Annotated in this window: 41 protein-coding genes and 1 pseudogene; 26 read left to right on the top strand and 16 right to left on the bottom strand. The window is 71.4% G+C overall.

From position 1 onward, the window contains the following. Positions 1 to 249 precede the first annotated feature (249 nt). Positions 250 to 777 carry a hypothetical protein gene (locus ACWGKQ_RS26240; RefSeq protein ID WP_453294394.1) on the bottom strand — a complete coding sequence of 176 codons (528 nt, stop codon included), beginning with the start codon at positions 775 to 777 and terminating at the stop codon, positions 250 to 252. Positions 778 to 1,190: 413 nt separating this feature from the next. Here ACWGKQ_RS26240 and ACWGKQ_RS26235 point away from each other — a divergent pair, with 413 nt between their 5' ends. After that, positions 1,191 to 1,391 (top strand): hypothetical protein, encoded by a 201-nt coding sequence (locus tag ACWGKQ_RS26235; RefSeq protein ID WP_453294393.1) that lies wholly within the window; start codon positions 1,191 to 1,193, stop codon positions 1,389 to 1,391. 125 nt (positions 1,392 to 1,516) lie between these two features. Continuing rightward, positions 1,517 to 2,374 carry a chitosanase gene (locus ACWGKQ_RS26230; RefSeq protein WP_453294392.1) on the top strand — a complete coding sequence of 286 codons (858 nt, stop codon included), beginning with the start codon at positions 1,517 to 1,519 and terminating at the stop codon, positions 2,372 to 2,374. Between the two features lie 72 nt (positions 2,375 to 2,446). On the opposite strand, the gene ACWGKQ_RS26225 is transcribed toward ACWGKQ_RS26230, so the two are convergent. From ACWGKQ_RS26225 to ACWGKQ_RS26215, 3 genes are read right to left on the bottom strand one after another with little or no spacing between them, the layout of a single operon-like run. Continuing rightward, positions 2,447 to 3,253, bottom strand: a complete 807-nt coding sequence (locus ACWGKQ_RS26225) for an SAM-dependent methyltransferase (RefSeq protein WP_453294391.1) — start codon at positions 3,251 to 3,253, stop codon at positions 2,447 to 2,449. Between the two features lie 35 nt (positions 3,254 to 3,288). Continuing rightward, the gene (locus ACWGKQ_RS26220; protein ID WP_453294390.1) at positions 3,289 to 3,573 is read right to left on the bottom strand and encodes a DUF397 domain-containing protein; all 285 of its coding nucleotides are present in this window, start codon (positions 3,571 to 3,573) and stop codon (positions 3,289 to 3,291) included. Further along, positions 3,570 to 4,445 (bottom strand): helix-turn-helix domain-containing protein, encoded by an 876-nt coding sequence (locus ACWGKQ_RS26215; protein ID WP_453294389.1) that lies wholly within the window; start codon positions 4,443 to 4,445, stop codon positions 3,570 to 3,572. Before ACWGKQ_RS26215 ends, ACWGKQ_RS26220 begins: the two co-directional genes overlap by 4 nt. 255 nt (positions 4,446 to 4,700) lie before the next feature. On the opposite strand from ACWGKQ_RS26215, the gene ACWGKQ_RS26210 reads away from it, so the two are divergent. The 7 genes from ACWGKQ_RS26210 (at position 4,701) to sbnA (ending at position 14,877) form a co-directional block, all read left to right on the top strand. Continuing rightward, the gene (locus ACWGKQ_RS26210) at positions 4,701 to 5,141 is read left to right on the top strand and encodes an ATP-binding protein (RefSeq protein ID WP_453294388.1); all 441 of its coding nucleotides are present in this window, start codon (positions 4,701 to 4,703) and stop codon (positions 5,139 to 5,141) included. A 91-nt stretch (positions 5,142 to 5,232) separates the two neighbouring features. Continuing rightward, positions 5,233 to 5,514, top strand: coding sequence for a hypothetical protein (locus ACWGKQ_RS26205; protein ID WP_453294387.1), 282 nt, complete (start codon positions 5,233 to 5,235; stop codon positions 5,512 to 5,514). Positions 5,515 to 5,781: 267 nt separating this feature from the next. Beyond that, positions 5,782 to 8,355, top strand: a complete 2,574-nt coding sequence (locus ACWGKQ_RS26200; protein ID WP_453294386.1) for a Pls/PosA family non-ribosomal peptide synthetase — start codon at positions 5,782 to 5,784, stop codon at positions 8,353 to 8,355. A gap of 13 nt (positions 8,356 to 8,368) precedes the next feature. Continuing rightward, a complete protein-coding gene (locus ACWGKQ_RS26195) occupies positions 8,369 to 11,641 on the top strand; it encodes a non-ribosomal peptide synthetase (protein WP_453294385.1) in 3,273 nt (1,090 codons plus the stop codon). A gap of 39 nt (positions 11,642 to 11,680) precedes the next feature. Further along, entirely contained in the window at positions 11,681 to 12,685 is a 1,005-nt protein-coding gene (locus ACWGKQ_RS26190) for a TauD/TfdA family dioxygenase (RefSeq protein ID WP_453294384.1), read from the top strand. Then, positions 12,682 to 13,752 carry a 2,3-diaminopropionate biosynthesis protein SbnB gene (gene sbnB, locus ACWGKQ_RS26185; protein WP_453294383.1) on the top strand — a complete coding sequence of 357 codons (1,071 nt, stop codon included), beginning with the start codon at positions 12,682 to 12,684 and terminating at the stop codon, positions 13,750 to 13,752. Before ACWGKQ_RS26190 ends, sbnB begins: the two co-directional genes overlap by 4 nt. A gap of 36 nt (positions 13,753 to 13,788) precedes the next feature. Continuing rightward, on the top strand, positions 13,789 to 14,877 hold the full coding sequence (gene sbnA, locus ACWGKQ_RS26180; protein ID WP_453294382.1) for a 2,3-diaminopropionate biosynthesis protein SbnA: 1,089 nt from the start codon (positions 13,789 to 13,791) through the stop codon (positions 14,875 to 14,877). A 96-nt stretch (positions 14,878 to 14,973) separates the two neighbouring features. Here the strand turns inward: sbnA and ACWGKQ_RS26175 are convergent, their stop codons facing one another. From ACWGKQ_RS26175 to ACWGKQ_RS26165, 3 genes are all read right to left on the bottom strand, one after another. Further along, positions 14,974 to 16,179, bottom strand: a complete 1,206-nt coding sequence (locus tag ACWGKQ_RS26175; protein WP_453294381.1) for a cytochrome P450 family protein — start codon at positions 16,177 to 16,179, stop codon at positions 14,974 to 14,976. 39 nt (positions 16,180 to 16,218) lie between these two features. Further along, a complete protein-coding gene (locus ACWGKQ_RS26170; protein WP_453294380.1) occupies positions 16,219 to 16,986 on the bottom strand; it encodes a hypothetical protein in 768 nt (255 codons plus the stop codon). 109 nt (positions 16,987 to 17,095) lie between these two features. Continuing rightward, positions 17,096 to 18,049, bottom strand: a complete 954-nt coding sequence (locus ACWGKQ_RS26165) for a hypothetical protein (RefSeq protein WP_453294379.1) — start codon at positions 18,047 to 18,049, stop codon at positions 17,096 to 17,098. A 305-nt stretch (positions 18,050 to 18,354) separates the two neighbouring features. Between ACWGKQ_RS26165 and ACWGKQ_RS26160 the strand changes: the two genes are divergently transcribed. Further along, complete coding sequence (locus ACWGKQ_RS26160; protein WP_453294447.1) at positions 18,355 to 19,506, top strand: MFS transporter; 1,152 nt, start codon at positions 18,355 to 18,357, stop codon at positions 19,504 to 19,506. Here ACWGKQ_RS26160 and ACWGKQ_RS26155 read toward each other — a convergent pair. The 5 genes from ACWGKQ_RS26155 to nac form a co-directional block, all read right to left on the bottom strand. Beyond that, on the bottom strand, positions 19,479 to 20,333 hold the full coding sequence (locus ACWGKQ_RS26155) for a phosphotransferase (protein WP_453294378.1): 855 nt from the start codon (positions 20,331 to 20,333) through the stop codon (positions 19,479 to 19,481). The two genes, ACWGKQ_RS26160 and ACWGKQ_RS26155, sit on opposite strands and share 28 nt — an antisense overlap. Before the next feature lie 159 nt (positions 20,334 to 20,492). Further along, positions 20,493 to 21,521: an L-idonate 5-dehydrogenase gene (locus ACWGKQ_RS26150; protein WP_453294377.1), complete on the bottom strand. Its 1,029-nt coding sequence runs from the start codon at positions 21,519 to 21,521 to the stop codon at positions 20,493 to 20,495. Positions 21,522 to 21,553: 32 nt separating this feature from the next. After that, on the bottom strand, positions 21,554 to 22,324 hold the full coding sequence (locus tag ACWGKQ_RS26145; protein ID WP_453294376.1) for an SDR family oxidoreductase: 771 nt from the start codon (positions 22,322 to 22,324) through the stop codon (positions 21,554 to 21,556). Then, entirely contained in the window at positions 22,321 to 23,310 is a 990-nt protein-coding gene (locus ACWGKQ_RS26140) for a 2-hydroxyacid dehydrogenase (protein ID WP_453294375.1), read from the bottom strand. Before ACWGKQ_RS26140 ends, ACWGKQ_RS26145 begins: the two co-directional genes overlap by 4 nt. Before the next feature lie 142 nt (positions 23,311 to 23,452). Continuing rightward, complete coding sequence (gene nac, locus ACWGKQ_RS26135) at positions 23,453 to 24,379, bottom strand: nitrogen assimilation transcriptional regulator NAC (RefSeq protein ID WP_453294374.1); 927 nt, start codon at positions 24,377 to 24,379, stop codon at positions 23,453 to 23,455. A 357-nt stretch (positions 24,380 to 24,736) separates the two neighbouring features. Between nac and ACWGKQ_RS26130 the strand changes: the two genes are divergently transcribed. The 7 genes from ACWGKQ_RS26130 to ACWGKQ_RS26100 all read left to right on the top strand — a co-directional run bounded on the left by ACWGKQ_RS26130 (position 24,737) and on the right by ACWGKQ_RS26100 (position 31,315). Continuing rightward, positions 24,737 to 25,510, top strand: coding sequence for a LamB/YcsF family protein (locus ACWGKQ_RS26130; RefSeq protein ID WP_453294446.1), 774 nt, complete (start codon positions 24,737 to 24,739; stop codon positions 25,508 to 25,510). Position 25,511: 1 nt separating this feature from the next. Then, positions 25,512 to 26,225, top strand: a complete 714-nt coding sequence (locus ACWGKQ_RS26125) for a 5-oxoprolinase subunit B family protein (RefSeq protein WP_453294373.1) — start codon at positions 25,512 to 25,514, stop codon at positions 26,223 to 26,225. Further along, on the top strand, positions 26,218 to 27,204 hold the full coding sequence (locus ACWGKQ_RS26120; protein ID WP_453294372.1) for a 5-oxoprolinase subunit C family protein: 987 nt from the start codon (positions 26,218 to 26,220) through the stop codon (positions 27,202 to 27,204). Before ACWGKQ_RS26125 ends, ACWGKQ_RS26120 begins: the two co-directional genes overlap by 8 nt. Positions 27,205 to 27,286: 82 nt before the next feature. Further along, positions 27,287 to 28,597: an MFS transporter gene (locus tag ACWGKQ_RS26115; protein WP_453294371.1), complete on the top strand. Its 1,311-nt coding sequence runs from the start codon at positions 27,287 to 27,289 to the stop codon at positions 28,595 to 28,597. A 57-nt stretch (positions 28,598 to 28,654) separates the two neighbouring features. After that, complete coding sequence (locus ACWGKQ_RS26110) at positions 28,655 to 29,398, top strand: SDR family oxidoreductase (protein WP_453294370.1); 744 nt, start codon at positions 28,655 to 28,657, stop codon at positions 29,396 to 29,398. A 5-nt stretch (positions 29,399 to 29,403) separates the two neighbouring features. Next, on the top strand, positions 29,404 to 30,630 hold the full coding sequence (locus ACWGKQ_RS26105) for an aspartate transaminase (protein WP_453294369.1): 1,227 nt from the start codon (positions 29,404 to 29,406) through the stop codon (positions 30,628 to 30,630). Between the two features lie 10 nt (positions 30,631 to 30,640). Then, on the top strand, positions 30,641 to 31,315 hold the full coding sequence (locus ACWGKQ_RS26100; protein WP_453294368.1) for a 4-carboxy-4-hydroxy-2-oxoadipate aldolase/oxaloacetate decarboxylase: 675 nt from the start codon (positions 30,641 to 30,643) through the stop codon (positions 31,313 to 31,315). Here the strand turns inward: ACWGKQ_RS26100 and ACWGKQ_RS26095 are convergent. Beyond that, positions 31,312 to 31,659, bottom strand: coding sequence for a hypothetical protein (locus ACWGKQ_RS26095; RefSeq protein ID WP_453294367.1), 348 nt, complete (start codon positions 31,657 to 31,659; stop codon positions 31,312 to 31,314). The two genes, ACWGKQ_RS26100 and ACWGKQ_RS26095, sit on opposite strands and share 4 nt — an antisense overlap. 322 nt (positions 31,660 to 31,981) lie before the next feature. Here ACWGKQ_RS26095 and ACWGKQ_RS26090 point away from each other — a divergent pair, with 322 nt between their 5' ends. Together ACWGKQ_RS26090 and ACWGKQ_RS26085 are read left to right on the top strand one after the other, a co-directional pair. Next, complete coding sequence (locus ACWGKQ_RS26090) at positions 31,982 to 34,618, top strand: alpha-L-rhamnosidase-related protein (protein WP_453294366.1); 2,637 nt, start codon at positions 31,982 to 31,984, stop codon at positions 34,616 to 34,618. 214 nt (positions 34,619 to 34,832) lie between these two features. Next, positions 34,833 to 35,561 carry a dienelactone hydrolase family protein gene (locus ACWGKQ_RS26085; RefSeq protein WP_453294365.1) on the top strand — a complete coding sequence of 243 codons (729 nt, stop codon included), beginning with the start codon at positions 34,833 to 34,835 and terminating at the stop codon, positions 35,559 to 35,561. Positions 35,562 to 35,595: 34 nt separating this feature from the next. On the opposite strand, the pseudogene ACWGKQ_RS26080 reads toward ACWGKQ_RS26085, so the two are convergent. Then, positions 35,596 to 35,960, bottom strand: a pseudogene (locus tag ACWGKQ_RS26080) (helix-turn-helix domain-containing protein); the annotation flags it as partial. Positions 35,961 to 36,066: 106 nt separating this feature from the next. Here ACWGKQ_RS26080 and ACWGKQ_RS26075 point away from each other — a divergent pair. Further along, positions 36,067 to 36,690 (top strand): hypothetical protein, encoded by a 624-nt coding sequence (locus ACWGKQ_RS26075; protein ID WP_453294364.1) that lies wholly within the window; start codon positions 36,067 to 36,069, stop codon positions 36,688 to 36,690. A gap of 194 nt (positions 36,691 to 36,884) precedes the next feature. Beyond that, on the top strand, positions 36,885 to 37,181 hold the full coding sequence (locus tag ACWGKQ_RS26070) for a hypothetical protein (protein ID WP_453294363.1): 297 nt from the start codon (positions 36,885 to 36,887) through the stop codon (positions 37,179 to 37,181). Between the two features lie 297 nt (positions 37,182 to 37,478). Here ACWGKQ_RS26070 and ACWGKQ_RS26065 read toward each other — a convergent pair whose 3' ends face one another. Then, positions 37,479 to 38,648 carry an acyl-CoA dehydrogenase family protein gene (locus tag ACWGKQ_RS26065; RefSeq protein WP_453294445.1) on the bottom strand — a complete coding sequence of 390 codons (1,170 nt, stop codon included), beginning with the start codon at positions 38,646 to 38,648 and terminating at the stop codon, positions 37,479 to 37,481. Positions 38,649 to 40,252: 1,604 nt separating this feature from the next. Here ACWGKQ_RS26065 and ACWGKQ_RS26060 point away from each other — a divergent pair. Beyond that, on the top strand, positions 40,253 to 41,452 hold the full coding sequence (locus tag ACWGKQ_RS26060) for a type III PLP-dependent enzyme (protein WP_453294444.1): 1,200 nt from the start codon (positions 40,253 to 40,255) through the stop codon (positions 41,450 to 41,452). After that, positions 41,449 to 42,006 (top strand): GNAT family N-acetyltransferase, encoded by a 558-nt coding sequence (locus tag ACWGKQ_RS26055; protein ID WP_453294362.1) that lies wholly within the window; start codon positions 41,449 to 41,451, stop codon positions 42,004 to 42,006. The genes ACWGKQ_RS26060 and ACWGKQ_RS26055 overlap by 4 nt, the downstream gene beginning before the upstream one ends. A gap of 137 nt (positions 42,007 to 42,143) precedes the next feature. Here ACWGKQ_RS26055 and ACWGKQ_RS26050 read toward each other — a convergent pair whose 3' ends face one another. Beyond that, positions 42,144 to 43,484 carry a glutamine synthetase gene (locus tag ACWGKQ_RS26050; RefSeq protein ID WP_453294361.1) on the bottom strand — a complete coding sequence of 447 codons (1,341 nt, stop codon included), beginning with the start codon at positions 43,482 to 43,484 and terminating at the stop codon, positions 42,144 to 42,146. A 433-nt stretch (positions 43,485 to 43,917) separates the two neighbouring features. On the opposite strand from ACWGKQ_RS26050, the gene ACWGKQ_RS26045 reads away from it, so the two are divergent. From ACWGKQ_RS26045 to ACWGKQ_RS26035, 3 genes are all read left to right on the top strand, one after another. After that, complete coding sequence (locus ACWGKQ_RS26045) at positions 43,918 to 44,226, top strand: DUF5132 domain-containing protein (protein ID WP_453294360.1); 309 nt, start codon at positions 43,918 to 43,920, stop codon at positions 44,224 to 44,226. A gap of 212 nt (positions 44,227 to 44,438) precedes the next feature. Then, on the top strand, positions 44,439 to 46,736 hold the full coding sequence (locus ACWGKQ_RS26040; RefSeq protein WP_453294359.1) for an ATP-binding cassette domain-containing protein: 2,298 nt from the start codon (positions 44,439 to 44,441) through the stop codon (positions 46,734 to 46,736). A gap of 106 nt (positions 46,737 to 46,842) precedes the next feature. After that, a partial coding sequence (locus ACWGKQ_RS26035) for an amino acid adenylation domain-containing protein (protein ID WP_453294358.1) occupies positions 46,843 to 57,671 on the top strand: 10,829 nt, incomplete at its 3' end.

Below are 57,671 nucleotides of genomic sequence, written 5' to 3'. Positions count from 1 at the left end.
CGCCGGCTTCCCCCTGAGAGGCCAGTCGTCGACGCATCCGTCGCGTCACATAGTGGTGGCTGTGTGTAGCTTTCGCGGTCGTGTTGCGAAACGTGACGGAAAAAAGCAGGCGACCAACAGGTCTTCTATGGAACCGAGTTGGCAGTTTTTCCGTCCGCGGTGCAGGCCGGGCACTCTACGGGGGCGAGAGCGCCCGGCCCTGGATCGTCGGCTGATCGCGGGCCTTTTCAGGTCATCCCCGACAGGCTGTCAGGCGCACAGGACACGGGTCTCGGGCGTGTAGACCGGGCCGCCGCTCGTGTTCGTGGAGTCGCTGAACTCGGCGTAGTAGTACGAGTAGAAGCCGATGTTGCCGTTGCAGCCGGAGTCGGCGGCCACGCTGAGCGTCAGGGTGACGGTGCGGCTCTGGCCGGGCGGGATGGTGGCGCCGTAGTCGGTGCCGAGGTTGGTGGGCCCGGTGCCGGAGCAGGCGGTGACGGAGCCGTCGGACGCGGCCAGGCTGCATCCGGTGAAGCTGTACTTCAGGTCGGGGCGCTGCGTGGTCAGGTAGGTCGGGTCGATCGTCTGGTACACGAACCAGATGTCGTAGGTCTTGTTGTTGGTGATCGTCATCGACAGGTTCACCGTGCCGCCGGGCGTGGTGGTCGCGGTGTCGGTGGCGAAGGTGAGCTCGGCCGGCGCCGGGTCGGCGCTCGCGCTGGGGGCCAGTCCGAACAGGGCGAGGGCCAGGGCGAGGGCGGCGCCGAGGCCGAAGCGTCTCATCAGTGGTGATCGCATGGCGGGGAGGCTAGGCAGGCCCGTGCGCGGACGCCTCCCCGGGTGAGCGGTCCGGCACACCGAGTGACCTGAAGTGCGTGCGCTGTGAAGATGCCGTAACCGGCATGTGAAGCCGTAATCGACCGGCAAAATACGCAAGTGCCGGGCGATCCGCCCGAGCCGCCCCGCGGATCCCGTAGCGGGGGCCGTTCGGCCATCGCGGGCGGCGGACATTGGCTCGTATCGGATGCACCGACCTCCCCTCCCGTCGCTCCGCCCCCCGAGACTCTCGGCCAACCACCGATTTCCGGCCCCCGCCTGCGAGAGCCCCGCCCGCGCCGGACGGCCATGTCGGCGCCCGGCGGGCCGGGCGCCGGGGGCCCCGCATGATCTGTGCTGCTCGGGGGCATTCGGACACTATGGAAGGCGCGCCTGTGATCGTGCAGCCGCCGGGCGCCGACGGTGGCCGGCGGGTCACCATTCGCGGAGAGTACGTCGGCACCGCGTACCACCTGCTCGACGTCGTGGAGTTCCTGAGTCGCGCGGGGCTGCCCGAGGCCAGTACGACGGTCGACGACCCCGAGCTGATCGAGTGGCGCGGCATCGGGCCGAAAGCCTGGACCGCCACGGGGTGACCGCACCGCACCGGCGGCCTTGTTCGACTCTACGAACTTTCTGTGTGACGGGTACACAACAGTGGGGACTACTGATAGGAAACCTTCCTATCGGAAACTCATCTCAACCCCCCACTGGAGCCCCTGTGCGGAATCCGAACGACACCACCACGACGAACCCCGTCCTGACCTCCCGCCGTGCCGTGCTCGCCCTGCTCGGCGCGTCCGCCGTCGGTGCCGGGGCCGTGCTGCTGCGCCCCGCGCACGCCTCCGCCGCCCAGGCGGCCGCGAGCTGTGTCGGCCTCGACGACCCGGCGAAGAAGGAGATCGCCATGAAGCTGGTGTCGAGCGCGGAGAACTCCTCGCTCGACTGGAAGGCGCAGTACAAGTACATCGAGGACATCGGCGACGGCCGCGGCTACACCGCCGGCATCATCGGTTTCTGCTCCGGCACCGGCGACATGCTCGACCTCGTCCAGCTCTACACCGACCGCAAGCCCGGCAACGTGCTGGCCAAGTACCTGCCGGCGCTGCGCCAGGTCAACGGCACCGACTCGCACAGCGGCCTCGACCCGAACTTCCCCGCCGACTGGCGCAAGGCCGCCCAGGACACCGTCTTCCAGCAGGCCCAGAACGACGAACGCGACCGCGTGTACTTCAACCCGGCCGTGCAGCAGGGCAAGACGGACGGGCTGGGCACGCTGGGGCAGTTCACCTACTACGACGCCATCGTCATGCACGGCGACGGCGACGACGCCACCAGCTTCCGCAACATACGCAAGCGCGCCCTCGGCCACGCCAAGCCCCCGGCCCAGGGCGGCAACGAGACGACGTACCTCAACGCCTTCCTCGACGCCCGGGTCTGGGCCATGAAGCAGGAGGAGGCCCACAGCGACACCACCCGGGTCGACACCGAGCAGCGGGTCTTCCTCAACAAGGGCAACCTGTGCCTGAACACCCCGCTGGACTGGAAGGTGTACGGCGACAGCTACCACATCGGCTGACACCCCCGGGCTGTCGTACCGCACCCCCATGCGGTACGACAGCCCGGAGGCTCTTCCCCCCTCGCAGTGGTCCTACGGCTTGATGCCCACCCCGGTCCACAGGCTGACCTCCGCGTCGGTGGCGGTCGGCTCGGTGTCCGGGCGCCAGTGGTGGCCGACGGACACGCCCGGGTCGAGCAGTTCCAGCCCGTCGAAGAACCTCGCCACGTCCGCCCGCGAGCGGAACTGCACCGGGGTTCCGGCGGTGTTGTAGATGTCGGTGACCTTCTGCCAGGTGTCCGGATCGAAGTCGGGCGTGCAGTGGCTCAGCGCGAGCGCGCTGCCCGAGGGAAGCACGTCGAGCAGCCGGCTGACGATGCCGTACGGGTCCTGCGCGTCCGTCACGAAGTGCATCAGGGCGTTGAGGGACAGGGCCACCGGCCGGTCGAGGTCCAGTATCTCGGCCAGCTCGGGGGCGTCGAGCAGTGTCTGCGGGTCGTTGACGTCCGCCTCGATGTAGGTGGTCCGGCCCTCCGCCGTGCTGCGCATCAGACGCTCGGCGTACTTCAGCACCAGCGGGTCGTTGTCGGCGTACACCACCCGGGCGTCGGGGACCACGGACTGGGCCACCTGGTGCAGGTTCGGCTCGGTGGGGATGCCGGTGCCGATGTCGAGCCACTGCCGGATGCCGTGCTCGCGCGCGAGGACACGGGTGGCCCGGTGCATGAAGGCACGGTTCTCCCGCGCGCACACGAAGATGCCCGGGTAGGCGGACGCCACGCTCTCCGCGGCCTGCTTGTCGACCTCGAAGTGGTCCTTGCCGCCCAGGTAGTAGTCGTACATGCGGGCGGAGTGGGGCCTGCTGGTGTCGATGTCCCGGGCCACGGGCGAGTTGGTCATCCTGAACCTTTCGAAGGGGGAGCGCGGGGGAGGGGTCAGCCTGTGGTCAGGTGGTCGGCGAGGCCCCGTTTGATCCCCGCGACGAACGCGGTGATCTCCTCCGGGGTGTAGATCAGCGCGGGGCCGGCCGGATCCGTCGACTGCCGCAGCGCGATCCGGCCGTCGGCGAGCTGCTTCGTCTGCACGCACTGACCGCCGTTGGGACCGCTCCAGGGCGACTCCCAGCCCTGCTCGCCCAGGTCCGATGCGGGCATGCCGTTGTACACGTCGTGGGCACTGCCGTCGAAGGAGGTGTCGAAGGAGGTGTCGAAGGTGGTCATGAGTACTCCTTGCGCATGCGGTTCAGGAGCGCCCTGCTGTGCGCGTCCGAGGTCAGCAGGGACATGCGGTTGTGCGCCTCCAGGTGGGCGACGACGTCGGAGCGCTGGTCCAGGTACATCGCGCCGGAGAGGACCTCGGTGTAGACGACGTCCGGCAGCTCGGGCTCCGCGAAACGGAAGTACGTGAACGGGGCGCACGCGCCCACATGGGCGCCGGCGGTGAACGGGACGACGTCGACGCTGACGTGGGCCAGCTCCGAGACCTCCAGCAGCCGTTCGATCTGCTCCCGCATCACCTCGGGCCCGCCGACCACCCGGTGCAGGACGGCCTCCTCCATCACCACCCACAGCGTCGGCGCGTCGGAGCGCTCCAGCAGGACCTGCCGGCGCAGCCGCAGGTTCACCCGCCGCTCCAGGTCCTCGTCGCTGTCGTTCGGGAAGCCGCCGCTGAGCACGTGGCGCGCGTACTCCCGGGTCTGCAACAGACCTGTGGCGTAGTGCGGCTCGTACGTGCGCAGGGTCTTCGCGCCGGTCTCCAGGCTCACATAGGCGCTGAACCAGGTGGGCAGCACATCCCGGTACGTGTGCCACCAGCCGGGCTCGTTGGCCCGCTCGGCGAAGGCGACGAACTCGTCCCGCTCCTGCCGGTCGGCGCCGTAGGTCTCGAGGAGCTTCTCCACGTAGAGGGGCTTGAGCGTCACCTCCGCCTTCTCCAGGCGGCGGATGGTCAGGGGGGTGACCCGAAGCGCCCGTGCCGCGTCCTCCAGTGACACGCCCGCGCCCTGGCGCCGCTCCTGGAGCCTGCGGCCCAGGATCATGCGCAGCACGGTGGGCGCACTGGTGCTACCCGCGTTCGAACGGCCTTCGCTCACGCCCTACCTCCTGAGGGACTGTCACCCGGTCGAGTGTGACAGGCACTTGCTGAACCGGCCAGACCGATACCCGCATTCTGAAATTATCAGGGAGCCGGTTGCAGCCTGAACTCGCATGCGCGCATGATTACTTGGGTAAATCGCGGTCTCGATCACGGGAGTTGCCCCGCTCCCCGTGCGACCGTTGCCGCGCTCTGCCCGTTCCGCCTGTTCCGCCCGCTCTCCGCCGTGCCCGCCTTACGGAAGGCAGCCATCGTGTCCCCCCACGTGACCTCCCCCCGCGACCTGTTGGACGTCGTCGCGCCCGACCGGGCGCACTGGCTCGAGCTGCCCTCGCACCGCTCCAGCGTCAGAGTCGCCCGTCGCTCCGTGAGAGCCCGGCTCAGCGAGTGGGGACTCTCCCGGGACCTGTGCGAGGACGCGGTGCTGCTCGTCTCCGAGCTGGCCACCAACGCCGTCATCCACACGTTGAGCGTGCGGATCCTGTGCGGCATGGGACTGGTCGCCGACGGATGCCTGCGGGTCGAGGTCCACGACCACGACTACTCCGGCCGCGGCCTGCCCCGGCGCGAGCCCGGCCCCGACGACGAGGGCGGCCGGGGGCTGCTGCTCGTCGAGCAGCTCTCCGACTCCTGGGGCGTGGACCGGTCGAGGCTCACCAGCGGGCACGCGGTCTGGGCGACGCTGACGGCCTGACGCGGGAGCCCGCCGGGGCGTCGAACGGGTCTTCGGGAAGGCTGAGTTACCGATTTCCTGCGGGTGCGCAGGCCTGCATATGATCTTGGTCGTGACAGTGCAGAACTCTGACAGAACGACGCCTTCTCGTAAGCAGCGACTCCAGGAGAAGCAGCGCCGCCAGCTGGCGGTGGTCGACATGGTGGACAAGGCCGAGGTGAAGGTCCGCAAGGCGGAGGCCGAGCTGGCGGTCGCCGTCGCCGAGGCAGTACAGGTGTTCGGTGATGAGCCTGCCGCCTCCGAGGGGCTCGACATGCCCGTGGAGGCCGTACGCCGTTTCGTCGGCATCGCGGCACAGGAGACCGCCATGGCCGGGGCCGGCGCCGAGGACTGACCCGCCCTGAGGATCCGGGCCCCGCGCCGCCGGTGAGGACTCCCGCCGGCGCGGGGCGGATCAGGGTGAGGCCGCCGCCCGGGGGGCCGCCGTTCGGGTGATTCGCGTACTCCCCTCCCTGGCGTGAAACCAAGGGAATACAGGCCTGACGGCTCATGACGGGCGCTCGCCCAAATCAACGGGACAAGTGGCAGATGGCGCCCTTATCCGGACAAACTGAATCCGCCGGTTCGTGATCAGGAACATCCACGTTCTCCAGGAGATCGCATGGTGGAACAGTCCTCCGAGGTCGTTTCGGAGCCGGATGGACCTGCCGTCGCCCTGACCGGCACCGACCCCAGGGCGGCGGAGACCGAGCAGCGGCTCGCACAGGCACTGGCCGACCTCCTCGACGCCGAGTCCGTCCCGGTCGACGGCCACTTCTTCACCGACCTCGGCGCCAACTCCCTGGTCATGGCCCAGTTCTGCGCGCGAATACGGAAGACCGCCGATCTGCCGTCGCCGTCCATGCGGGACGTCTACCGGCACCCCACCATCCAGAGCCTGGCGGCGGCGCTCGGTGAGGCCGCCCCCGCCGGCCCGGTGCACACCCCGCAGCCGCCCGTGCCGATGCCGGCACCGGACCGGCGCGGGAACCGGTGGACCCATCTGCTCTGCGGAACCGCCCAGTTGCTGCTCTTCCTGGGCTACTCCCTGGTCTCCGGGTTCGTCACCGCCGCCGGATACGAGTGGATCGCCTCCGGCAAGGGGCTGGCCGACATCTACCTGCGGTCGTTGCTCTTCGGAAGCGCCGCGTTCGTGGCGCTGTGCGCGATCCCCGTGCTGGCGAAATGGGTGCTCGTCGGGCGCTGGCGCCCCCGTGAGTTCCCCGTCTGGGGCCTGACGTACCTGCGCTTCTGGCTCGTCAAGGTGCTGCTGCACGCGAACCCGATGGTCTTCCTCACCGGGACCCCGCTGTACGTGCTGTACCTGCGGGCCCTCGGCGCCCGGATCGGCAGGGGCGTCACGATCCTCTCCCACTCCGTTCCCGTCTGCACCGACCTGCTGACGATCGGCACGGGCACGGTGATCCGCAAGGACTCCTTCTTCCTCGGCTACCGGGCGTACGCCGGACACATCCAGACCGGCCGGATCACCCTCGGTGCGGACGCCTTCGTCGGCGAGAAGACCGTCCTGGACATCGACACCTCCCTCGGCCACGGCGCCCAGCTCGGCCACTCCTCGGCCCTGCACCGCGGCCAGGCGGTCCCGGACGACGAGCGCTGGCACGGATCCCCGGCGGAGCCCACCCGGACCGACTACATCCGGGTCGCCCCGGCGAGCTGCGGCACCCTGCGCCGCGCCTGGTTCGGCCTCGGCACCCTGCTCCAGCTGGTCTTCCTGTACATCCCGCTGGCCGTCGGCGGCGTCTACATGCTGTTCACCGAGGTACCGGCGATCGGCAAGCGACTCAACCCGGCCACGGTCGCGCTCGGCTGGTCGCAGCTGGTCCCCGACGCGCTGCTGCTCTCCGGCGTGCTGTTCTTCGGGTTCCTGGTCCTGGGGCTGGCCGCCCTGTGCACCCTGCCGCGCCTGGTGGGCCTCCTGGTCAAGCCCGACAAGGTCTATCCGCTCTACGGATTCCACTACGCGCTGCAACGCACCACGGCCCGCATGACCAACATCAAGTTCTTCGCCTGGCTCTTCGGCGACAGCTCCTACATCGTGGGCTACCTCCGCGGCATCGGATACGACCTGTCGAAGGTGGAGCAGACCGGGTCGAACTTCGGCACCGAAGTGCAGCACGAGACACCGCTGTTGGTCAGTGTCGGCAGCGGGACGATGGTGGCCGACGGCCTCTCCGTCCTCAACGCCGACTTCTCCAGCACCTCCTTCCGGCTGTCCCGGGCCACCATCGGGGCGCACAACTTCCTGGGCAACAACATCGCCTATCCGGCGGGCGCCAGGACCGGGGAGAACTGCCTGCTCGCGACGAAGGTGATGGTTCCCCTCGACGGCGAGATCCGGGAGGGCGTGGGGCTCCTCGGCTCACCGTGCTTCGAGATCCCCCGCTCGGTGGAGCGCGATACCCGGTTCGACCATCTCCGGACTGGCGAAACGTTTCGTCAACGGCTGGCCGCGAAGAACCGCTACAACCTCCGCTCCATGGCGCTCATGCTGTTCGTGCGCTGGCTGCACACCTTCGCGCTCACCCTGTTCGGCCTCGCCTCCGTGGACCTGTACGGCGTGCTCGGACATGTGGTGATCGCCGGCTACCTGGCGCTCACCCTCGCCTTCTCCGCCGGGTACTTCATCCTGGTGGAGCGCTGCCTCGGCTCCTTCCGCGCGCTGCGCCCCCGGCTGTGCTCCATCTACGACCCGTACTTCTGGTGGCACGAACGGCTGTGGAAGGTGCCGGACCACTTCCTCAACATCTTCAACGGCACCCCGTTCAAGAGCCTGGTCTGGCGGCTGCTGGGGGTGCGCATCGGCCGCCGGGTGTTCGACGACGGCTGCTACCTGACCGAGCGGACCCTCGGCACCATCGGCGACGACTGCACCCTGAACGCCGGCAGCAAGATCCAGTGCCACTCGCAGGAGGACGGCACCTTCAAGTCCGACGTCACCAGGCTCGGCGCCGGCTGCACGCTGGGCGTCGCCGCCCATGTGCACTACGGCGTGACCATGGGCGACGGCTCCGTGCTGGCGCCCGACTCCTTCCTCATGAAGGGCGAGGAAGTCCCCCCGAACGCCCAGTGGGGCGGCAATCCCGCGGTGGACACACCGGACCGCGACAGCAGCTCCGCCGGCGCCGGCCGGGTCGCGACAGCCGTCGACGCCGCCACGGCGACCGTGAGTTGAGGAAGGCCATTCGATGGGAACGCGCGTGGAGACCGACCGGGAGTTCTGGACCCGGACACTGACCGCAGGCGGTGCCACCTCCGTGCCCCGGTGGGTGCGGGCACCGCTGCCGGGAACGGCCGGGCACGAGACGCCGGTGCCGGACGACGTGACGCGGGCGGTGCGTGAACTGGCCGGGCGGCAGGGCCTGCCGGTCGGCGCGCCGCTGCTCGCCGCCCACCTCAAGGTGCTGGCCGTGCTCTCCGGCGAGCCGGAGGTGGTCACGGGCCACGCCGGCACCGCGGCCGGCGAGCCGCTGCCGTGCCGGGTGCCCGTCCCTCCGGGGAGCTGGGCGGCCCTGCTCACGGCCGCCGGGCACGCCGAGGCGGAGGTGCTGGCGCACCGGGACCACCCGGTGGCGAAGCTGCGCCGCGAACTCGGGCTGACCGAGCCGCCGTACGAGGTCGTCTGGGGCCCTCTCGGAGTCCAGGAGACCCCCGCCGGCGAGAGCGTCCTGGACGTGCGCTGGTCCGACCGGGACGGCCGGCTGACGCTGCACGTGGGATACCGCACCGACGTCCTGGACGCCGAGGCCGCCGCCCGCATCGGCGGCTACCACCTGGCCGCGCTGCGGCTGCTGACGGCGGACCCCGACGCCGACCACAGCCGGCAGAGCCTGCTGTCGGCCGAGGAGCGGCGTGAGCAGCTGGAAGACCTGGCCGGGCCGCACCGCCCGCTGCCGGACGTCCGGGCGCACGAACTCTTCGAACAGCGGGTGCGGGCGCATCCGCGGGCCGTGGCGGCCGTACACGGCGCACGGGAGTGGACGTACGACGAACTCAACCGGCGTGCCAACAGGCTGGCGCGCGCCCTGCTGGCCCGGGGAGTGGGCCGGGAGGACGTGGTCGCCGTCGTCTCCGAGCGCACCCTCGACTGGCTGGCCGCGGTGCTGGCCGTGTTCAAGGCGGGCGGCGTGTACCTGCCGATCGAGCCGCACTTCCCGGCCGGCCGGATCGAGGCCACCCTGTCCCGGGCCGGCTGCCGGCTGGCGCTGACCGAGCCCGGCAGCACGGACAACCTCGACGCCGCGCTGGCCTCCCTGCCGGACGTCGAGAAGCTGCCGTTCGACACGGCGTACGCCGAACCGCACGCCGACGACGACCCCGGGATCCGCGTCGACCCCGGCCAGCTCGCCTACATCTACTTCACCTCCGGCTCCACCGGCGAGCCGAAGGGCGCGATGTGCGAGCACGCGGGCATGCTCAACCACCTCCACGCCAAGATCGACGACCTCGCGATCGGCGAGGGGACCGTGGTGGCGCAGACCGCCCCGCAGTGCTTCGACATCTCCCTGTGGCAGCTCGTCGCCCCGCTGCTGGTGGGCGGGCGGACCCTGCTGGTCGAGCAGGACGTGATCACGGACGTGGCCCGGTTCACCGACACCCTGGAGCGCGGCCGGGTCGGCGTGGCCCAGCTGGTGCCGTCGTACCTGGAGGTCGTGGCCTCCTACCTGGAGCAGCACCCGCGCACCCTGCCCGACCTGCGCTGCGTGTCGGTGACCGGCGAGGCGCTCAAACGGGAGCTGGTCCAGCGCTGGTTCGCGGTCCAGCCGGGCATCGCGCTCCTCAACGCCTACGGGCTCACGGAGACGTCGGACGACACCAACCACGAGCTCCTCCGGGAGGTGCCCGAGCGGGTACTGCTCGGCCGGGCCGTCAACAACGTCCGCGTCCACGTCGTCGACGAGCACCTGTCCCTGGTACCGCTGGGCGCCCCCGGACTGATCGCCTTCTCCGGTGTCTGCGTGGGCCGCGGCTACGTCAACGATCCCGAGCGCACCCGGGAGGCGTACCGCACCGACCCGCACCGGCCCGGTGAACGCCTCTACCTGGGCGGCGACTGGGGGCGCTGGCACCCCGGCGGCAAGCTGGAGTTCCTCGGCCGCCGGGACAGCCAGGTCAAGATCCGCGGGTTCCGGATCGAGATCGGCGAGATCGAGAACTGCCTGCTGCGGGTGGCCGGCGTACGGGACGGCGCGGTGGTCGTCGCCGAGCGGCCCGGCGGCGGCAAGCAGCTCATCGCCTACTACTCCGGCACCCGGCAGCAGCCGCAGGCCCTGCGCGAGGCGCTCGGCGCGGCGCTGCCCGCCTACATGGTGCCGTCCGCCTTCCACCGGCAGGACAGCCTTCCGCTGACCGCCAACGGCAAGATCGACAAGAAGGCCCTGACCCGGCTGGCCGAGACCGCCCCGGCCGGTGTCCGGCACCGCCCGACCGGCGGCACGGACCGGGCGGCGGGGGACGAACTCGGCCCGGCCGAGCGGAGGCTGGCCGCGGCCTGGGCCGAACTGCTCGGCGTGCCCGAGGAACAGATCGGCCGCACCGACCACTTCTTCGACTCCGGCGGCACCTCCCTGACCGCGGTCAAGCTCAGCCTCGCCCTCGACCGCGCGGTGTCCCTGAAGGACATCACCCGCAACCCGGTCCTCGCCGATCTGGCAGCCCTCCTCGACAGCCCGGCCCGGCAGCGCCCGGAGCTGCTGCTGACCCTGGCGGACGGCGACGGCACCTCCGCGTGCGCCCTCGTCTGCTTCCCGTACGCGGGCGGCAACGCGGTCAACTACCAGCCGATGGCGAGCGCCCTGGCGGGCAGCGGCCTCGCGGTCCTCGCCGTGGAGCCGCCCGGCCACAACCTGGCCGCGTCCCCCGAGCCGTTCGCACCCGTCGAGGAGGTGGCCGAACGGGTCGCCGCCGAGATCACGGCACGCGGACTGACCCGGGTCATGCTCTGGGGCCACTCCTCCGGAGCCGCACCGGCCGTCGAGACGGCCAGGAGACTCTGGCAACGGGGCGTACAGGTGGAACGGCTCTTCCTCGGCGCGCAGTTGCTCGGCACCGCCGCCGAACGGCACACCGCCGTCACCGAACTGGCGCACCTGAGCGACGCCGACATCGCGGCACGGCTGACCGCCGACGGCGGCCACACCGAACTCGCCGAACTGAACCCGCGGCACGCCGCCCACATCGCCGCCGCCTACCGGCACGACTGCGTCGCGGCACACCGCTACTTCGCCGCGGCCCTGGAAGCCCCGCCGCCCGGCAAGGTGTCCGCACCGGTCACGGTGGTCGTCGCCGCCGACGACCCGCACACCGCCGGCCACGCCCGCCACCACCGGGACTGGCTGCTCCTGGCCGACCGCGTCGAGCTGCACGAACTCCCCGACGGCGGCCACCACTTCCTGCGCACCCGCCCGGCCGAGGCCGCGCAGGCCGTCCTGACCACCGTCCTCCCCCTCGCCTCCTCCTGACCCGTCACACCCCAGGCGGTCGACCGAAAGGAACCCGAGATGCCGTTCTCATCCCTGGCATCACCGCTCGACGTGGAGCTGCGGCCGGACAAGCCAGCACTCCTGCACGTCGATCCACCCGACGACCCACCGAAGTGGGCGGCCGAGCACCGCGAGGCGCTGCGCGCACAGGTCACCGAGCACGGCGCACTGGTCGTCCGCGGCCTCGGACTCCGCGACCCCGACCAGGCCGGTGCCGTCTTCGGACAGCTGGCCGGGGAACTCCTCACGGAGCGGGAGGCCTTCGCCCCCCGCGAGGCCCACCGGCCCGGTGTGTACGCGTCCACGCCCTGGCCGGCCAACCAGCCCATGTGCATGCACCACGAGCTGAGTTACCCGCTCCAGGTGCCCGGCCTGATGCTGTTCGCCTGCATCACCGCGCCCGAACAGGGCGGGGCGACGGCGGTGGCCGACGCCGAAGAGGTGCTGCGGGCACTGCCCGGCGGGCTCGTCGAACGCTTCGAGCGCGAGGGCTGGATCCTCACCCGCACCTACAACGACGAGATCGGCGCGAGCCTCACCGAGTCCTTCGGCACCGGCGACCACGCCGAGATCGAACGCTACTGCCGGGCCAACGCCATCGACTTCACCTGGCAGCCCGACGGCTCCCTGCGCACCGAGCAGCGCCGCAACGCCGTCGTCCGGCACCCGCTCACGGGCCGGCGCTGCTGGTTCAACCAGATCGCCTTCCTCAACGAGTGGACCCTCGCCCCCGAGGTGCGCGAGTACCTGGTGGACGTCTACGGCGCGGACGGACTGCCGTTCAACACCCGCCACGGCGACGGCACCCCGATCGGCGAGGACGTCGTCCAGCTGATCAACAGCACCTACGAGGCACACACCCGGCGCGAACCCTGGCAGCGCGGCGACCTGCTGCTGGTGGACAACATCCGCACCGCGCACAGCAGAGAGGCGTTCACCGGCGAACGGCAGGTGGTGGTCGGCATGGGCGAACCCGTCCGGCCGGCCGAGGACTGCCCGGCCCTGGAGGCGAGCGAGCGATGACCGACGTACTGTCCTCGGCCGCCCGGGCGGCCGGGCCCGACCGGGCCTCCGTGCCGACCTTCGCGGTGATCACCGGCGCGCAGGTGCAGCGAGCGCTGAGCGGGCGCGAGAAACAGCTCGTGGAGCTGGTCGAGACCGTCTACCGGCTGCACGACGCCGGGGACTCGGTCAACCCGCCGTCGTACTTCCTGCGCTTCGAGGACCGGCCGACCTCGCGGATCATCGCGCTGCCGGCCTCCCTCGGCGGGACGGTCCAGGTGGACGGCCTGAAGTGGGTCTCCAGCTTCCCGGAGAACGTGGGCGCCGGGCTGCCGCGGGCCTCCGCGGTGCTCGTCCTCAACGACCACGACACCGGCTACCCGTTCGCCTGTCTGGAGAGCTCGATCATCAGCGCCACCAGGACCGCGGCCTCCGCGGCACTGGCCGCAGACTGGCTCAGCCGCGGCCGCGGCCGTCCCACCCGGGTCGGGTTCTTCGGCACCGGCCTGATCGCCCGCTACATCCACATGTTCCTGGCCGGCACCGGCTGGGACTTCGACGAGATCGGCGTGCACGACCTGTCCGCAGACAGCGCCGGCGGCTTCCGCGGCTACCTGGAGCAGACCGGCACGGGAGCGCGGATCACCGTCCACGACAGCGCCGAGGACCTGGTCCGCGGCAGCGACCTCGTGGTCTTCGCCACCATCGCGGGCCGGCCCCATGTCACGGACCCGGCCTGGTTCACCCACAACCCGTTGGTCCTGCACGTGTCCCTGCGCGACCTCGCCCCCGAGGTCCTGCTGGGTGCGGCCAACTTCGTCGACGACGTCGACCACTGCCTCAAGGCCGACACGTCACCCCACCTGGTCGAACAGCTCACCGGCAGCCGCGACTTCCTCAACGGAACCCTCGGCGACGTCATGTCCGGACGGGCCGCCCCGCCGCCCGACCGCCCGGTGATCTTCTCGCCCTTCGGACTCGGCGTCCTCGACCTCGCCGTCGGCAAGCACGTCTACGACGAGGTGTCCCGGGCCGGGGACCTCTGTCTCATCGATGACTTCTTCCACGAACTGCGCCGGTACGGCTGAGGCCGTCGTCCTCGGCCCGGCACCAGGAGGCCCGCCGTGCCTGTCATCTCCGCTCCCTACGCCTTCAACGAGGGCGATCTCTACGTCGACCTGGAGTCGATCTGCGGACACCCGCTCTATCTGAAGTGCGAGGCCTTCAACTTCGCCGGATCCATCAAGCTGAAGGCCGCCAACGAGATGGTGGAGAACGCCGAGCGGGACGGAATCCTGAAAGAGGACTCCGTGCTCGTCGAGTCCTCCTCCGGCAATCTCGGCGTCGCACTCAGCATGATCGCCGCGAGCAAGGGCTACCGGTTCCTGTGCGTGACGGACTCCCGTTGCAACCTGTCGACCCGACTCCTGATGGAGGCCCTCGGCAGCGAGGTGCACATCGTGGCCGACCCGGACGAGAACGGCGGGTTCCTGGGCACCCGGATCGAGTACGTCCGCTCGCTGTGCGAGTCGGACGACCGGTACGTCTGGCTCAGCCAGTACACCAACGCGGGCAACTGGACGGCGCACTACCGTACGACCGCCCCGGAGATCGCCCGCCGGTTCCCCGAACTGGACGTCCTGTTCGTCGGCGCGGGCACCACCGGAACCCTCATGGGCTGCGCCCGCTACTTCCGCGAGTGGCACCGGCCGGTGCGGATCGTCGCGGTGGACGCGGCGGGCTCGGTGGCGTTCGGCGGCGAACCGGGCCGCCGGATGATCCCCGGCCTCGGCATGAGCATGCGCCCGCCGCTGCTCGACGAGTCCTTCGTCGACGAGGTGATCCGGGTGGAGGAGCCGGACACCATCCGGATGTGCCACCGCATGGCCCGGCACGGCTTCCTGTTCGGCGGCTCCACCGGGACCGTGGTCAGCGGCGCGACGGACTGGCTGTCCCGGCACGACGCCGGTGACCTCACCGCGGTCGCCATCGCACCGGACCTCGGCGAGCGCTACCTGGACACCATCTACCAGACCAACTGGCTCCAGGACCTGTACGGCGACCAGGTGCTCGCCACCGAGGACGGCGACCGGGTGCCCGACACCGGGGACGAGGCCCAGGTGCCCGACACCAGGGACACCGCACCGTCGAAGCCGCTGCCCCGGGAACCCAAGTCCGCCTCCCGCGCACCGGCCCGCCGGCGCAGCACCTGACGCCGGCACCCGGCACGACACGCCGGAGCGCAGCCCCTCGGAGATGCCAGTGCGGCAGCACCCGGGGGGCCGCGGCGTGCCCGCCGGCCGGACCCCTCAGTAGCGCACGGGCAGGGCCAGCAGCCCCCGGGTGCGCATCGACGGACGCCACCCCAACCGGTCCGCCGGGACGTCGAGTTCGAGACGGGGGAAGCGCTGCAGCAGCGCGCCGAGCGCGATCTCGGCCTCCAGCCGGGCGAGCGGTGCGCCGAGGCAGTAGTGGATGCCGTGCCCGAGGGCCAGGTGCCCGGTGGCGTCGCGGCCGATGTCGAGCCGGTCGGGCTCGGGGAAGCGGCGCGGGTCGCGGTGGGCCGCCGCCAGGGACAGCAGCACCGTCTCGCCCGCCGGGACGGTGACCCCGCCGATGCTGACGTCCTCGGTCGGGAAGCGGCGGATGGCGAGCGGCGCGGGCCCGTCGAAGCGGGCCAGCTCCTCCACGGCCGGCCCGAGCCGGTCCGGGTCCGCGCGCAGCGCGGCCAGTTGGGCGGGGTTCTGGAGCAGCGCCAGAGTGGCGTTGCCGATCAGATGGACGGTGTTCTCGTACCCGGCGAACAGGATGAGGAAGGCCAGCGACATCAACTCGTCCTCGCTGAGCCGGTCCTCCTCGTCCCGTACCGCGATCATCGCGGAGAGCAGGTCGTCGGCGGGCTCGGCACGCTTGCGGGCGAGCAGCCGGGCGAAGAAGGCCAGCAGCGCCCCGACGGCCTCCTTCGCCCGCTCGGGCCGGGCGGGGTCGGGGACGACCAGGGCGTCGGTCCAGGACCGGAAGTCGGGCCGGTCCTCCTCGGCCACGCCCAGCAGTTCGCAGATCACGGCGATGGGCAGCGGCGCCGCGTAGGCGTCGATCAGATCGGCACGGCCGAGGGGTGCCATGGCGTCGAGCAGCGCGTCGGCGGTCCGCCGGACCGGTTCGCGCAGCAGGGCGATCCGGCGGGGCGTGAACGCCCGGGACACCAGGCGCCGGACGCGGGTGTGGTCGGGCGGGTCCATGTTCAGCAGGTTGGCGTCGAGCGCGGGCGGCAGCGCGAGCCCGCGGTAGCCGCCGGGCTTGGCGTTGGCCTTGTCGAGGGAGAGCCGCGGGTCGGCCAGGGCCTGCCGCACGTCCTCGTACCGCGTCACCAGCCAGGCCGGCAGCCCGTCGGTGCCGGCGACCCGGTGCACGGGCCCGGCCTCCCGCAGCCGGGCGTACCCGGCGTACGGGTCGGCGAGCAGCTCCGCGGGGTCAACGGCGGCCGGGGCGGGGGGTGTTGTACTGGCTTCCATGCCCCAACCCTAGACAGCGCGGGCGGGGACGGCGGCCGCTCACCCCGATGCCGGGGTGCCGTCGGGTGCGTCGGCGGAGTGCAGCAGCCGCAGGAACGCCTTGACGCCCGCGATGATCTCCTGGTTGTCGGTGAGGCGGTTGACCGTGGACTCGAACTGCCTGCCCAGCGCCGCGATCCTGCGGTCCGCCTCCTCGGCCCGCTCGTACGAGCCCATGGCCAACGCGTCCACGGTCCGGCGCAGTTCGGCGAGGGCCCGGTACTGTTCCTCCGCCTTCTCCTCCAGGACCCGGGTCCCGGCCTCGGCCCGGTTCAGCCGGGAGTGCAGCTCGACGACGTCGTCCCGCGGATACCTGACGTCCTTCAGGAGGGTGCCAAGCCGCCTGCGGAGCTGGGCGAAGTACGCGCCGGCCGGCCGGAAGAAGGTGCTCAGCAGGAAGAACGCGGCGAACCAGTACCCCGTGAACTCGCCCGTCGCCCAGGTGACCGCGACGACGACCACCGCCGTCAGGACGTGCCCCGCGACCGCCGCCCTGAGCATCGCACGGGCGATGCGCGCCGCCTCGGCGTCCCGGGCCGCCGGGACCTGTATGCCCTTGTCCCGGCTGACCGCGATCTCGGCGAGTACCGCATGCGCCCGGAAGTACAGGTTCCAGGGCAGGGTGAGCAGGAGCAGCAGCCACAGCAGGCTCAGCACACCCGCCCCCACGGCGAACACCACCGCGGGCGGTGCCCCTGCCACATACGCGAAGACCAACGCCGCGGCCGCCGCCACGACGGCCGCCACCCCTCCGAGAAGTCTGCCCATGCCCCCGTCTCCGTCCCCTGTCACACGCCGACACCGCCCATCGTCCCGGCCCCGGCGCGGGGCGGCATGAGTAGCCGTACTCAGGGCAACGGGACGTGGGTACGGGGGCTTACCTCACGTCGACGAAGTCGCCCGCGGCGGAGACGGCCGGGGTGGTGGTCGTCCCGGCGAACGAGTAGCGCCAGTAGCCGTCGGCGCTCGCCTTGTACGTCGCCCTGAGCTTGCCGTGGCTGTCCGTGGTGACGGTCTTGAGGGTGGTGTAGGTGCTGGTCCCCTTCCTGCGGAACTGGAGCCTGACCTTCTGCCCGGTGTAGCCGGCGTACTTGTGGGTGTCCCAGTCGGCGCGGGTGAGGGCGCCGGTGACGGTGAGCGTCCTGCCCTTCCCGACCGGCTCGGGCGTGGCGTTCACGGTGAGCTTGGACAGGCGGCGGACCGTGGGGGAGGACTGCCCGGCCAGGTCGGCGGTGCCGATCTTGCTGACGTCGGCCGGTTCCTGCTGGTTCTGGCCGTTGTAGGCGATCGCCCAGGCCACGGCATGCCAGGTGGCCCCGGCGTCGGCGTCGTGCAGGTCCGAGCGCGGGTAGATGTCCACCTTCCCCGTGCATTTCATGCCGGTGACGACCTTGTCGGACGAGGACTCGGAGGAGGTCACGTCGCAGGAGGCCGGCTGGTCGCCGTAGAGGTCGTTCGCCGGCTTGGTGGCGGAGCCCCGGTACAGGTCGAGACCGACGTAGAAGTCCGGGGCCGAGACGTCCACGTCGGTCGCCGTGAGGGCGAAGCTGTAGGACAGGTGCACGATGGCGTCCGTGCCCACGGACACGGCGGACCTGCCGCCGGCGACCTTCACCTTCGAGAAGGTGACGGCCAGGGCGTAGGGCTGCTTGGCCTTCGCGGTCGCGGCCGTGAGGGCGGTCTGCCCGCCGCTGCCGGCGGATGTGCCGGTGAGCTGCCAGGGCCGGACGGAAGCCGGGGCATCGGCGGCGGTGGCGGCCGGAACGGCGGCACAGGTCAGCGCGGCGGCGCCGCAGGCGACGGCGACGGCCGCGGTGGTGCGTATACGCATGTGTTCTCCGTGGGAGAAGCGCCGGGAGCGACGACGACAAGTCGCCGTCCCGGCGCGAGAGTTCGGCGGGCCGACCGAACCCGGTCGGCGTTGATCTTGACGTTTGACTCAGACACGCCACCCCGGCGAATGGTTGCGCCCGGTTTCCCGGACACGGAATTCGGTTGCCGCGGGCTCCATGAGACCGGTGAGGTGTAGGGATGGACGGCGTCACGGGACAGGTGCGACGGGCAGGGCCCGGACACGGCCGTGCGACCGCACGGCAGCCGGCTCCGTGGCACCGGTCGGCGGTGCTCGCGGCCCTGATGCTGGCCGCCTTCACGTTCAACACCGCCGAGAGCCTCCCGATCGGCCTCCTGGAACTCATCTCCGGAAGCCTTCGGGTGTCCCTGCCGGCGGTCGGTCTCCTGGTCACCGGTTACGGCGTCGCGGTGGCCGTCGCGTCCGTGCCGATCGCGCACGTCGTACGGGCCGTGCCCCGACGGCATGTCCTTACGGCGCTGCTGGCCGCGCTCGTCGTGTCCAGCCTGGTCGCGGCGCTGGCGACCGCCTACTGGACGCTTCTCGTGGCGAGGCTGCTGACCGCGCTCGCCCAGGCGCTCTTCTGGGCCGTGACGGGGCCGGTCGCGGTGGGCCTGTTCGCACCAGGGGTGCGCGGGCGCGTGGTCGGGGCGCTGTCCGTCGCGGGTTCATGCGCCCTCGTCCTCGGTGTTCCCGCCGGGACCTGGCTGGGCCGGCACAGCGACTGGCGGGTGCCGGTCGCCCTACCGGCCGCCTGCGGGCTGATCTCCCTGACGACGATCGCTGCGCTGCTGCCGACCTCGCGGCCGCAGGACGAGCCCGCCGCCTACGCGACCAGGCCCGACGCCCGCCGGTTCGGGACGGTACTGGCGGCCGGGACCCTGTCCGCGACGGGAGCGTTCGCCGGGTACACCTACCTCGTGCGGTTCCTGGGCGAGGTCGGCGGCTTCTCCCCGAGCGCCGTCACCACCCTGCTCGTGGTGTTCGGTGCCGCCTGCCTGGCCGGAGTGAGCATCACCGGGGCGTTCCTGGACCGCTTCCCGTACGCCGCGCTGCCCGCCGCCGTGGGCACGCAGGCGGTGGGCATGCTCGGCCTGTATGCGGCCGGCGGGGATCCGGTGGGGGCGGTGGTGTTCCTGGTCCTCATGGGCGGTGCACTCGGGCCGGTGTTCATGGCCGCCCAGAACGAGATGCTGCACTGCGCACCGGGCCGCACCGACCTCGCACTCGCGGCGAACTCCGGCTCCTACAACGCCGGCATCGCGGCGGGCGCCGCGCTCGGCGGACTGATCCTGTCACTCGCCGGCGTGCGGGACGCCTTCCTCGCCGGCGGACTGCTGACCGCCGGATCCTGCGCGGTCCTGCTCGGTGCCCGACTGCTGCCGGCCGCGACCTCGAAGGTCTGCGATCAACCGCGGGCGCCCGGTCCGCCCTGATCGAGTGCGGCCCGGATCTGATCGAGCCACTCCCTGCCCACCCGGTGCCCGTCCGGGAACTGGTCGTCCCGGTCCCAGCGCCACGTTGTGATCATCGCCAGCACGAGGATCCGGCACGCGCGCAGCAGGTCCTGGTCGGCCCCCGGATAGTGCTCGCCGACTTCTTCGGGCGCATGGGCGAGGTCGAACTCGACGGGCCCGCGGCAGCACGTCTCCAGGTCGATGAACAGCAGCCCGTTCTTCGTGGTGAGCACGTTGCCCGGGTGCGGTTCGCCGTGCAGCAGCTGCTCGCCGCCGCCGCGCCGGCCGATCGCTCGTCCCAGGCCGTGCAAGGTGTCGCCGAGCAGTGCCCGGTCCGCGTCGGCGAGCGCCGGAGTGCGGTCGCGGTCCGCCACGAGTCGCTGAGCCTGTGCGACCCGGTCGGTGAAGTGCGGCGTCGGGACGTCGAGTTCGCGCATGCCGGCATGCAGCCGGTCCAGCGCATGGGCGAAGTCGGCCGGTGGGACCTCTCGACGAGGTGCCTCGGGTGCGTAGTAGGTCCACAGCGTGACCGCGAAGCCGTCACGCTCATGGACGCGTGGCTCCACCCGAGGCTCCAGAGCAGCCACCGGGCACCCGGCTGCGGCGAGCCGCTGGGCAAGCTCGACCTCGAACTGCGCGACCTGATGTGCCACAGGTGCCACCCGGGCCAGGACGTCACAGGGCAGCAGCCGCAGCGTCAGCTTGTTCGAGTCATGGAGAACGATCGCGTCGTCGGCGGTCAGGCCGAGTGACGAGGCGATCGACAGGGCCGCCGCCACCGCACGCCGGACCTCCGACACGTGCATCGTCGCCTGACCCCTCTCCCCGTACCGGTGCAGGCTGCTGCCGGGCCACATCGTACCGCGATGCCGTTTTCGCTGGTCAGCGGTGCTCGGGACCGCGAAGAGGAGATGCCTCGGCGACCGATGGGACCGAATCGCCGACCCGGTCGGGGCCACTCGTCCTCAGGCGTGTGTCAGGTCCAGCAGCACCTTCGAGGCGACCGTGCGGTCGTGGGCGATGTCGAAGGCCGCCTTCGCGTCGGCGAGGGGGAAGGTGTGGGTCACGACGGCGTCGACCGGCAGGGGGCCGGCGAGCAGTTCGATCGCCTCGTCGAACTCGGTGTCGAACCGGAAGGCGCCGCGCAGGTCCAGTTCGCGGGTGACGGTGATGTTCCCGAGCAGCGGAACCTCGCCGGGAGGCAGCAGTCCGAGGAGGACGACCGTGCCGCCCCGGCCGGTCCGCTCCACGCAGGTCCGCAGTCCCGAGGGAGCCCCGGACGCCTCCACCGAGACGTCGAACGAAGCTCCCCAGGCGGGGGCGTCCGGCTCGTCCGCGCGGACGAGCCCGGTGGCGCCGCAGGCCCCCGCGATCCGCAGCGGCGGGTCCATCAGGTCGCTCACCACGACCTCGGCGGCCCCCCGGTGGTGCAGGACGGCGGTGACGAGACAGCCGATCGGTCCCGCGCCGGTGACCAGCACCCGCTTGCCGCGTACGTCGCCTGCCCGTCGTACCGCGTGCAGGGCCACGGACAGCGGCTCGGCAAGTACCGCGCGGCGCGGGTCGAGCCCCGGCGGAAGGGCACGGAGCTGGGCGGCCGGGACCGTGACCTGCTGGGCGAATCCGCCCTGGACGTGCGGCGTGCGGGCGGCACTGCCGAGGTAGCGGCTGTGGGCGCAGACATTGCGCCGGCCGGCACCGCACTCGGCGCAGCGGTCGCACGGGGTGGCCGGGTGGACGGCCACCGGGGTGCCCACGGCCGGACCCTCGGCACCCGGACCGAGGGCCGCCACGTGGCCGACGATCTCGTGGCCCAGCACCATGGGCTCCCGCACGGTGAAGTCACCGACACGGCCGTGGCGGTAGTAGTGCAGGTCGGATCCGCAGATGCCGCCGAAGGCGACGGTGACCGCCACCTCTGTGGGACCGGGCGCGGACGGCGTGAGCTCCTCGACGCGGAGGTCTCCCGCCTTGTGGATGACGCAGGCGTGCATGGTGGAGGTTTCCTTCTGAGGCAGGGGCCGGATCAGAGGACGGAGAGCATGCCGCCGTCCACGTAGAGGATCTGCCCGTTGACGAAGTCGGACGCGGGGGAGGAGAGGAAGACCAGGGCTCCGACGAGGTCCTCGACCCTGCCCCAGCGGCCTGCGGGCGTGCGCCCCCGGACCCAGGCGCTGAAGTCCTCGTCGGCCACCAGGGCGGAGGTCAGTTCCGTGTCGAAGTACCCCGGGCCGATGCCGTTGACCTGGATACCGAGGGGGCCCAGGTCCGCACACATGCCCTTGGTGAGCATCTTCAGACCGCCCTTGGTGGCCGCGTAGGGCGCGATGCCGGGCCGGACCACCTCGCTCTGCAGCGAACAGATGTTCACGATCTTGCCGTGGCCGCGGGAGGCCATGTGCCGTGCGACCTCGCGGCCGACGAGGAAGGCGCTGGTGAGGTTGGTGGCGAGCAGACGGTGCCAGTCCTGGTCGGTGAACTCCAGCAGCGGGGCGCGGTGTTGTGCCCCCGTGTTGTTCACCAGGATGGCGATCGGGCCGGTCTCCTCCTCGACGCGGGCGACGCCGGCGGCCACCGCCGCCGGATCCGTCACGTCGAACGCCGCGGTGTGCACCCGGTCGCCGTGCAGGGCGGCGAACTCGGCGCGGGTCTTCTCCAGCGCCACGGCGTCACGGCCGTTGAGGACGACCGTGCATCCGGCCTCCAGGAGCCCCGCGGCGAGCGCCTTGCCGATGCCGCGGCTGGAGCCGGTCACCAGGGCGGTCCTTCCCGTGATGTCGAACCCGGGGTGGATCATGCGCGCACCCCGCCCGGAACGGCCGCGGTGCCGGGCAGCGGCGTACGTGCGGGGCGGTCCCGGAGGACGTCGAGGATGTTGTCGACGGCCAGGTCCACCATGGCGGCACGGGTGCTGTCCGTGGCCGATCCGATGTGCGGCAGGGTGACCACGTACGGCTCGGTGACCAGCGGGGAGAGTTCCGTGCCCATCGGCTCCCGCTCGAACACGTCGAGGCCCGCGGAGTGCAGTCCGCCCTCCTGGATCGCCTTGAGGAGTGCCTCCTCGTCCACGACCCCGCCGCGTGAGGTGCTGACCAGCGTCGCCGTCGGCTTCATCGCGGCGAGTTCGCGGTGGGAGATCAGGTGCCGCGTCTCCGGCGTGAGCGGGACGTGGAGCGAGACGACGTCGGCCTCGGCCAGCAGTGTCTCCAGGGTCACCGAGGCCGAGAGGAGGTCGTCGGCCGCGTACGGATCGTGGTGGATCACGCGCATGCCGAAGCCCTGCGCCCGGCGGGCCACCGCACGGCCGATCTGCCCGTAGCCGATGAGGCCGAGGGTGGCTCCGTGGATGTCGAGGCCCAGGTAGTCGTGCATCCGGAACTGGTCCCAGGAGCCCTGCGCCAAGCTCGCGGCGGCGGCGCCGAGCCGTCGGCGGGCCGCGAGGATCAGGGCGAAGGTGAGGTCGGCGGTGGTCTCCGCGAGGACCCCCGGGGTGTGGGTGACGACGATGCCCCGCTCCGCGGCGGCGGGCCGGTCCACGTTGTCGAAGCCCATGCTGGCGAGCGCGATCACCCGCAGGGACGGGCCGGCGGCGTCCATGAGCGCGGCGTCCACCGGGTCGTTGCCCAGCGCGAGGACGCCGGTGCTGCCGGGGACGATCGCGGCGAGGTCGTCGGGGCCGGGCTTGGCGGGGCCGTGCCAGGACACCACGTCCGCCGCCCCGGCCAGCCGCCGCAACCCGGAACCGGGCAGTTCGTCCCGGGTGGTGAGCACGCGAATTGTCATCTGTGGCTCCAGTGCCGAAATCGGGCCCGGCCGGCCGGGCAGGAGGTTTCGGCACACGCTAACCATCGTCCTGGCCGGGCACAAATAGCTGTTCGCTGTGACGCTATCGGCAGTTCTTATTCTCGACTCTCATTCGAGACTCTTATTCACGGCTCTTGTCGTCGGAGCGGTCGTGAAAGTCCCTCACCAGCTCCAGGAAGAGATCGTGCACCGCCAGTGCCGGTTCGGACAGCGGCTGGTTGTCGGACGTGACCAGGGAGAGCTTGACCTGGATCACCGGGTCGACGATGCGGCGCGCGCTCAGGGAGCGGACGTCGAGGATGGCGCGGGCGGCGGACCAGGGCAGCACGGTGTCGCCGAGACCGGCGTCCACGGCGTTCACGAGCGTGAGGGCGGACTCGACCTCGCCGACCACGTTCGGCTCCAGCGACGCCTGCTGGAAGGCGGCGTCCACCACCTGCCGGATGGTGTGGATCCGGCTGGGCAGCAGCAGGGGGACGTGCTCCAGCTGCTGCAGGCCGACATCCCCCACCGGTGGCGATCCGGTGCCGTCCTCGGCTCCGATCAGGAACAGGTCCTCCGTGCGCAGGTGCTCGAACTGCACACCGCGCAGCGGGCCCGCCCCGTAGATGAACGCCATGTCCATCCGGCCCGTCATGATCGCCTCGCTGATCACGCCGCCGAAGTTCTCGTTGACGTGCAGCAGGATGTCGGGGTAGCGCTCCCGGACGCTCTTGAGCAGGGGCAGCGCGAGCGCCGCACCGAGGCTGTACGGGGCCAGGCCCACCGAGACGCTGCCGGCCGGGGCACGGCCCGAGACCCGGACCGCCGCATGGGCGAGGTCGACCTGCCGCAGGATCAGCTGGGCATGGCGGTACAGGGCCCGGCCCGCTTCGGTCGGCGCGACCCCGCGTTTGCTGCGGATCAGCAACTGCTGGCCGAACTGCGCCTCCAGGGAGGAGAGCTGCTGACTCAGCGCGGGCTGGGCGATGTGCAGGATGTCGGCCGCGCGCGTGATGCTCCCCGCATCGATGATCTTGATGAACGAGTAGAGCCGTCTGGTGTCCATGGGGGGAGCCTTCCGGTCGAGCGGAGTCACATCGTAGGAAGTCACCGGGGTGGAGCACAGGCTCCGGAGGGTCTGGATGTGGGCTGAGTCATACTGATCCGCGATAACGCCAAACCGAACGGGTATTGGCGGTCCGGTGAGTGCTCGATTAAGTTGAGCGAAACATCGCCCGTGGATCTGCTCGAAGACGAGCGTCCGACAGCCCGCGAGTTCGTCGGTGCATCGGTTCGTCCAGGAATTATCCCACCGCTTCGCATTCGCGGTCTCCGCTCCGGTGAATTCGGATTCCGATGCGGAATGCGTGACCGTGCCCGGCGATTTCATCCCCCTTTTCTCCCGGAGGACGCCTTGACCCACATGGTTGATCTCGTCGCCGATCTCGGCGAGGGATTCGGCGCCTACACGATGGGCGACGACGAAGCCCTCTTGGAGCTGCTCACCTCCGCCAATGTCGCCTGCGGCTTCCACGCCGGCGACCCGCGCATCATGGACGCGACCGTCCGCGGGTGCGTGCGGCGGAACGTGGCCGTCGGCGCCCATCCGAGCTTTCCGGACCTGGCCGGCTTCGGCCGACGCGCCATGGACCTCACGCCGGAGGAGGTACGCACCGACGTGCTGTACCAGGTCGGCGCCCTGCAGGCGTTCGCCACGGCGTACGGCACCCGGGTACGGCACGTCGCTCCGCACGGGCGGCTGGGCAATCTGGTCGCCGTCCGGCCGGACTACGCCAGGGCCGTCGTGGACGCCGTCTCCTCCCTCGACGACTCGCTGATCGTGCTCGCCCAGGACGGCGAGCTGGCCGAAGCGGCCCGGGACCGCGGCCTGCGCGTCGGGATCGTCGGCATCGCCGACCGGGCCTACCGGGACGACGGCACCCTCGTGCCCCGCTCCGAGCCCGGCGCGGTCATCCACGACCCGGACGAGATCGCCCGGCGCACCCTGCGCATGGTGACCGACGGCGTCATCGGCAGCGTCGGGGGGAAAGACCTGCCGGTCGCCTGCGACACCGTGCTCCTGCACGGCGACACCCCCGGCGCCCTCGCGCTGGCCGGCCGCATCCGGGCCGAGCTCCTCACCGCGGGCGTCCGCATCACCGGCCTCGACGAGGTCCTGATCGGCAAAGGCCACTGACATGCGCAGCAACGTCGTGATCACGGACTGCGGTGACTCCGGCCTGATCGCCCGGGCCGTGGGCCTGGACGCCGAGGAGGGCTGGCGGCTCGTCCACGCCCTGGCGGACGCGCTCGACGCCGTACAGCTCCATGGCGTGCTGGGCGTCGTACCCACCTACGACACCCTGCTGGTGGAATTCGACTGCACCGGCACGGACCACGACACGCTGCGCAGCATCCTGTGGCACGAGGCCGCACGGTTCGCCTCGGCGGTCCCCCGCACGAGGGCACCCCGACGCTTCGTCGTACCCGTCGTGTACGGCGGCGAGCACGGCCCCGACCTGCCCGAGGTCTCCGCACAGCTCGGACTGACCGCGAGCGAGGTCGTCGACCTGCACACCGGCTCCGATCTCATGGTGCGCTGCCTCGGCGCCCCCGCCGGTGCGCCGATGATGGACGGCCCGCCCTTCCCCGTACCGGTACCGCGGCTGGCGTCACCCCGCGTCCGGGTCGAGCCCGGCTGCGTGGCGGTCGCCGGCCGCCAGGCCGTGATCTGCCCGATGCCCTCGCCCGGAGGCTGGCCGCTCCTCGGCCGTACCCCCGTGCGCGTCCTCGACCCGTGCGCCGACCCCCTCACCGCGTACCTCCCCGGGGACACCTTCCGGTTCGTCGCGATCACCCCCGACGAGTGGGACGACCACGCCGGCACCCCCCTGGCGGCCTGCCATGGCTGAGACCCTCGTGATCCGTACCCCCGGCCTCACCACCGTGCAGGACCTGGGCCGGGTCGGCCGCTCCCGCTACGGGCTGCCCGCCAACGGGGCCTCGGACCAGCACTCGGCGCGCGTCGCCAACGTGCTGTGCGGCAACGACGACCGGGCACCGCTGCTGGAGATCACCGCTCTGGACTTCGCCTGCACCCCGTCGGCCGACATCCTCGTCGCCGTGACGGGGGCCCCGGCCGACCTCACCGTGGCCGGAGTCCGGCGCCCGCAGTGGGAACCGGTCTCCGTCCGCGCGGGCGACACGATCCGGATCGGCAACATCCGGCACGGGCTCCGCGTCTACCTGGCCGTACTCGGTTCCTTCGAAGCCGACTACCTCCAGGGCAGTTGCGCCCCGGACACCGTCCTCGGCTTCGGCACCGGGCTGGGCACCGGAGACGAACTGGTCCTGCGGACGGCCTGTCCGCCCGTCGCCCACCCGTACTCCGGCATCCCCCTGTTCCGCCTGAACGCGCCCGTCCCGAGGTTCTCCGCCCCGTGGACGATCGACGTCACCGACGGCCCCGACCGGGCCGAGTTCGGCGACACCGCGGCCCGCCTCTTCGCGGCGCCCTTCACCGTCACCCCGCAGAGCAACCACATCGGCCTGCGGCTGCGGGGCGACGTACCCCGGCGCGTCACCACGGGCGAGATCCTCTCCCGCGGCGTACCGATCGGGGCCGTCGAGGTACCGGCAGGGGACGAACTCCTCGTGCTGCACCGCGGCCGCGGCGTCACGGCCGGCTACCCCGTCCTCGCCGTGGTCACCGCCACCGGACTGTCCGCCCTGGGCCAGGTCCGTCCCGGACAGACCGTCCGCTTCCGCCACCGCACGCTGGACCAGGCGATCACCGCCTACCGCACCCAGCGCAACGCCGTCGACGCCCTGCGGACCCGTGTCCACAGCGCGTTCGACGCCCTGCGCCTCCCCGTTCCCGTCTGCAGCTGACCATGATCCCCCAGCTGCTCCTGGCCGCCCCGCACGCAGCCGCTCGCCCCTGCACCCATGCCTGTGCCAGACAGGAGACGCCATGACCACCGTGGCCGCTCAACCCGTCCCCAACACCGTCGACCCGAAAACCGCCCGCAGGATCACCCTCGCCGGATGCGTCGGCATCTTCGCCGAGCTGTACGACAACGGCATCTTCGGCTTCATGGCCGGCACCCTCGCCGCCGTCTTCTTCCCCGGCTCCGACAACGCCGTGCAACTCGTGTTCCTCGGCTACGCCGTCTCCTTCTTCTTCCGCCCGCTCGGCGGCATCATCTGCGGCCACCTCGGCGACCGCATCGGGCGTCAGCGCATGCTGGTCTTCGTCATCATGCTGATCAGCATCGCCACCGCGGCCATCGGCCTGCTGCCGTCCTACGCCAGCATCGGCATCGCGGCACCCGCCCTGCTCATCCTGCTGCGCGTCGCCCAGGGCTTCTCCGTCGGCGGCGAGGCCTCCGGCGCGATGAGCTTCCTCGCCGAGCACGCGCCGGAGGGAAAGCGCGGCCTCTACACCAGCTACGCGCAGATCGCCTCGTTCCTCTCCCTGCTCACCGGCACCCTCATCGCCGCCGCCATGACCAGCGGGCTCGGCGCCGACCGCATGGAGTCCTGGGGCTGGCGCATCCCCTTCCTGCTCGCCGTCCCGCTGGGCATCACGGGCATCTACATCCGCAAGCGCATCACGGACACCCCGAACTTCACCCGCCTTCGTGAGGAGGGCGGCCTGGCCAGGAACCCGCTCAAGGAGGCGTTCTCCTCCGCGGAACACCGCCGCGCCATGCTGCTGGCCCTGTTCATACCGCTGATGAACGGCTCCGGGTACTACGTCCTGTTCAGCTACATGCCCACCTTCATGAACACCGAACTGCACTTCGGCAAGGTCCAGAGCCTCCTCGTCACCGCCTCCAGCCTGGTCGCCATCTGCATCGCCATCCCCTACATGGGCAGGCTCTCCGACCGGGTGGGCCGCAAGAAGGTCATCGCCGGAGCCGCGATCGCCATGGCCGTCGTCGGCATCCCCTGCTACCTGCTGATCGGCACCGGCAACCTGGCCCTCGCCGTCGTCGGCGCCTGCATCATGGCCGTGGTCTTCGCCGGACACACCGGCGTCATCCACATCCTCCTCGTGGAGCTCTTCCCCACCCGCGTGCGCTACTCCGCGTACGGCCTGGGCTACAACGTCTCCTCGGCCCTCTTCGGCGGCACCGCCCCCCTCCTGATGACCTGGCTCATCGCCACCACCGGCAACGTCAACATGCCGGCCTTCTACGCGGTCCTCACCGCCCTCGGCACGCTCGCCGCGGTCTCCGTCGTCAAGGACCGGGCACACCTCCCGCTGCGCGACGCCTGACCGACACCGACACCGACACCGGCACCCGCACCCCCCACCTCCAAGGAGCACACCTTCATGCCCATCTCCGACTACAGGACCGCCCTCGTCACCGGTGCGTCCACCGGAATCGGAGCCGTGGTCGTCGAACGCCTGGCCAAGCGCGGTCTCGAAGTCCACGCCGTCGCCCGCAACGCCGAACGCCTCGGGGCCCTCGCGGACGCCACCGGCTGCATCCCGCACGCCGTCGACATCACCGACACCGAGGCGCTCACCGCCGTACTGCAGGGCCTGGAGATCGACGTCCTCGTCAACAACGCCGGCGTCTCCCGCACCGGCAACATCCTGACCGCCGACGAGTTCGCCGTCGACGAGCAGATCGCCGTGAACATCCAGGCCGTCCTGCACCTGGTACGACTGCTGATGCCCGGCATGGTCGAGCGCGACCGCGGACACATCGTCAACATCAGCTCCATCGCCGGCGTCTACAACTTCGGCGGCAACACGATCTACCACGCCACCAAGGCGGCCGTGCACACGCTCTCCCGCCAGTTGCGCGTCGACGGCTACGGCCGCCGCGTGCGCGTCACCGAGATCTGCCCCGGCCGGGTCGAGACAGAGATCTTCGGCCGGCTGCTCGGCGACATGGAGGCCGCCCAGCGCGAGTTCTACGACGGCTACGAGTCCCTCAAGCCCGAGGACATCGCCGACGCCATCGAGTTCGCCGTCGACTCCCCGCGGCACGTGAACATCGGCCACGTCGAGATCCTGCCCACCTTCCAGGTCCCCGGCGGCCTGAACTTCGAACGCCGCGAGGGCTGAGAGCCATGTCCCCCACCGACACCGTCGCGGCACGTGTGCGCCGCATCAACCCCTCGCCCAGCACGGCGGCCGCGCAGCGCGTGCGTGAACTCAAGAGCCAAGGGCTCACCATCCTCGACCTCACGGTCGGCGAACCCGACTTCGACACCCCCGCCCACGTCAGGGCGGCGGCGGTCCGGGCGATCGAGGAAGGGGAGACCAAGTACACGCCCGTCAACGGCACACCGCGGCTGCGGGCCGCGATCGCCCACAAGCTCCGCCTGCGCCACGGCCTGGAGTACCCGGACGCACAGCTCACCGTCGGCGGCGGCGCCAAGCAGGTGATCTTCCTCGCCCTGATGGCCACCCTGGACGAGGGCGACGAGGTCGTCGTACCCGCCCCGTACTGGGTGTCGTACCCGGACATGGTCCTCGCCAACGACGGCACCCCCGTCAACGTCCCCTGCTCCGAGGCCGACGGCTTCAAGCTGACGCCGCACCGGCTGCGTTCGGCGCTCACCGACCGCACCCGCTGGGTGATCCTCAACACCCCCGGCAATCCCACCGGCGCCGCCTACACCACGGACGAACTGCGCGCGCTCGCCGACGTCCTCCTCGAGCACCCGCAGGTCCGGGTCCTCACCGACGAGATCTACGACGAGATCTGGTACGCGGACGGGGCGAGCCGGTCCCTGGCCGCGGTCGAACCGCGCCTGGCCGACCGGGTGTTCCTCACCAACGGCGTGTCCAAGACCTACGCGATGACCGGCTGGCGGCTCGGCTACGGGGCAGGCCCCGCCGACCTCGTGACCGCGATCAACACCCTGCAGTCGCAGATCTCCTCCTGCCCGTCCTCCGTCAGCCAGGCGGCCGCCGCCGCGGCGCTCACCGGCCCCCAGCAGTTCGTAGCGGAGACCGTCCGCGTCTACCGGAGCCGGCGCGACACCACGGTCAAACTCGTCAACGACATCCCCCACCTGAGCTGCACCTCCCCGGCCGGCGGCTTCTACCTGCTCGTGAACTGCGCCGACGCCGTCGGACTGCGCACCCCCGACGGTGCGCGGATCGAGAACGACGAGCAGTTCACCCGCTACCTCCTCGACAGCCAACAGGTCGCCGTGATCCACGGAACCGCCTACGGCGCCCCCGGCTACTTCCGGATCTCCTTCGCCACCTCCACGGACGTCCTCACCGAGGCCTGCGCGCGCATCGCCGCGGCCTGCGCCGCCCTGACTCCGGCCGTGTCCGCCTGAAAGGCACTCCATGACTGACCTCAGCACGAAGTTCGAGCGCCCCGACCCCGATCTCGTCAAGCAACTGAGCGCCTTCTCCTCCGCGACCGTCCACGAGGCACAGGGCCGGCTCGGCGCACTCGACTCCACCATCAAGCCCGTCGACCATCGCATGAAGCTGTGCGGTCCGGCCTTCACGGTCGTCTGCGCGCCGCGGGACAACCTGATGCTCCAGACCGCGATCCACTACGCCCGCCCCGGCGACGTCATCGTGGTGTCGGGCGGCGGCTACGCCGAGGCCGGATCCTTCGGGGACGTCCTGGCCAACGCGTGCCAGGCGAAAGGGCTCGGCGGCCTGATCACCGACACCGGTGTCCGTGACACGGAGGACCTGCGGGCGCTCGGCTTCCCGGTGTTCTCCCACAGCGTCTGCATCAAGGGCACCGTCAAGGAGACCGTCGGCCCCCTCTGCGAACCGATCACCATCGGCGGCCAGACGGTCCGCCCCGGAGACGTCGTCAACGCGGACGCCGACGGCGTGGTGGTCGTTAGGCGCGAGGACCTCGCCGAGGCGATCACGGCTTCCCAGCAACGGGTCGACACCGAAGCCGAGTTCATCGCCGCGTACCGGTCGGGCAGCACGGTGGCGGAGATCTGCAACCTGATGCCGCTACTCGCCGCGAAGGGCGTCACGGTCAAGGACTAGGGGCTGTCCGGCAGGTGACCGTGGTCCGCCGACCCGGAACCGTCGGCGACCACGACCACCTCGCCCAAATGCCGCTTGCAATGCACCGGTTGAGTGCCGGGCAGGGGGCGGGCCCGTAGTGCCGGACCCGGTCGGAGCCGGACGGCCGACCTGTCGTCCGCCGGGTCCGCCGGCGTGCTGGGCTCGGCCGGAGCGAAGGCCGGGAGCCGTGCGCCCTCGATGTCGACGTCCGGCACCAGGCGGTCCAGCCACCCGGGCATGCGCCAGGCGCGTCGGCCGAGGAGTGCCATGACGGCGGGCACGACGCCGCACACGCGGCCGGAGGGCCAGGGCAGCCTCGACACCGTGGTTCAGTGGGTGCGTCAACAGGTGCCCATGCGAGACGAGTTCGACCAGCTCCATGACCGCATGCGCCCCGACGACCTCGCCCCCGCATGCTCGCCGCCACGGTGGCGAGCGTCATCGGTGAACAGATGCACCGGTCCGAGCCGGGTGACCTGGAGACCGCCATGGCCTTCATCCGCGCCGCGGCCATGTGCCCACGAATCGGCGAATTGCTCCTGTCCCAACGCTGTACGGGCACCCCGTGTTCGAGATAGCGTCACCTCGCAATCGGGGAATGAAACGATTCAATTCATTCTTGCTCGAGGAAGAGTAGGGAGCGTCATGACGTCGAACAGCACACCGGACAGGGGCCTTTCACGGCGCACGGTTCTGGCCACGGCCGGCACCGTCGGACTCACGGCGGTATCCCTCTCCGCCGGACTCCCCCCGGCCGAGGCGCTCCCCGCCGGGCAGGCCTCCGCTTCCGCCACCGGGGGCCCGTCGCGCCGCCCCGGCGGCTGGCACCGGTACGTCCAGGGCCCGTCCTCCCGCACGGTCCGCCCCGTGCGGATCGTCGCGGTGACCGGTGACGTGCAGAAGGCCGAGGCATTGCTCAAGCCCGGCGGCGCCAGATCCGTCCTGCGGCGTCCGAGCCCCGTGGCGGCGCCGCGCTGGCCCGACGGCACCACGGCCGAGGCCTCGTCGGCGCATGCCGGCAACAACGGCAACGACGGACAGCCGCGCACCTACGACGCCGCCAACGCGATCGACGGCACCCTGGACACCTTCTGGAACGACGACACGCCGGGCGCGTTCCCCGACGTCCTCACCATCACCCTGCCGCAGGCCACGCCCCTGAAGGGCATCACGGTGATCTCCAACAGCGACGGCGTGCCGACCGACTACACCGTCGACGTGTGGCGCGACGGCGACTGGCACACCGCCGCCACGGTCACCGGCAACGACGCGGTCCAGAAGGCCGTTCCGTTCACGGAGGAGGTCAGCACCGATCGCGTGCGCATCACCGTGACGAACGCGCAGGACACCCCGCACGGTTACTTCACGAGGATCAACGAGGTCTGGCCCGCGCCCGTCGACCCGATTCCCGTACCGAGCGTCACCGTCGACTTCGGCAAGGTCGTGGTCGGCTACCCGCAGATCCGCTTCACCTCGGCGTCCGACAACTCCCCGGGCGTACGGCTGGCGTTCTCCGAGACCCGCCAGTTCCTCACCGACCGCTCGGACTTCACCCGCTCCGACCAGGCGGGCGGCGCCGGGCAGGGCACGGACCAGTTCGCGGTGCCCGCGAAGGGCGCCAACTGGACCGACCACAAGGGCTTCCAGGCCGGTGACAAGGTGTTCGCGGACGGACTGCACGGCTTCCGCTACCTCAGGATCAGCCTCGACGCACTGGCCTCGGACAGCCCCGCCGCCCAGCCCTGGGGGACGGTGGAAATTGACTCGATCGCGTTGCAGTTCACCGCGTACCTGGGCACGCCCGGCACCTACCGCGGCTGGTTCCTCTGCTCCGACGACGAGTTGAATCGTTACTGGTACGGCGCCTCGTACACCAACGAACTGGTCACCGACACCTTCCGCCAGGACGACGTCGATCCACGCAACGCGTGGAGCGCCTCGCTGGAGGGGAAGCTGGTGCTTCAGGACGGTGCCAAGCGCGACCGCGACCCGTACGTCGGCGACCTCGCCGTCTCCGCGCGCACCCTCTACCTGACCCACGACGACGCCGCCGAGGCGGCCCGCAACGTCCTGGCCGACCTCGCCGACCACCAGCGCGCCGACGGCTGGATCCCGCCCGCCTCCATCGGCAACTACACCCTGCCTCTCTTCGACTACCCGCTCTACTGGGTCACCTGCAGCTGGGACTACGTCCTGTACACCGGGGACCGCCCCTACGCCACCCGCTACTACCCGACCCTGGTGAAGGTCCTCGACACCTGGTACCCCAGCGTCACCGACGACGCGGGCCTGCTGAGCAAGGGCCTCAACAACACCGGGGGATACGGCGACTACGCCTTCCTGGGCCGTACGGGCCGCGTCACCTACTACAACGCGCTCTACGTCCAGGCCCTCCAGGACGCGGCCCGGCTGGCCCGGCTGCTGGGGCAGGACGCCGACGCCGCGCGCTGGAGCACCAGGGCGGACAAGGTCGCGCAGGCCGTCAACTCGCTGCTGTGGGACGCCGACGCGGGCGCCTACCTGGACTCCGCCACCGGCGCTGTACGGCACGCCCAGGACGGCAACTCCCTGGCCGTGGTCACCGGCATCGCGAGCGCCGACCGTGCCGCATCGGCGCTCGCGCATCTCGACGCGACGACGAAGCGGGCGTACGGGAACGCGTTCATGGACAACGACACCCTCTTCGACCAGGCCTCCCAGCGGGTCTACGCCTTCACCTCCTACCCGGAGATCGAGGCCCGCTTCCTGACCGGCCGGGCCGACTCCGCGCTGGACCAGATCCGCCGCACCTACGGCTGGATGGACGGGAACGACCCCGGCACCACCCACTGGGAAGGCATCGGGCCGGGCGGATCCCTGTACGAGGACGCCTACACCAGCATGGCCCACGGCTGGTCCACCGGTGTCCTGCCGGCTCTGACCCACCACCTGCTCGGTGCCCGGCCGACCTCGCCCGGTTACGCCACCTGGGAGGTGCGCCCGCAACCCGCCGACGTCGACTGGGCGACCGGTCAACTGCCCACGCCACACGGCCCCCTGGGCGTCGAATGGGAGAACGGCGCACGCTCCTTCCGCCTCACCGTCCGCGTGCCCGGGCATACCCGGGGGTCGGTCGCCTTCCCCGGCGACCCGCGCGGCCAACGCGTGCGCACCGGCCGGCGGACACTGTGGGACGGCAGGCGGGCATCGACTCGCGACGTGGCCGTGGCCGACGGCGCGGTCACCGTGTCGGGCCTGGGGCCGGGCGACCACAGCTTCGTGTGCGAGCGGCAAGGCGATTGACCTACTGCCCGGGTCATGGGAAGACCGCATCCCCGAGCGCCTCGGCGGTGGCCGGTCGGCTTCCCCCCTCCAGCTGTGATAATTTCCACCTCGCTGTGCACCATTGCGAGTTCGAGGAGGTGAGACCGATCAACGCTGTGACAGGTCGGGGCTCCCTCCTTCGCATGGCCTAGGGAGCGCCCGCACAAGGCATCCCGAAGGGCTTGGAACGCTGATGCGCTTCACCTCCCAGACGTCGTCCGACGGCGTCACCGAACGGTTCTTCACCCTCGACGAGATCCCCGGCGTGCTCTGGACGCCGGAAGACGCCCGCGGTACTCGCCCCCTGATCCTTCTGGGCCACGGGGGCGGGCAGCACAAGACGGCCCCCGGCAACGTGTCCCGCGCGCGTCGCTACGCCGTCGGGGGCTTCGCGGTCGTGGCGATCGACGCGCCCAACCACGGGGATCGGCCCAAGGACGAGGATTTCGGCAGGATCGTCGCCGAGATGCGCGCCGGCGTGGCCAACGGTGAAGATCCGGGCATGCTGGTCGCCGGCATGCACAGCCATCTGGCCCCGCAGGCCGTCGCGGACTGGCAGGCGGTCCTGACCGCGGTCCAGCGTCTCGACGAGGTCGGCGTCGGCCCGGTGGGTTACTGCGGGCTTTCGATGGGCTGTGGTCTCGGCATCCCGCTCATCGCCGCGGAGCCCCGGATCCGCGCCGCGGTACTGGGCCTGCTCGGTGTGCAGGGGCTGGCCGAGGACGCCGCGCGGATCACCGTACCGGTGCAGTTCCTGGTCCAGTGGGACGACCAGATGGTGCCGCGGGACCAGAGCCTGGCGTTGTTCGACGCCCTCGCCCCGGCCGAGAAGACGCTGCACGCCAACCCCGGCAAGCACGGCGACGTGCCGTTGTCCGAAGTGGACAGCTCGCGAAGGTTCTTCGCCCGGCACCTGAGCTGACGCGGCATCACCATCAGACGCACCGGCCGGAGGCCGCCACACTCCGGTCCCGTACCGGGATCAGCGTTCCGTCCACGATCCACAACCGGTCCGCCGCATCGCCCGGACGGCCGGCGAGCTCGATCGCGAGCAGCGGACCCAGACGCTGGATGACCCGGCACGCGGTGGAGTAGGAGACACCGAACGCGGACCACGCTGCCGCAGCGTCAGGTTCGTCCGCCAGTATGCGGCGACCAGCAGAACCCGGTCCTCAAGGGACAGGCTCCGGGATCGTCCCGGAGGCACCTTATCGGCGCCCTCGAGACGCAGCGCGGCGATCACCGTGCGGAATTCACGGGGAGCCAGCTCAGTGAACGGGAGTATCCATGGTGCTTCCGATGCGGTGATCACACGAGGCATCCCGTGATCATCGCATCGGCCAGGTCGATCCTCCCGCCTTGAGACAGCCGGCCGTGGCCCGGACGCCCCTGCGGGGAATGCCGCTGTGCTCTGCCATGCTGCGTCCGTGGCTACTCCTGGCTCCCGCACGAGGACGACCGATGTCTGGGCGCTGCCCGAGGACGAGCAAGGCATCGGGCAGCGCATCAGCGAAGCCCTGCCGCAATCCGGCTGGCTCTGCAGCCACCCCGGTCCGAAGGGCCTTCACCAGGTGCACCTGCATCCCTCCCTCGGAGAGGCCCTGAGCTGCGGTGGCCGGCAGGCGTTTCTGCTCCTGCCCGATGGAGCTCGGGCACCGGAGGACGTCCTCGTGGACAAGGAAGTCGCCCCGAGGGCCGACTTCGGGTACTCGGCCGTCGTGCAGTTCCTTTGCTCACGCCGTCTTCGGGACGGCGAGGGCGAAGTCCTCGAAGCCGGGCGTCTCGCGGTGCGCTGGTTCGAACAGGAAGTCGGGCCCGAGAGCCATCAAGTCCTGACGGAGGAGACGAACCTGGCCTGGAGGGCCCTCCGATCGGCGACCCGGCCAGCCATTGTTGAGAGCGCGCAGGGCCGACGAATCTCCGGGATGCGGATCGGCCTCGCCGCCCATGACCTCGTGACCAGCAGCAGGATGCTGCTGACACGAGGCGGTGTCCAGCGTCTGCATCTGGCGGCGGCGCCCTCCACCGATCGGATGCGGGACAGCCTTTAAGGCTTGTCCCGTATAAGCGCGTGAGCTGGCGCTTTGCCTGACGGTACGGTCGTGGGGTGGAGTCGAGGCGGTTGAACGAGTGCCCGTTGCACGGGACCGGTGCGCGTCCTGACTACCTGGTCGGGCGACGTCTTGTACGAGTACTTGCGTCGTGGCACCTGTACGGTACGGAGCCCCGGTCCAGCCCGCTGGATGTGTGGCTGATCGACAGCGAGGAGGCCACCACCCACGTTTCGACCGGGTCGGACTGGTGCCTGATCGTGGAGGCATCGGTCCCCTTTGAGGGATACGAGACGGCCGAGTCCGGCCGCGTCGAGGTGGCGCCGGCTCATGGCGAGACCCCGTTCGCCGGCCATCTCGGCGAGAGGGTCCTGGCGGTACGCGAAGAAGCGGACCCGGACACCGGCCGACTCGCTCTTGAGATCACCTTCGACTCCGGCCGTGTCCGGTGCGAGACCTGGTCCGGGGATCTCCGCCTGTCCAGCAAGTGATCAGCGCGCCAGCACGGCCGGGACCGTGTGAGGATCTCGCCGTGACGGGTGTGATCACGGCGTCGCAGCCGCCCCGGATCACCCCGTTCATCGGGCTGAGCACGCACTGCTTCGGCACGTTGATGACGCTGCTGCGGCATGAAGGCGCGGACGCGGTCCGCCGGATGCCGCCAAGTCGCCCTCCCGCCGGCGTCAGCCAGACCTGCCCGTCGCACCGTCATCCGGTCCGTACGCGGGCCGGATGCTGCCGTCTGCCCTCCCGGACATCGATATGCCGATCGGTTTCAGAGCCAAGACTCAAGGGGCCAGGGTGAGGTCACCATCGTTGGACTTGGCGAGCGACCGCCCGATGACCATGCGCTGAATCTGGTTCGTGCCTTCGAAGATCTGAGTCAACTTGGCCTCGCGCATGTACCGTTCGACCGGGAACTCGCGCGTGTAGCCGACCCCGCCGAGGACCTGTACCGCATCGGTGGTGACACGCATCGCGTTGTCGGTCGCGACGAGCTTCGCGACCGACGCCTCACGGCTGAACGGCAGTCCCGCGTCCTTCAACCGGGCGGCATGGAGGGTCGCGGCACGCGCTGAAAAGACCGCGGCCTCCATGTCGGCGAGCAGGAACGCGACTCCCTGGTGGTCGATGATGCGTGATCCGAACGTCTTCCGATCGCGTGCATAGGCGATCGCGTGGTCGAGAGCGCCCTGGGCGAGACCGACCGCGACGGCCGCGATACCGAGACGGCCGGAATCCAGGCTCGCGAGAGCGATACGCAGGCCGTCGCCCTCAGCACCGATACGCCGCCCGACCGGGACGCGGACGTCCCGGAGGACCATGGTCGCCGTCGCTGATCCGGTCAGGCCCATCTTCCTTTCGGGCACATCGGCGGTGAGGCCCTCGGTGTCAGCGGGGATCATGAAGCACGAGATGCCCGTGCGGTCTTCCGAGGTGCGGGCCATGACCTTGTAGTAGTCCGCGTGGCCGCCATGGGTCGTCCAGGCTTTCGCACCGTTCAGGACGTAGTGATCGCCGTCCGGACGGGCCCGGGTCCGCAGCGCGGCCGGGTCCGAGCCGGCGTGCGGTTCCGAGAGGCAGTAGGCACCCAGCAGCTCGCCACCGAGCATCGCGGGCAGCCACTCCTGTTTCTGCTCCTCGGTGCCCATCGTCGCCAGGCCGAAGCACGACAGCACGTGCACGGAGACACCTACGCCGACTGAAGCCCACACGGACGCGATCTCTTCGACGACCTGCAGGTACACCTCGTAGGACAGGCCGCTGCCGCCGTACGCCTCGGAGTACGGCAGACCGAGCAGGCCGACGCGTCCGAGGAGCCTGAAGACGTCACGAGGGAATGCCTCGTTCGCCTCATCGGCATCCACTCGCGACGCGAGTTCATCGGCCGCCAGCTTCCGGACCAGCCTGATGAGGTCAAGGGACTCGTCGTTCGGTAACAGACGACGCGCGCTCATGGCACCTTCCAGCTGTCGGGGTGAAACATCGGTCGGAGACATCTGCGGGCCAAGGCACCGCAAGGCGCTCCTTGGACAGACATCGAAACGCCCGGAGGAGGCCGGCCGCCGCGTCGGCCTCGGGGCTCGGACGCACAAGGCGCCACCAGGTCTTCTTTCTTGCGCGGTCAGGCAGATCAACCCGGCCGACGAGGAGAGGACCCTCCCCTCGCCGCACGTTCACCCGCTCTCCGCGACCGTGCCACGCGGCACGATGAAAAACCGGCCCGGAGTCCGCATCGTCGGCTTCGCCGCAACGGCCTTCTTCACACGGTGCCGGATCACTTCCATCCGGCGGGCCACCACTTCCGGACCAAGACCCTCCACTACCTGCCGACAACACACCGGACCGGCATACCAGGCCAGTACCGCAAGCAGATGTTCCAGAGCCTCGGTGTCCGGAGGATGTCCACCCCGCCGCGATACAGGCCGGCTCCTGCTCACACATCACCGGCCGAACCACGAACCGTTCAGCCTCGGCCCCCAGCCGTTGCGCTTCGCTGTGACAGGTGGCCTCCCGCTCCCGAAGCAGCCGCAGCACCTCATCGCAGCTCATCCGACCCACCTCTCGCGCCAGCTGATCAATCTGCTTACCGCAACGAGACGGGCATCACGCCGGACACGGGCGACCCCGCCGACCTCACCCAACGGGGAAACGCACCCGAGGTGAAGAACGTCCCGGGTTCCCCGGAGACCGACAAGCTGGATGCGGTCCGGCTGGCCCAGGTCGTTGAACGGGGCGTTTTCCGGGTTTCGTTCGTCCCTTTCTTCGGGGGACGGCCATGGCCTGCTGAGTCCACACCGACGGATTCGCTCTGCCATGGGGAGCCGTGATCGCAGCGGTGGGCGATTACTGCGGCATTTGGCCAGTGCGGTGGTCGGGTCGGTCGAGCGTGCGGCTGCGTGTACATCGCCGTGTCGACGGTGAGGTGCCCAAGGTGCGTGGAACATGATCGTCAAGGTCGTGGATGCTCACACCGACGCCGTTCGGGTGGTTCTGTATGCCGAGCGGTGGCTCAAGGCGCGCTGCACATGCCCGCGGCAACTTGAAGGAGCGGGATCGGGGGACTCCTCAAGGGTTCACTGTCTCGCCAGTGAGCGGCAGGCCGTACAAGGGCCGGCCGATCGGTGAGTCTGCTCGCAGGCGGAGGCCGCATCGTCGGATCGGCCTTTCCTTCGCGGGATGCGCCCGCCGGATGAAGCCCGTTCGTGGCGGGCTGGCAAGACCTCACGATCGTCGGCTTTTGCGCCGGTCGGCGCGAGGTGGCGGCCGGCCCGCGCAGGGTGCGCGGCAGGTGCAGGCGCAGGCCCCGGAAGTGCATAGAGTGCGGCGTGGAGGGAGTCCAGGTCAGGCGTCACAGCCGACCTTTGGACTCCCTCGCTTCATCTCACGCGGGCCAGCAAGCCCTTGGCATCATTCATCCAGTCGGACCGGGAGTTCACACGTGAGGCCTCAGACCACCGACGTGCGCCAGATCGCCGAACCGCGTCGGACGGCCGACCACGGCAGAACCGGCCACCGCGCCCCGACCGCGCCGGCCACCGTGCACGCATCCATCGCGCCCATCCCCGACCAGCACGACCGCCCCGCCCTGCGCGCCGCGCTCGCCGCTGCCGTCGAGGACACCATCATCTACGACCTGGACGGCATCGGCCGCCAGTACGCCGCCCTGTGCGCCGAACTGCCCGGCGTCGCCGTCCGGTTCGCGATGAAGGCCTGCCCGGTGGACGAGGTGCTCGGCCACCTCGCCCGGCTCGGCTCCGGCTTCGACGCGGCGAGCCCGCAGGAGATCGCCCAGGCGCTGCGCACCGGGGTGGCCCCCGGGCTGATCCACTACGGCAACACCGTCAAGTCCGACCGCAACATCGCCGAGGCCTACCGGCTGGGTGTGCGTGACTTCGCCACCGACTGCCTGGAGGACGTCGGCGCGATCGCCGAACACGCCCCCGGCTCGCGGGTGTTCTGCCGGCTCGCGACCACCGGCGAGGGCGCGCTGTGGGGCCTCAGTCGCAAGTTCGGCTGCTCGCCCGAGGACGTCCTGCGGGTGCTCGGCGCCGCCCGGAGCGCCGGGCTGGTGCCCTCCGGCCTGTCGGTGCACGTCGGCTCCCAGCAGATGACCGCCGAGGCCTGGGTCGCGGCGATCGACTCGCTGGCGGCGGTCCTGGAGGCGCTCAGCCGGCGCGGCATCACACCGGACCGGATCAATCTCGGCGGCGGACTGCCCGCCCTCGGCGTCCTCGACCGGCGCGGCCGGCCGCTGGAACCGCCGCTGGACAAGATGTTCGTGGTGATCCGCGAGGGCATGGAACGGCTGCGAACCGTCAACGCCGCCCCGCTTGACTTCCTGCTGGAGCCCGGCCGCCACCTGGTCGCCGACCACGGCGCGATCCGCGCCCACGTCGCCCGGCTCTCTTCCCGCCATCGGCTCGACGGCACCCGCGAGGACTGGCTCTACCTGAGCTGCGGCAAGTTCAACGGCCTGTACGAGATGGACCAGTTGCAGTACCGCCTGGAGTTCCCCACCCATTCCGGCGGGCAGTTCGTCGACGCCAGGGTGGCCGGCCCGACCTGCGACAGCGACGACGCGTACGCTCAGGAGGACGGCCTGGTACGGGTCCCGCGCGCGATCACCTCCGGCGACCCGGTGTGGGTCCACTCCTGCGGCGCGTACGCCGCCGCCTACGCCACTCGGGGGTTCAACGGCTTCGCGCCGCTGCCGTACATCTGCGTCGGAGGCCCGGTTCTGGACGGAGGAGGCGCATGACCGACACCCGGATCCGGCTGTTCCGGGAGGAGGACTGGGACGAGGTGGTCGCGCTGGAGGAACGCGCCTACGCCGCGAGCGGCCTGTCCGAAGGGCGGGAGGCGCTCCGCTCCCGGCACCGCGCCTCGCCCTCGACCTGCTTCGTGCTGGAGCACACGGGCGGCTTCGCAGGCTACCTGCTCGCATTGCCGTACCCGCTGTTCCGCTGCCCGGACCTGAGCCTGGCCGAGGACGGCGCGGTACGGGAGAGCAACCGGGGAAGCAACCTGCACACCCACGACCTGGTGATCGCCGAGCGGGCCCGCGGCCGGGGCCTGGCCCGCCGGATGCAGCGGCATCTGGAGGAGACCGGGCGGGCGGCCCGCTACCGGACCCTCTCGCTGGTCGCCGTGCGCGGCTCCGAGGTGCTTTGGTCCCGGCTGGGCTACCGCGCCCGGCCCGAGATCGGGCTGCCCGCGAGCTACGGCGCCGAGGCGGTCTACATGGCGAAGCCGCTGGAACCCGCTGTCACCGGTTTGGCTGTCGGATCCTCTCCCAGAGCCGAAGTGGGCTGATCTCGAAGGAGCTGACTCCCCTCGCGGTGGGGCCGGCACCGCTACCCACGCTGCTGAGCTCCGTGAAGCTCGACGGCGACCAGCAGGCCTTCGACCAACTCATGGACGGGGAGCCGGAGGAGCAGAGCCGACGCTCGTCAGTACCGCCAGCGGACGGCCTCGATGACGTCCGTATCCGTGTGCCTCGCGAACAGCTCCGCCTCTGCCCGCCGGACAGCGAGCACGGCCTCGTACAACTCGGGACCGAGCGCCTGCCGCAGCAGTGCGGACTTCTCGTACGCGTCGATCGCCTCCGGCAGGCTCGCCGGGAGGCGCTCGGCCGCGCCGAGGGCGGCGGGGTCGCTCTGGGTCTCGGGCGGGAGGGGCAGGCCGGCGTCCAGGCCGGCGAGTCCGGCGGCCAGCACGCCGCCGATCGCCAGGTACGGGTTGGCGGCGGCGTCGAAGCATTTGAGCTCGGCGTTGGCCTGCCCGGCGGCGGTGCCGGTGATCAGGCGCAGCGCCGCCTCACGATTCTCCAGGCCCCAGCAGCGGTAGGCCCCGGCAAAGCGGGAGGGGATCAGCCGCAGGTAGGAGGCGACGCTGGGCGCGCCGAGAGTGAGCAGGGCTGGCAGCTCGGCCAGTACGCCCGCGAGGAACTGCTCGGCGTCGGGGTGCAGTCCGTGGCGGCCGAGGCCGCCGTGCCCAAGGTTCTGGCCGTGTCGCCAGAGGCTGAGGTGCAGGTGGGCGCCGTTGCCGACCGAGCCTTCGGTGAAGACGGGCGCGTACGAGACCCGCAGGCCGTACCGGGCGGAGACGGCCCGGATGGTGTGGCGCACCAGCATCGTGGTGTCGGCCGCCTCGACCGGCCCCTCGGCGGCGACCGAGACCTCGAACTGCCCGGCGGCGTACTCGGGGTGGAGCTGGAGGACGGCCAACCCCTGGGCGGTGAGGGCGCGCAGCACCTCCCGCAGGTACGCGGAGTGCTCGACGAAGCGGGTCATCCCGTACCCCGGCCCGACCGTCGCGGGGACCCCGGCGGCGTCGGCCACCACCCACTCGACCTCGATCCCGGCCCGCACCGAAAGCCCGCGCCGCTCGACGGCCTCGGTGACCTGGCGGGCGAATCGGCGCTGGCAGCCGGGGTGCGGGGTGCCGTCCTGGGCGTAGCGGTCGGCCGGGGCCCAGGCCCAGCCGGGCTGGGCGGCGAGCGGGGTGAGCCGGTCGAGGTCGGGGACGAGCCGCAGGTCGCCCACCGGGCCGGTACTCGAAGGCGCAACGGTGAAGGAGTCGTCCACCAGGGAGACGTCGAAGCAGGGCACGGCGCCGACGCCGTACTCGGCGGCGTGTTCGAGCTGGGCGAGCGGGACGGACTTCACCCGGGTGAGTCCGGCGTTGTCGACCCAGCCGAACACCACCCCGTCGATTCCGTCGGCGGCGAGCTGGGCTTCGGCCGCCCGGGCCTGGGCGGCCCGCTCAGCTCGGGGGTACGTGGTGGCCATGTCGGCCATGCTGGTGTTCGCGGCGGCCGGTTCGCCAGTGGCCGGCGGGGAGTTCACTCGTCCGTGAACGGTCGGAAGCGGCCGGTGGTGGTGCGGCAGCCTCCTTTCACCGATCACCAGTAATAGGTAAATGGGAAAAATACTTCGCTTGGTGGGTGCACCTACTGCAATCCGTAGCGGTCCGCACATGGATAGCACTCGCATGAGTGAAACCCGCCGAGACCGTTTGGTCTCGACGGTCATGACTGGGCTACCGTGATCGAAGAGCGGACGGTTTACCCCATCGACAAGGAATTCAACCCGTCGGGGATTCCGGCACGGGATATCGAGAATTCCGGAAATGGGTGCTTCCGCCTTCCCCGCTGTGCGTGCTCCGGGGTGCGCAGTGCCCTGGGTCCCCCGTCATACATCTGCGTAGAGAAGTTGGAGCATCATGCCGCCCGTCGTTCCGCCGTTTCTGATCGGTCTCATCGTCGCGCCACTGGCCAAGCGTGTCCTCAAGCCGCTGGTGCGCGGTGTCGTCACGACGTCCGTCGGTCTTGTCATGGAGGTGAAGAAAGCGGCCCAGGAGGCCGGAGAGAACATCCACGACCTCGCGGTCGAGGTGGCTGCCGAGATGGTGGCGGCGCAGATCGCCTCCGGTGACGACCCGCGGCCCGCCGCGGGTACAGCCTCGAACGCCGAGAAGGACGAGTCCAGGACTCCGAAGATCCGGGCGACCGCCAGCGCCGCGAAGGCGTAGTGACACCCTGATACCCGGCCGCCCCGCCGCCTGGGCGCGTCTTCCCGCCGACCCCGGAAGACGGGCCCCGCGGCGGTCGGCCGTGGGCCTTTCGGCCGCGCTTCTGCCCCCTTTCGGAATTTCCACCCCGTCGCAGTGATCCGCCGTGCGCAGATTTTCGCCGCGCCCGTTGACGGATTACCCGTGACCTCCGCAAACAGGTGAACGTACGCATGTCATCGCTACTGGGTGCCGCGGCCGGATTCCGCTCCGCGGAATTGGACGTGAGCCCGCGCTCGGTCACTCCGGGCCGCCAGCGCTGGGACGTCAAGCTGGTGCTCGGACGGCCACGGACGGCCGAGATCCTCGCCGCCGCGTTGCGCCGCATTCCCGGGATCACCGAGGCCCGGGCCAACCCGGTCACCGGCGGAGTGCTCGTCCGGCACGATGCACGGCTGCGCGCCACGGACATCGGCCGGATCGTCCGCAGGGCCGTCACCCTGGTCGCGGAGGATCCGACCGGAGCGGGACGCCCGGCACCGGCCCGGCCCGTCGCCGCAGCGACCCCGCGGGCGGACCCCGGCCTGGTCGTGCGACCGGTGCTCGCCGTCGGCGGCGGGGTCGCGGCCGGGATCGCACTGATCAAGGGGTCGGCGCTGAGCAGGCAGCTGGTGGCAGTGGGCGGAGTGGCCGCGCTGACCACGGCTGTCCTCCGCAAAGCCTGGCGCAGAACGGTCGACGCGTCCCAGGAAGCGGCCGAGCCCGGCGTCGAACGCCACCCCCTGGTGGAGATCGTCGGACCGCACCGACGCCGTCTCTACGGGGCCGTCGCCCTGTCCGTCGCCTGCCAGGCCTCGGAGATGGCGCTCGGTACCTTCCTCGGCTGGACCGGACTGGTCCTCATCAAGGGGCAGGCAGCTCCGCTGGTCCACCTCGGCCTGACCACCGCATCCGCCCAACTCCTCGGCCTGGCGGGGCTGATGACCGCCGCCTGTGCCGCCGTGGCGGGCCTCTCGTACGCCTCGAACCTCCAATGGCGCCGGCTCGGCCAGGACATCGAGCACGACTGGCGCAACCGGACGTACGCCCATGTGCAGCACCTCGAACTACGGCACCTGGAAGGCGAGCGGACCACCCGGATCGCCGGCGCGCTCACCGACGACGTCCGTCAGCTGGGCACCTTCTTCGCCGGCTCGGCCAACGACGTGCTGCAACTCGGCACCAGCCTGGCCCTCCTGGTACCGCTGTTCCTGTTGCTGGCGCCGCAGATCGCCTGGATCGCGTTCCTGCCCATCCCGGTCATCGCCTGGCTGTCGTTCCACTACCAGGACAAGGTCGCGGCCGACTACGCCGTCTCCGGCGAGCACCGGGCCAGGCTGCACAGCCAGTTGGTGAACACGCTGGAGGCCGGTGCCACCGTCAAGAGCTTCTGCACCGAGGACTACGAGGCGGAGCGCATCGACCGGCTGAGCGCGGAGGTCCAGGACAGCAGCCGGCACACCGACCGGAGCACGATCCGCCACGCCGAGATCGTCCGGGTCTGCACGACCAGCTCGATGGCCGGAACCCTGCTGATCGGCGGCCGGGCGGTGCTCGACGGCAGCCTGCCGTTCGAGGTGTTCAGCCCGCTGATCGGGCTGCCCCAGATGGTCATGCTGCGGATGAACCGGCTCGGCGGCATCGTCGACCAGTACCAGCGCACGATCACCGCCTACGACCGGGTCCAGCGGCTGTGCGCCCTCCCCGTCGAGACCGACGGCACCGGCGGACCGCTCGACGCCGAGAAGGCGCGCGGGGAGATCGTCCTCGACAAGGTGACCTTCGCCTACCCCGATCGGCCACCGGCGCTGGAGGACCTCTCGCTGACCATCCCCGCCGGGCGGGTCACCGCCCTCGTCGGCGCCACCGGCTCCGGCAAGACCACGATCGCCAAGCTGCTGATGCGATTCCAGAACGCGGACATCGGCAGCGTGCTGCTCGACGGGCGGGACGTGCGCGAGCTGTCGCGGCACGACCTGCGCCACGCGATCGGGTTCGTCGCCCAGGACCCCTTCCTCTTCGACGGCACCGTCGCCGACAACATCCGTTACGGCAGCTTCGGAGCCTCGGACGAGGCCGTGACCGAGGCGGCCATGAAGGCCGAGGCACACACCTTCGTCGCGACGCTGCCGGACGGCTACGACACGGTGATCGGCGAACGCGGTGCCGCGCTCTCCGGCGGCCAGCGACAGCGGATCGCGCTGGCACGCGCGATCCTCAAGGACGCGCCGGTGGTCATCCTCGACGAAGCCACTTCCGCCGTGGACAACGAGACCGAGGCCGCCATCCAGCGCGCGCTCCGCGTCTTCGCGGCCGACCGGACGGTGCTGGTCATCGCCCACCGGCTCTCCACGGTCCGCCACGCCGACCGGATCTACGTCATGGACAAGGGCGGCGTCGTCGCCGAGCAGGGCACCCACGACGAACTCCTCGCCCAGCACGGACTCTACGCATCCCTATGGCAACTCCAGGCCGGCGAACCCGCCGCCTGACCGCAGCAGCCGCCCCCCCGGCCGACCGACGGTGTGACGACACCGCGGTCGGCGCGGTCCTGCGCGCCCCGCCACCACGCCTGCCCACACCCTCGGAGGTCCCCCCATGTCCCGTCGCGATGGTGACGCCCTTCCCCTGACAGCGGCCCAGCGCGAGATCTGGCTGGCCGAGCAGAGTTCCCGGACGCCGATTCCGGGCTATCGCGTCGGCGAGTGCCTGGAGATCCACGGGCCGGTGGACCGGGAGCTGTTCGAGACCGCGCTGCGCCGGGTGGTCGACGAGGTCGACGCACTGCACGTGACCTTCGTCGACGACGGGGATGGCCCGCGCCAGGTCCTCCGGGAGAGCTGGGACTGGGCGCCGGCCCACCTCGACCTCAGCGGGGAGCCCGACCCCCGGGCGGCGGCCGTGGCATGGATGGAGCGGGACCTGCTGCGCCCGCTGGACCTCGCCCGTGACCCGCTGTTCGGCCACGCGCTGATCAAGGCCTCGCCCACGGAGTACCTCTGGTACCTGAACTACCACCACGTGGTGCTGGACGCGATCAGCAGCTCCATGCTCCGGCAGCGGGTCGGCGAGGTGTACTCGGCACTGGCCGAGGACGGCGCCGTGCCGCCCTGCCCGTTCGGCTCGCTGCGGGACCTGGTCGACAGCGACGCCGCCTACCGCGCCTCCACCGACTTCGCCGCCGACCGCGCCTACTGGACCGAGCGCTTCGCCGACCTGCCCGCCCCGACCCGGCTCACCGACACCTCCGCGACCGACCCGCACCGTGCCCTCCGGCTGGCCGAGGAGCGGGAACTGCGCCGCCCGGACGCCCTGCGGGCGGCGGCGGGACGTTCCGGCGTGCGGTGGTCCCGGCTGGTGGTCGCGGCGACGGCGCTCTACGCCCACCGGCTGACCGGAAACCAGGACGTGGTGCTCGCCCTGCCCGTCACCGCCCGTCGGGGCGCCGACCGCGACCTGACGGCGGTGCCGGGCACGACGTCCAACGTGGTGCCGCTGCGGCTGACGGTCCGGCCGGACACGCCGTGGCGCGAACTCGTCGCCCAGGCGGCGCGGGAGGTCGAGACGGCCGTCGCGCACGAGCGCTACCGCAGCGAGGACCTGCTGCGGGACCTCGGCGCCCCCGGCAGCATCGGGACGGCGTTCCCGCTGATCGTCAACATCATGGCCTTCAACTCCAGGCCGAGCTTCGCCGGGCACCCGGCCTCCGTGCACCACTTCGTGTCCGGGTCGACCACCGACCTCGCCGTCTGGGTCTTCGACTACCGGGACGGCAACCCGCCGCTGCTCCGGCTGCACGGCTCGCCGGAGGCGTACGGCCCCGACGACCTCGCCGGCCACCAGCAGCGGCTGCTCGCGCTGCTGGACACCCTCGCGGACTGCGACCAGGACGAGCCGGTGGGCCGGATCGAACTGCTCACCTCACAGGAGCGCCGCGAGCTGGCGCAACTCGGCTCCGGACCGGTGGCGCAGGCCCCGGCCACGAGCCTGCCGGAGCTGTTCCGGGAGCACGTCCTGGCGACTCCGGACCTGGTCGCGCTGGTCTGCGGCGACGTCTCGCTGACGTACGCGGAACTGGACGCGCGGGCCAACCGGCTGGCGCACGCCCTGATCGCCCGGGGAGCGGGCCCGGAGCGGCGGGTGGCGGTGGCCCTGCCGCGCTCGGCGGAGCTGGTGGTGGCGATCCTCGCGGTGCTGAAGACCGGGGCGGCGTACGTGCCGGTCGACCCCGAGTACCCGGCCGCCCGGATCGCGTACCTGCTCGACGACGCCCGGCCGGCCCTGCTGGTCACGGACTCCCGCAGCGAGGGGCGGCTGCCCGAGGGCGGACCCGTCGACAGGTTGGTGCTCGACGACCCGGAGACGGCCGCCCTGGTGACCGACTGCCCGGCGGCCGACCCGATGGTGGCCGTCGACCCGGGCCTCCCGGCGTACGTCATCTACACCTCCGGATCCACCGGACGGCCCAAGGGCGTGCTGCCGACCCACGGCGGCCTGCTCGACCTGCTCACCGACCTCCGGCAGATGCACTTCGCGCCGGTGCTCAAGGAGCGGCAGCGGCTGCGGGTGGCGCTGACCACCTCGGTGTCCTTCGACGCCTCCTGGAACCAGCTGTCCGCCCTGTTCGGGGGCCATGAGCTGCACGTCCTGGAGCACGCGACCTGGACCGACCCCGACGCCTTCGTCGACTACGCGGCGCGCTGCGGACTCGACTACATCGAAGCCACCCCGTCCTACCTCCAAGTGCTGGTCTCCCACGGCCTGCTGAGTGACCCGCAGTGGCGCCCGGCACTGGTCGGGGCGGGCGGCGAGGCCGTCCCGGAGCGGCTGTGGGAGCAGCTGCGGGCGGCGGAGGACGTGTCCTGCCTCAACCTCTACGGACCGTCCGAATGCACCGTCAACTCGGTGGTCGCGCCGCTGGAGTCGAGCCCACGCCCGGTGATCGGCCGACCGGTCACCAACACCCGGCTGTACGTGCTCGACGGTGCCCTGCGGCCGTTGCCGACCGGTGCGGCGGGTGAGCTGTACATCGCGGGCGCGGGACTGGCCCGGGGCTACCTGAACCGGCCGGGACTGACCGCCGGGCGGTTCGTCGCGGACCCGTTCGGGCCGAGCGGTGGGCCCCTCCTGCCCGATGGCGGGCAAGGAGGGAGGATGTACCGCACCGGGGACCTGGTGCGGTGGGACGCGACCGGGAACCTGGAGTTCCTCGGCCGCACCGACGACCAGGTCAAGCTCCGCGGCTTCCGGGTCGAGCTCGGCGAGATCGAGGCCGTTCTCGCCGAGCACCCACAGGTCGCCCGGGCCGCCGTGACGGTGCGCACCGAGGAGGAATCCCGGCTGGTCGCCTACGCGGAGCCCGAGCCCGGCGCCACCGTGACCGGCACCGCCCTGCGCGACCACCTGCGCGACCGACTGCCCCGGCAGCTCGTGCCGGCCGCGTACGTGCTGCTGGACGCGCTGCCGACGACCCCGAACGGCAAGCTCGACCGGCGGGCCCTCCCGGCGCCCGAGCGGCAGTCCGCCGCGCCCGGCCGCGCACCGCGCACCGCGACCGAGCACCTGCTCGTCGGGTTGTTCGCCGAGGTGCTCGGGGTGGCCGAGCCCGGCCTCGACGACAGCTTCTTCGACCTCGGCGGGCACTCCCTGCTGGCCACCCGGCTGGTCGCCAAGGCCCGCTCGATCCTCGGCGTGGAGCTGCGGCTCGGCGACCTGTTCGACGCGCCGACGCCGGCGGAACTGGCGGCGGCCGTGGATGTCGCGGGCCGGGCGCGTCCGGCGCTGGGGCGGCGCGAGCGGCCGGAGACCGTCCCGCTGTCCTTCGCGCAGCGCCGGTTGTGGTTCCTGCACCGCATGGAGGGCCCGAGCGCCACCTACAACATCCCGCTGACCCTACGGCTGTCCGGTGGCCTGGACCGGCGGGCCCTGGAAGCCGCACTGGCGGACGTGGTCGAGCGGCACGAGAGCCTGCGCACCGTCTTCCCGACGGTCGACGACGAGCCCTGCCAGCGGGTGCTGGACCCGGAGGAGGCCCGGCCGCGGCTGCGGGTGACCGAGCTCGGCGAACGAGAACTGCCGGAGCAGCTGGCGCAGGCGGCCCGGTACGGCTTCGACCTCGCCGAGGAACCGCCGCTGCACGCCGAACTCTTCCAACTGGCGGACGAGGAGCACGTACTGCTGCTGGTGGTGCACCACATCGCCGGCGACGGCTGGTCGATGGGGCCGCTCTCACGGGACCTCACGGCCGCCTACGCGGCCCGCGCCGAGGGCGCGAAGCCGGAGTGGTCACCGCTGCCGGTCCAGTACGCCGACTACGCCCTCTGGCAGCGGGAGCTGCTCGGCGACGGCTCGGCCCAGGACAGCCTGCTGAACAGCCAACTAGCTTATTGGCAGGACCAGTTGGCCGATCTACCCGAACAGGTCGAGCTGCCGTTCGACCGGCCCCGGCCGACGACGATGTCCTACCGGGGCGCCCATCTGCCGGTGCGGATCGACGCAGAGCTGCACCAGGGCCTGCGCGCGCTCGCCCGGGACGGCGCGGCCAGCCTCTTCATGGTGCTCCAGGCCGGGCTTGCCGCCCTGCTGGGCAAGCTGGGCGCGGGCACCGACGTACCCGTGGGCACGCCGATCGCCGGACGCACCGACGAGGCCGCGGACGACCTGGTGGGCTTCTTCGTCAACACCCTGGTGCTGCGCACCGACCTCTCCGGCGACCCGTCCTTCACCGAACTGCTGGGCAGGGTGCGGGCCGACGCGCTGGCCGCGTACGCGCACCAGGACGTGCCTTTCGAGCACCTGGTGGAGGCGCTGAACCCGGCCCGGTCGCTGGCGCACCACCCGCTGTTCCAGACCATGCTCGCCCTGCAGAACGCGCCCCTCGGCACGTTCGACCTGCCCCGGCTGCGGGTGGCGACCGACCTCGTCCACACCGGGACCGCCAAGTGCGACCTCACCTTCATCCTGGCCGAACAGCCAGGTGAGGACGGCCTGTCGGGCGTGGTGGAGTACAGCACGGACCTGTTCGACGAGGCCACCGTGACCGGGATCGTCGAGCGGTGGCTGCGGCTGCTGCGCGCCGTCGTCGCCGACCCCGGCCGGCGGATCGGCCAGGTGGACGTGCTGTCCGCCGACGAGCTCCGCGCGCTGCTCCCGGCGCGTACCGACCGGAGCGAGGCGCCGTCGGAGAGCAGCCTGACCGCGCTGTTCGAGCGGCAGGCACGGGCGACCCCGGCCGCCGTCGCCCTCACGGACGGCGAAGCCACCCTGACCTACGGCGAGTTGAACGCCCGCGCGAACCGGCTCGCGCACGCCCTGATCGAGCGCGGGGTGGGCCCGGAGCAGCGAGTGGCGCTGGCCCTGCCGCGCTCGGCGGAGCAGGTCGTGGCGGTGCTCGCCGTGCTGAAGGCGGGCGCCGCCTACCTGCCGGTGGACCCGCAGTACCCGGCCGCCCGGATCGCCTACCTGCTCCAGGACGCCCGGCCCGCGCTCCTCGTGACCACGAGCCGGATCGGCGACCTGCCGGGCGCGGACCCGGTGGACCGCCTGCTGCTGGACACCGCCGACCTGGACGGGCTGCCGGACACGGACCCGGACGTTCCCCTCGACCCGGGTCACGCCGCCTACGTCATCTACACCTCCGGCTCAACCGGCAACCCAAAGGGTGTAGTCGTCTCGCACCGGAACGTGGTGCGGCTGTTCGGCACCACCGAGAAGCTGTTCGGCTTCTCCGCCGACGACGTCTGGACTCTCTTCCACTCCTACGCCTTCGACTTCTCGGTGTGGGAACTGTGGGGCCCGCTGCTGCACGGTGGCCGTCTGGTGGTCGTGGACCACGAGACCAGCCGCTCGCCCGGCCGCTTCCTGGAGCTCCTCGCCCGCGAACGGGTGACCGTGCTCAACCAGACGCCGTCCGCGTTCTACCAGCTGATGCAGGCGGACGCCGAGCACCCGCGTGAACTCGCCCTGCGTACCGTCGTGTTCGGCGGCGAGGCGTTGGAGCACGCCCGGCTGGCGAGCTGGTACGAGCGGCACCCGGACGACGCGCCGCGGCTGGTCAACATGTACGGCATCACCGAGACCACGGTGCACGTCACGTACGCGGCGCTCGACCGGGCCGGAACCACCGCCGGCGACATCGGTGCGGTCATCCCGGACCTGCGGACGTACGTGCTGGACGCCCACCTGCGGCCGGTGGCCCCGGGCGTACCCGGCGAGCTGTACGTCGCGGGTGCCGGCCTGGCGCGCGGCTACCTGAACCGGCCCGGCCTGACCGCCGGGCGCTTCGTGGCCGACCCGTTCGGACCGCCGGGATCGCGGATGTACCGCAGCGGCGACGTGGTGCGTCGCACGGCCTGCGGGTCCCCCCGGCCGGAGGCTGGGGGAGGCAGCCTGCGCTACGTCGGCCGGGCCGACCAGCAGGTGAAGGTGCGCGGCTTCAGGATCGAGCTCGGCGAGATCGAGGCGGCGCTGGCCGCGCACCCCGGTGTCGCCCAAGTCGCCGTACTGGCACGGCAGGACCGGGCCGACGACACCCGGCTGGTCGCGTACCTGGTGCCGGCCGCCGGTACCGCACCGAGTTCGGCCGAACTGCACCAGGCCGACCTGCGCGCGTACCTGCGCGAGCGGTTGCCGGAGTACATGGTGCCGTCGGCGTTCGCCGTGCTGGACGCGCTGCCGCTGACCGCCAACGGCAAGCTGGACCACCGGGCCCTGCCCGCCCCCGACCTCGCCCCGGCGGCAACCGCCCGCGCGCCGCGCACCCCGCAGGAGCAGATCCTCTGCGAGCTGTTCGCCGAGGTCCTGGGCGTGGCGTCGGCCGGCGTCGAGGACGGCTTCTTCGACCTGGGCGGGCACTCGCTGCTCGCCACCCGCCTGGCCGCCCGGATCCGCGCGACGCTCGGCGTGGAAATGCCGCTGCGCACCCTGTTCGAGGCGCCGACCCCGGCCGGCCTGGCCGCCGCGCTGGTGGCGGCCGGACCGGCGCAGACCGCCCTGGTACGGCGCGAACGCCCCGAGGCGATCCCGCTGTCGTTCGCGCAACGGCGGCTGTGGTTCCTGCACCAGCTGGAGGGCGCCAGCGCGAACTACCACATCTCGCTGGCCTGGCGGCTGTCCGGGGATCTGGACCGGCGGGCCCTGGAGGCCGCCGTGGCGGACGTGGTCGAGCGGCACGAGAGCCTGCGCACCGTCTTCCCGGCGGTCGACGGCGTGCCGTACCAGCAGGTGCTGGATGTCGAGGCAGCCCGCCCGCGACTGCTCGTCAACCGGACCACTGAGTCCGAGCTGCCGCATGTCATGGCGGAGGCGAAGGCCCGTCGGTTCGACCTGGCGGTCGATGTGCCCCTGCGTGCCGGTCTGTTCGAGCTGGCGGCGGACGAGCACGTGTTTCAGGTGGTGCTCCACCACATCGCGGGTGACGGCTGGTCGCTGGGCCCGCTCGCACAGGACCTGACCACCGCCTACACGGCGCGCTGCCGCGGCGCCGAGCCGCAGTGGGCGGAACTGCCGGTCCAGTACGCCGACTACACCCTGTGGCAGCACGAGCTGCTCGGCGACGCGGCCGACGGGGACAGCCTGTTCGCCCGCCAGGCGGCCTACTGGACCCGGCAGCTGACCGATCTGCCCGAGCAGCTCCAGCTGCCCGGCGACCGGCCCCGCCCGGCGGTCGCCTCGCACCGGGGCGGTTCCGTGCGTGCCGGACTGGACGCCGAGCTGCACCGCGGGCTGCGCGAGCTCGCCCGCGCCCACGGCACCAGTCTGTTCATGGTGCTCCAGGCCGGCCTTGCGGTGCTCCTGAGCAAGCTCGGCGCGGGCGACGACATCCCGGTCGGCAGCCCGGTCGCGGGCCGGACCGACCAGGCGCAGGACGAGCTGGTCGGCTACTTCGTCAACACCCTGGTGTTCCGGACCGACACCTCGGGCGATCCGACGTTCGCCGAACTGCTGGGCCGGGTCCGGGAGACCGCGCTGGCCGGGTACGCGCACCAGGACCTGCCGTTCGAGTACCTGGTCGAGGCCCTCAACCCGGTCCGGTCGCTGGCGCACCACCCGCTGTTCCAGGTCATGCTGGTGCTGCAGAACGCGCCCCGGGCCGACTTCGCGCCGCCCGGGCTGCGGGTCGGCGACATGCCGTCGACGTCGACCACCGCCAAGCTCGACCTGATCTTCACCATGTCCGAGCGGCACGCGCAGGACGGCACCCCGGAGGGGATCGACGGGTCCGTCGAGTACACCGGCGACCTGTACGACCCGGCCACCGTCGAGACGATGATCGAGCGGTGGGAGCGCCTGCTCCGCGCCGTGGTCGCCGACCCGCGGCGCAGGCTCAGCCGGTTCGGCCTGCTCACCGCCGCGGAGCACGGCGAGTTGACGGCGCTGGGTACCGGCCCGGCGGCCCAGGCCTTCACCGAGAGCCTGCCGGAGCTCTTCCGGGCTCAGGTGCGCGCGACTCCGGACGCCGTCGCGCTGGTGGGGCCGGAAGCGTCGCTGACGTATGCGGAGTTGGACGCGCGGGCGAACCGGCTGGCGCATGCGCTGATCGCGCGGGGCGCGGGGCCGGAACGGCTGGTGGCAGTGGCGCTGCCGAGGTCGGCCGAGCTGGTGGTGGCCATCCTCGCGGTGCTGAAGACCGGCGCCGCGTACCTCCCGGTGGATCCGGAGTACCCGGCCACGCGGATCGCATACATGCTCGACGACGCCCGGCCGGTCCTGATGGTGACCGACTCCCGAACCCGGGGTCGGCTGCCGGACGGCTCGGCCGGGTGGCTGGTCACCGACGACCCCAAGACGGCCGGGCTGGTGGCGGGTTGCCCGGCGACGGACCCCGCGGCGGCCATTGACCCGGCCCATCCGGCCTACGTCATCTACACCTCCGGTTCCACCGGCAGGCCCAAGGGCGTGGTGGCGACGCACGGCGGCCTGTCCAACCTGTTCGCCGACCAGTGTCCGCTGATCTTCCGGACGGGGGAGCGGCTGCGGGTGGGGCTGACCACGTCCGTGTCGTTCGACGCCTCCTGCGACCAGATGTTCGCCCTGTACGCCGGCCACGAGCTGCACGTCCTGGACGAGGCGACCTGGACCGACCCGGACGCCTACCTCGAGTATGCGGCGCGGGCCGGGCTGGACACGGTCGGCGGCACCCCGTCCTACCTGCAAGTCCTTGTCGATCACGGGCTGTTGGACAACCCGCGGTGGCGTCCGTCGTGGATCGGGCTGGGCGGGGAGACCGTTCCGGAGCAACTGTGGGAACGGTTGCGGGCGGCCGACGGGGTGTTCGCCCTGAACTACTACGGGCCGGCCGAGTGCACGGTGGACTCGACCTTCGCACGGCTGGAGTCGAGCCCGCGCCAGGTGATCGGCCGGCCGCTCGGGGGTGTCCGGTTGCACGTGCTCGACGCCGCGTTGCAGCCGGTGCCCGCGGGGGTGCCGGGTGAGCTTTACATCGCCGGTGCCGGGCTGGCGCGCGGTTACCTGAACCGGCCGGGCCTGACCGCGGGACGGTTCGTTGCGGACCCGTTCGGGCCGGCCGGCGCGAGGATGTACCGCACCGGCGACCTGGTGCGGTGGGGATCGGACGGGAACCTGGAGTTCCTCGGCCGCACCGACGACCAGGTCAAGATCCGGGGCTTCCGGATCGAGCTCGGCGAGATCGAGACGGCGTTGGCGGAACACCCGCAGGTCGCGCAGGCCGCCGTGATCGTCCGGCAGGACCAGGCAGGGGACACCCGCCTGGTCGCCTACCCGGTGCCCGCCACCGGGGCGGAGCTTCGGCCGGAGGACCTGCGGGCGCACCTGCGCGGGCGGCTGCCCGACTACATGGTGCCGGCCGCGTTCGTCCCCCTCGACGTCCTGCCGCTGAACGCCAGCGGCAAGCTGGACCGGCGCGCCCTGCCCGAGCCGGAGTACGCGGCGTCGCGGGTCGGCCGGGCCCCGCACACTCCGCAGGAACAGGTGCTGGCCGAGCTGTTCGCCGAGGTACTGGGCCTGCCTCAGGTCGGTGTCGACGACGACTTCTTCGACCTCGGCGGGCACTCCCTGCTGGCCACCCGGTTGGTGGCCCGGGTCCGTGCGGCCCTGGGCGTGGAGCTGGCGCTGCGCACCCTGTTCCAGACCCCGACGGTGGCCGGGCTGGCCGCCGGGCTCGGCGGCGCGGACCGGGCCCGGCTCGCCCTGGGGCGGGCGGAGCGGCCCGAGCTGGTGCCGCTGTCGTCCGCGCAGCGGAGGCTGTGGTTCCTGCGCCAGCTGGAGGGCGCCGACTCGGTCTACAACATGCCGCTCGCGTGGCGGCTCTCGGGACCACTGGACCTGGCGGCACTGGAGGCGGCGCTGGGCGACGTCGTCGACCGGCACGAAACCCTGCGCACGATCTTCCCCGCCGCGGACGGCGTGCCCTACCAGCAGGTGCTGGCCACCGGGGAGGCGCGCCCGAGGGTGTCGGTCACCCCGGCCGATGAGCAGGCCCTGCCGGAACTGCTGGCGGGGGCCGCAGCGCGCGGATTCGGCCTCGCGACCGAACCGCCGCTGCGCGCCGAGGCGTTCCAGGTTTCGGCGGACGAGCACGTGCTGCTGCTGGTGATGCACCACATCGCCGGTGACGGCTGGTCACTGGGCCCGCTGGCCGCCGACCTGGCCACCGCGTACGCGGCACGCCGCCAGGGCGAGGAACCGCAGTGGGCGCCACCGCCCGTGCAGTACGCCGACTACACCCTGTGGCAGCAGGAGCTGCTCGGCGACCCGGCCGACCAGGACAGCCTGTTGGCCCGTCAGCAGGCCTACTGGACCGAGCAGTTGGCAGACCTGCCGGAGCAGATCCGGCTTCCCGCCGACCGCCCTCGCCCCGCGACCCCCTCCTACTCCGGCGGCCACCTCGCGATCGAACTGGACGCCGAACTGCACGCTGGGCTGGTCCGGCTGGGCCGGGAGCACGGCGCCAGCGTGTACATGGTGCTGCAGGCCGCCCTGGCATCGCTGCTGGACAAGCTCGGCGCGGGAACGGACATCCCGGTCGGCAGCCTGATCGCGGGCCGGACCGACGAGGCCCTGGACGACCTCGTCGGATTCTTCGTCAACACCCTGGTGCTGCGGACCGACACCTCGGGCGCCCCGACCTTCGCCGATCTCCTTGGCCGGGTCCGCGAGGGCGCGCTGGCCGCGTACGCGCACCAGGACCTGCCCTTCGAGCACGTCGTCGAGGCCCTCAACCCGTCCCGGTCGCTCGCCCGTCAGCCGCTGTTCCAGGTGCTGCTCGCGCTGCAGAACGTGCCCCGCACCGAGTTCGCGCTGGACGGTCTGGCCGCCGAGATCGTCCTGGTGCGGATGCCGACGGCGATGTTCGACCTCGGCTTCCATCTGCTGGAGCGCGGCGGCACCGGCGGGCAGGCCGAGGGCATCGTCGGGCGGGTCGAGTACAGCACCGACCTCTTCGACCC

Source organism: Streptomyces sp. NPDC054770 (assembly GCF_053611985.1).
Note: the sequence above shows the minus strand (reverse complement) of the source record. Positions and strands in the feature narration are given on the sequence as shown.

Excerpts from the sequence above, each read along its gene's own strand:
- ACWGKQ_RS26085 (WP_453294365.1), top strand. The coding sequence starts at position 34,833 with ATGCGCTTCACCTCCCAGACGTCGTCCGACGGCGTCACCGAACGGTTC.
- ACWGKQ_RS26150 (WP_453294377.1), bottom strand. The coding sequence starts at position 21,521 with ATGCACGCCTGCGTCATCCACAAGGCGGGAGACCTCCGCGTCGAGGAG.
- ACWGKQ_RS26130 (WP_453294446.1), top strand. The coding sequence starts at position 24,737 with ATGGTTGATCTCGTCGCCGATCTCGGCGAGGGATTCGGCGCCTACACG.
- nac (WP_453294374.1), bottom strand. The coding sequence starts at position 24,379 with ATGGACACCAGACGGCTCTACTCGTTCATCAAGATCATCGATGCGGGG.
- ACWGKQ_RS26200 (WP_453294386.1), top strand. The coding sequence starts at position 5,782 with ATGGTGGAACAGTCCTCCGAGGTCGTTTCGGAGCCGGATGGACCTGCC.
- ACWGKQ_RS26045 (WP_453294360.1), top strand. The coding sequence starts at position 43,918 with ATGCCGCCCGTCGTTCCGCCGTTTCTGATCGGTCTCATCGTCGCGCCA.
- ACWGKQ_RS26165 (WP_453294379.1), bottom strand. The coding sequence starts at position 18,049 with ATGCGTATACGCACCACCGCGGCCGTCGCCGTCGCCTGCGGCGCCGCC.
- ACWGKQ_RS26115 (WP_453294371.1), top strand. The coding sequence starts at position 27,287 with ATGACCACCGTGGCCGCTCAACCCGTCCCCAACACCGTCGACCCGAAA.
- ACWGKQ_RS26120 (WP_453294372.1), top strand. The coding sequence starts at position 26,218 with ATGGCTGAGACCCTCGTGATCCGTACCCCCGGCCTCACCACCGTGCAG.
- ACWGKQ_RS26125 (WP_453294373.1), top strand. The coding sequence starts at position 25,512 with ATGCGCAGCAACGTCGTGATCACGGACTGCGGTGACTCCGGCCTGATC.
- ACWGKQ_RS26155 (WP_453294378.1), bottom strand. The coding sequence starts at position 20,333 with ATGCACGTGTCGGAGGTCCGGCGTGCGGTGGCGGCGGCCCTGTCGATC.
- ACWGKQ_RS26170 (WP_453294380.1), bottom strand. The coding sequence starts at position 16,986 with ATGGGCAGACTTCTCGGAGGGGTGGCGGCCGTCGTGGCGGCGGCCGCG.
- ACWGKQ_RS26190 (WP_453294384.1), top strand. The coding sequence starts at position 11,681 with ATGCCGTTCTCATCCCTGGCATCACCGCTCGACGTGGAGCTGCGGCCG.
- ACWGKQ_RS26055 (WP_453294362.1), top strand. The coding sequence starts at position 41,449 with ATGACCGACACCCGGATCCGGCTGTTCCGGGAGGAGGACTGGGACGAG.
- ACWGKQ_RS26105 (WP_453294369.1), top strand. The coding sequence starts at position 29,404 with ATGTCCCCCACCGACACCGTCGCGGCACGTGTGCGCCGCATCAACCCC.
- ACWGKQ_RS26065 (WP_453294445.1), bottom strand. The coding sequence starts at position 38,648 with ATGAGCGCGCGTCGTCTGTTACCGAACGACGAGTCCCTTGACCTCATC.
- ACWGKQ_RS26110 (WP_453294370.1), top strand. The coding sequence starts at position 28,655 with ATGCCCATCTCCGACTACAGGACCGCCCTCGTCACCGGTGCGTCCACC.
- ACWGKQ_RS26145 (WP_453294376.1), bottom strand. The coding sequence starts at position 22,324 with ATGATCCACCCCGGGTTCGACATCACGGGAAGGACCGCCCTGGTGACC.
- ACWGKQ_RS26225 (WP_453294391.1), bottom strand. The coding sequence starts at position 3,253 with ATGACCAACTCGCCCGTGGCCCGGGACATCGACACCAGCAGGCCCCAC.
- ACWGKQ_RS26175 (WP_453294381.1), bottom strand. The coding sequence starts at position 16,179 with ATGGAAGCCAGTACAACACCCCCCGCCCCGGCCGCCGTTGACCCCGCG.
- ACWGKQ_RS26195 (WP_453294385.1), top strand. The coding sequence starts at position 8,369 with ATGGGAACGCGCGTGGAGACCGACCGGGAGTTCTGGACCCGGACACTG.
- ACWGKQ_RS26220 (WP_453294390.1), bottom strand. The coding sequence starts at position 3,573 with ATGACCACCTTCGACACCTCCTTCGACACCTCCTTCGACGGCAGTGCC.
- ACWGKQ_RS26160 (WP_453294447.1), top strand. The coding sequence starts at position 18,355 with ATGCTGGCCGCCTTCACGTTCAACACCGCCGAGAGCCTCCCGATCGGC.
- ACWGKQ_RS26140 (WP_453294375.1), bottom strand. The coding sequence starts at position 23,310 with ATGACAATTCGCGTGCTCACCACCCGGGACGAACTGCCCGGTTCCGGG.
- ACWGKQ_RS26040 (WP_453294359.1), top strand. The coding sequence starts at position 44,439 with ATGTCATCGCTACTGGGTGCCGCGGCCGGATTCCGCTCCGCGGAATTG.
- sbnB (WP_453294383.1), top strand. The coding sequence starts at position 12,682 with ATGACCGACGTACTGTCCTCGGCCGCCCGGGCGGCCGGGCCCGACCGG.
- ACWGKQ_RS26100 (WP_453294368.1), top strand. The coding sequence starts at position 30,641 with ATGACTGACCTCAGCACGAAGTTCGAGCGCCCCGACCCCGATCTCGTC.
- ACWGKQ_RS26050 (WP_453294361.1), bottom strand. The coding sequence starts at position 43,484 with ATGGCCACCACGTACCCCCGAGCTGAGCGGGCCGCCCAGGCCCGGGCG.
- ACWGKQ_RS26090 (WP_453294366.1), top strand. The coding sequence starts at position 31,982 with ATGACGTCGAACAGCACACCGGACAGGGGCCTTTCACGGCGCACGGTT.
- ACWGKQ_RS26240 (WP_453294394.1), bottom strand. The coding sequence starts at position 777 with ATGCGATCACCACTGATGAGACGCTTCGGCCTCGGCGCCGCCCTCGCC.